This window comes from Pseudomonas sp. SDO5522_S412 (genome assembly GCF_054071215.1).
Genome location: NZ_JBSVWQ010000038.1, coordinates 1 through 41,187 on the forward strand (window position 1 = coordinate 1; position 41,187 = coordinate 41,187).

General features: G+C 61.1%; 45 protein-coding genes, 1 tRNA gene and 1 riboswitch. Of the genes, 20 read left to right on the forward strand and 26 right to left on the reverse strand.

Annotation, left to right across the window (positions count from 1 at the left end; all coding sequences use genetic code 11):
* Window positions 1–91: 91 nt before the first annotated feature.
* Window positions 92–1,321, reverse strand: coding sequence for a Zn-dependent hydrolase (locus tag ACW9I6_RS11275; RefSeq protein ID WP_301050681.1), 1,230 nt, complete (start codon window positions 1,319–1,321; stop codon window positions 92–94).
* A 22-nt stretch (window positions 1,322–1,343) separates the two neighbouring features.
* Entirely contained in the window at window positions 1,344–2,654 is a 1,311-nt protein-coding gene (locus ACW9I6_RS11280; protein WP_177050419.1) for an MFS transporter, read from the reverse strand.
* 159 nt (window positions 2,655–2,813) lie between these two features.
* Between ACW9I6_RS11280 and ACW9I6_RS11285 the strand changes: the two genes are divergently transcribed.
* From ACW9I6_RS11285 to ACW9I6_RS11295, 3 genes are all read left to right on the forward strand, one after another.
* Window positions 2,814–3,755 carry a LysR family transcriptional regulator gene (locus ACW9I6_RS11285; RefSeq protein WP_003211934.1) on the forward strand — a complete coding sequence of 314 codons (942 nt, stop codon included), beginning with the start codon at window positions 2,814–2,816 and terminating at the stop codon, window positions 3,753–3,755.
* A 112-nt stretch (window positions 3,756–3,867) separates the two neighbouring features.
* Window positions 3,868–4,689 (forward strand): SDR family NAD(P)-dependent oxidoreductase, encoded by an 822-nt coding sequence (locus ACW9I6_RS11290; RefSeq protein WP_457339299.1) that lies wholly within the window; start codon window positions 3,868–3,870, stop codon window positions 4,687–4,689.
* A gap of 26 nt (window positions 4,690–4,715) precedes the next feature.
* Entirely contained in the window at window positions 4,716–5,744 is a 1,029-nt protein-coding gene (locus ACW9I6_RS11295; RefSeq protein ID WP_457339300.1) for an AraC family transcriptional regulator ligand-binding domain-containing protein, read from the forward strand.
* Between the two features lie 2 nt (window positions 5,745–5,746).
* Here ACW9I6_RS11295 and ACW9I6_RS11300 read toward each other — a convergent pair whose 3' ends face one another.
* The 11 genes from ACW9I6_RS11300 to dapA form a co-directional block, all read right to left on the reverse strand.
* Window positions 5,747–6,514, reverse strand: a complete 768-nt coding sequence (locus ACW9I6_RS11300) for an anti-sigma factor family protein (RefSeq protein ID WP_003211941.1) — start codon at window positions 6,512–6,514, stop codon at window positions 5,747–5,749.
* Window positions 6,511–7,008 carry an RNA polymerase sigma factor gene (locus tag ACW9I6_RS11305; RefSeq protein WP_003211943.1) on the reverse strand — a complete coding sequence of 166 codons (498 nt, stop codon included), beginning with the start codon at window positions 7,006–7,008 and terminating at the stop codon, window positions 6,511–6,513. Before ACW9I6_RS11305 ends, ACW9I6_RS11300 begins: the two co-directional genes overlap by 4 nt.
* A 59-nt stretch (window positions 7,009–7,067) precedes the next feature.
* The gene (locus ACW9I6_RS11310) at window positions 7,068–7,619 is read right to left on the reverse strand and encodes a tetratricopeptide repeat protein (protein WP_003211945.1); all 552 of its coding nucleotides are present in this window, start codon (window positions 7,617–7,619) and stop codon (window positions 7,068–7,070) included.
* Between the two features lie 43 nt (window positions 7,620–7,662).
* The gene (locus ACW9I6_RS11315; RefSeq protein WP_087692600.1) at window positions 7,663–8,220 is read right to left on the reverse strand and encodes a cytochrome b; all 558 of its coding nucleotides are present in this window, start codon (window positions 8,218–8,220) and stop codon (window positions 7,663–7,665) included.
* Window positions 8,221–8,295: 75 nt separating this feature from the next.
* A complete protein-coding gene (gene hepT, locus ACW9I6_RS11320; protein ID WP_008437859.1) occupies window positions 8,296–8,730 on the reverse strand; it encodes a type VII toxin-antitoxin system HepT family RNase toxin in 435 nt (144 codons plus the stop codon).
* Window positions 8,720–9,115 carry a type VII toxin-antitoxin system MntA family adenylyltransferase antitoxin gene (gene mntA / locus ACW9I6_RS11325; RefSeq protein ID WP_087692601.1) on the reverse strand — a complete coding sequence of 132 codons (396 nt, stop codon included), beginning with the start codon at window positions 9,113–9,115 and terminating at the stop codon, window positions 8,720–8,722. The genes hepT and mntA overlap by 11 nt, the downstream gene beginning before the upstream one ends.
* Before the next feature lie 121 nt (window positions 9,116–9,236).
* Window positions 9,237–9,326: transfer RNA gene (locus ACW9I6_RS11330), tRNA-Ser, on the reverse strand.
* An 83-nt stretch (window positions 9,327–9,409) separates the two neighbouring features.
* A complete protein-coding gene (gene purC, locus ACW9I6_RS11335; protein WP_003211975.1) occupies window positions 9,410–10,123 on the reverse strand; it encodes a phosphoribosylaminoimidazolesuccinocarboxamide synthase in 714 nt (237 codons plus the stop codon).
* Between the two features lie 28 nt (window positions 10,124–10,151).
* Window positions 10,152–10,910 (reverse strand): MBL fold metallo-hydrolase, encoded by a 759-nt coding sequence (locus ACW9I6_RS11340; RefSeq protein ID WP_003211977.1) that lies wholly within the window; start codon window positions 10,908–10,910, stop codon window positions 10,152–10,154.
* Window positions 10,911–10,914: 4 nt separating this feature from the next.
* Window positions 10,915–12,030, reverse strand: coding sequence for an outer membrane protein assembly factor BamC (gene bamC, locus ACW9I6_RS11345; RefSeq protein ID WP_102604223.1), 1,116 nt, complete (start codon window positions 12,028–12,030; stop codon window positions 10,915–10,917).
* Between the two features lie 17 nt (window positions 12,031–12,047).
* Complete coding sequence (gene dapA, locus ACW9I6_RS11350) at window positions 12,048–12,926, reverse strand: 4-hydroxy-tetrahydrodipicolinate synthase (protein WP_003211981.1); 879 nt, start codon at window positions 12,924–12,926, stop codon at window positions 12,048–12,050.
* A gap of 261 nt (window positions 12,927–13,187) precedes the next feature.
* On the opposite strand from dapA, the gene ACW9I6_RS11355 reads away from it, so the two are divergent.
* Together ACW9I6_RS11355 and ACW9I6_RS11360 are read left to right on the forward strand one after the other, a co-directional pair.
* On the forward strand, window positions 13,188–13,748 hold the full coding sequence (locus ACW9I6_RS11355; protein WP_003172487.1) for a glycine cleavage system protein R: 561 nt from the start codon (window positions 13,188–13,190) through the stop codon (window positions 13,746–13,748).
* Between the two features lie 10 nt (window positions 13,749–13,758).
* On the forward strand, window positions 13,759–14,232 hold the full coding sequence (locus ACW9I6_RS11360; protein ID WP_003211984.1) for a peroxiredoxin: 474 nt from the start codon (window positions 13,759–13,761) through the stop codon (window positions 14,230–14,232).
* Between the two features lie 133 nt (window positions 14,233–14,365).
* Here ACW9I6_RS11360 and ACW9I6_RS11365 read toward each other — a convergent pair whose 3' ends face one another.
* Both ACW9I6_RS11365 and ACW9I6_RS11370 read right to left on the reverse strand, forming a co-directional pair.
* Window positions 14,366–15,436, reverse strand: coding sequence for an AI-2E family transporter (locus ACW9I6_RS11365; protein WP_003211986.1), 1,071 nt, complete (start codon window positions 15,434–15,436; stop codon window positions 14,366–14,368).
* Between the two features lie 40 nt (window positions 15,437–15,476).
* Window positions 15,477–15,716, reverse strand: a complete 240-nt coding sequence (locus ACW9I6_RS11370; protein WP_003211989.1) for a sulfurtransferase TusA family protein — start codon at window positions 15,714–15,716, stop codon at window positions 15,477–15,479.
* A gap of 95 nt (window positions 15,717–15,811) precedes the next feature.
* Between ACW9I6_RS11370 and ACW9I6_RS11375 the strand changes: the two genes are divergently transcribed.
* The gene (locus ACW9I6_RS11375; RefSeq protein ID WP_003211991.1) at window positions 15,812–17,245 is read left to right on the forward strand and encodes a M48 family metalloprotease; all 1,434 of its coding nucleotides are present in this window, start codon (window positions 15,812–15,814) and stop codon (window positions 17,243–17,245) included.
* Between the two features lie 67 nt (window positions 17,246–17,312).
* Here ACW9I6_RS11375 and ACW9I6_RS11380 read toward each other — a convergent pair whose 3' ends face one another.
* From ACW9I6_RS11380 to rpoE, 4 genes are all read right to left on the reverse strand, one after another.
* Complete coding sequence (locus ACW9I6_RS11380; RefSeq protein WP_003211993.1) at window positions 17,313–18,752, reverse strand: DegQ family serine endoprotease; 1,440 nt, start codon at window positions 18,750–18,752, stop codon at window positions 17,313–17,315.
* Window positions 18,753–18,996: 244 nt separating this feature from the next.
* Complete coding sequence (locus tag ACW9I6_RS11385; protein WP_003211995.1) at window positions 18,997–19,953, reverse strand: MucB/RseB C-terminal domain-containing protein; 957 nt, start codon at window positions 19,951–19,953, stop codon at window positions 18,997–18,999.
* Between the two features lie 16 nt (window positions 19,954–19,969).
* Window positions 19,970–20,557: a sigma-E factor negative regulatory protein gene (locus ACW9I6_RS11390; RefSeq protein WP_003172479.1), complete on the reverse strand. Its 588-nt coding sequence runs from the start codon at window positions 20,555–20,557 to the stop codon at window positions 19,970–19,972.
* 31 nt (window positions 20,558–20,588) lie between these two features.
* A complete protein-coding gene (gene rpoE, locus ACW9I6_RS11395; RefSeq protein WP_003172477.1) occupies window positions 20,589–21,170 on the reverse strand; it encodes an RNA polymerase sigma factor RpoE in 582 nt (193 codons plus the stop codon).
* A 468-nt stretch (window positions 21,171–21,638) separates the two neighbouring features.
* Here rpoE and nadB point away from each other — a divergent pair, with 468 nt between their 5' ends.
* A complete protein-coding gene (gene nadB / locus ACW9I6_RS11400) occupies window positions 21,639–23,255 on the forward strand; it encodes an L-aspartate oxidase (RefSeq protein ID WP_457339301.1) in 1,617 nt (538 codons plus the stop codon).
* Here the strand turns inward: nadB and ACW9I6_RS11405 are convergent.
* Window positions 23,224–23,676: a protein YgfX gene (locus ACW9I6_RS11405; RefSeq protein WP_008437845.1), complete on the reverse strand. Its 453-nt coding sequence runs from the start codon at window positions 23,674–23,676 to the stop codon at window positions 23,224–23,226. The two genes, nadB and ACW9I6_RS11405, sit on opposite strands and share 32 nt — an antisense overlap.
* The gene (locus tag ACW9I6_RS11410) at window positions 23,660–23,914 is read right to left on the reverse strand and encodes an FAD assembly factor SdhE (protein WP_003212000.1); all 255 of its coding nucleotides are present in this window, start codon (window positions 23,912–23,914) and stop codon (window positions 23,660–23,662) included. The genes ACW9I6_RS11405 and ACW9I6_RS11410 overlap by 17 nt, the downstream gene beginning before the upstream one ends.
* A 139-nt stretch (window positions 23,915–24,053) precedes the next feature.
* On the opposite strand from ACW9I6_RS11410, the gene ygfZ reads away from it, so the two are divergent.
* The gene (gene ygfZ, locus ACW9I6_RS11415; RefSeq protein WP_102368293.1) at window positions 24,054–24,995 is read left to right on the forward strand and encodes a CAF17-like 4Fe-4S cluster assembly/insertion protein YgfZ; all 942 of its coding nucleotides are present in this window, start codon (window positions 24,054–24,056) and stop codon (window positions 24,993–24,995) included.
* A 36-nt stretch (window positions 24,996–25,031) separates the two neighbouring features.
* The gene (locus ACW9I6_RS11420; protein WP_457339302.1) at window positions 25,032–25,853 is read left to right on the forward strand and encodes an HDOD domain-containing protein; all 822 of its coding nucleotides are present in this window, start codon (window positions 25,032–25,034) and stop codon (window positions 25,851–25,853) included.
* Here ACW9I6_RS11420 and ACW9I6_RS11425 read toward each other — a convergent pair whose 3' ends face one another.
* Both ACW9I6_RS11425 and ACW9I6_RS11430 read right to left on the reverse strand, forming a co-directional pair.
* Window positions 25,854–27,239 (reverse strand): sensor histidine kinase, encoded by a 1,386-nt coding sequence (locus ACW9I6_RS11425; protein ID WP_003212006.1) that lies wholly within the window; start codon window positions 27,237–27,239, stop codon window positions 25,854–25,856.
* Window positions 27,232–27,903 carry a response regulator gene (locus ACW9I6_RS11430; protein WP_003212008.1) on the reverse strand — a complete coding sequence of 224 codons (672 nt, stop codon included), beginning with the start codon at window positions 27,901–27,903 and terminating at the stop codon, window positions 27,232–27,234. Before ACW9I6_RS11430 ends, ACW9I6_RS11425 begins: the two co-directional genes overlap by 8 nt.
* Window positions 27,904–28,139: 236 nt before the next feature.
* Here ACW9I6_RS11430 and ACW9I6_RS11435 point away from each other — a divergent pair, with 236 nt between their 5' ends.
* From ACW9I6_RS11435 to ACW9I6_RS11455, 5 genes are all read left to right on the forward strand, one after another.
* The gene (locus ACW9I6_RS11435) at window positions 28,140–29,420 is read left to right on the forward strand and encodes an OprD family porin (RefSeq protein ID WP_457339303.1); all 1,281 of its coding nucleotides are present in this window, start codon (window positions 28,140–28,142) and stop codon (window positions 29,418–29,420) included.
* A gap of 28 nt (window positions 29,421–29,448) precedes the next feature.
* Complete coding sequence (locus tag ACW9I6_RS11440) at window positions 29,449–30,435, forward strand: Bug family tripartite tricarboxylate transporter substrate binding protein (protein ID WP_161635736.1); 987 nt, start codon at window positions 29,449–29,451, stop codon at window positions 30,433–30,435.
* A 130-nt stretch (window positions 30,436–30,565) separates the two neighbouring features.
* Window positions 30,566–31,024 carry a tripartite tricarboxylate transporter TctB family protein gene (locus tag ACW9I6_RS11445; protein ID WP_008437838.1) on the forward strand — a complete coding sequence of 153 codons (459 nt, stop codon included), beginning with the start codon at window positions 30,566–30,568 and terminating at the stop codon, window positions 31,022–31,024.
* 1 nt (window position 31,025) lies between these two features.
* Window positions 31,026–32,540 carry a tripartite tricarboxylate transporter permease gene (locus ACW9I6_RS11450; RefSeq protein WP_087692609.1) on the forward strand — a complete coding sequence of 505 codons (1,515 nt, stop codon included), beginning with the start codon at window positions 31,026–31,028 and terminating at the stop codon, window positions 32,538–32,540.
* Complete coding sequence (locus ACW9I6_RS11455) at window positions 32,533–33,570, forward strand: AbrB family transcriptional regulator (protein ID WP_003212018.1); 1,038 nt, start codon at window positions 32,533–32,535, stop codon at window positions 33,568–33,570. Before ACW9I6_RS11450 ends, ACW9I6_RS11455 begins: the two co-directional genes overlap by 8 nt.
* 68 nt (window positions 33,571–33,638) lie before the next feature.
* Here ACW9I6_RS11455 and ung read toward each other — a convergent pair whose 3' ends face one another.
* Entirely contained in the window at window positions 33,639–34,331 is a 693-nt protein-coding gene (ung, locus tag ACW9I6_RS11460; protein ID WP_003212020.1) for a uracil-DNA glycosylase, read from the reverse strand.
* A gap of 135 nt (window positions 34,332–34,466) precedes the next feature.
* Here ung and ACW9I6_RS11465 point away from each other — a divergent pair, with 135 nt between their 5' ends.
* Window positions 34,467–35,579 carry an enoyl-CoA hydratase/isomerase family protein gene (locus ACW9I6_RS11465; RefSeq protein ID WP_457339305.1) on the forward strand — a complete coding sequence of 371 codons (1,113 nt, stop codon included), beginning with the start codon at window positions 34,467–34,469 and terminating at the stop codon, window positions 35,577–35,579.
* Here ACW9I6_RS11465 and ACW9I6_RS11470 read toward each other — a convergent pair.
* Both ACW9I6_RS11470 and ACW9I6_RS11475 read right to left on the reverse strand, forming a co-directional pair.
* Window positions 35,573–36,022 (reverse strand): DUF3757 domain-containing protein, encoded by a 450-nt coding sequence (locus ACW9I6_RS11470; RefSeq protein WP_134325887.1) that lies wholly within the window; start codon window positions 36,020–36,022, stop codon window positions 35,573–35,575. The two genes, ACW9I6_RS11465 and ACW9I6_RS11470, sit on opposite strands and share 7 nt — an antisense overlap.
* Window positions 36,023–36,182: 160 nt before the next feature.
* The gene (locus ACW9I6_RS11475) at window positions 36,183–36,539 is read right to left on the reverse strand and encodes a hypothetical protein (RefSeq protein ID WP_003212026.1); all 357 of its coding nucleotides are present in this window, start codon (window positions 36,537–36,539) and stop codon (window positions 36,183–36,185) included.
* A gap of 302 nt (window positions 36,540–36,841) precedes the next feature.
* Window positions 36,842–36,942, forward strand: a riboswitch (guanidine-I (ykkC/yxkD leader).
* 61 nt (window positions 36,943–37,003) lie between these two features.
* Here ACW9I6_RS11475 and ACW9I6_RS11480 point away from each other — a divergent pair.
* Genes ACW9I6_RS11480 through ACW9I6_RS11500 form a run of 5 tightly spaced genes read left to right on the forward strand, consistent with a single transcriptional unit; the run spans window position 37,004 to window position 41,024 of the window.
* Window positions 37,004–38,071 carry a putative urea ABC transporter substrate-binding protein gene (locus tag ACW9I6_RS11480; protein ID WP_457339304.1) on the forward strand — a complete coding sequence of 356 codons (1,068 nt, stop codon included), beginning with the start codon at window positions 37,004–37,006 and terminating at the stop codon, window positions 38,069–38,071.
* 12 nt (window positions 38,072–38,083) lie between these two features.
* Window positions 38,084–38,899, forward strand: coding sequence for an ABC transporter permease (locus ACW9I6_RS11485; protein ID WP_017479272.1), 816 nt, complete (start codon window positions 38,084–38,086; stop codon window positions 38,897–38,899).
* On the forward strand, window positions 38,896–39,660 hold the full coding sequence (locus ACW9I6_RS11490; RefSeq protein WP_177080181.1) for an ABC transporter ATP-binding protein: 765 nt from the start codon (window positions 38,896–38,898) through the stop codon (window positions 39,658–39,660). Before ACW9I6_RS11485 ends, ACW9I6_RS11490 begins: the two co-directional genes overlap by 4 nt.
* Window positions 39,657–40,382 carry an urea amidolyase associated protein UAAP1 gene (locus ACW9I6_RS11495; protein ID WP_003212035.1) on the forward strand — a complete coding sequence of 242 codons (726 nt, stop codon included), beginning with the start codon at window positions 39,657–39,659 and terminating at the stop codon, window positions 40,380–40,382. Before ACW9I6_RS11490 ends, ACW9I6_RS11495 begins: the two co-directional genes overlap by 4 nt.
* Before the next feature lie 9 nt (window positions 40,383–40,391).
* Window positions 40,392–41,024 (forward strand): urea amidolyase associated protein UAAP2, encoded by a 633-nt coding sequence (locus ACW9I6_RS11500; RefSeq protein WP_003212037.1) that lies wholly within the window; start codon window positions 40,392–40,394, stop codon window positions 41,022–41,024.
* Window positions 41,025–41,187 lie beyond the last annotated feature (163 nt).

A 41,187-nucleotide genomic window follows, 5' to 3' on the forward strand; every position in this document is an offset into this window, starting at 1 on the left:
CTCAGATACAAATTTGTTGCCTGAACCACCGCTATCGCAGGCAAGCCAGCTCCTACATTTTGATCGTGTTCAACCTTGCAGAAATGTTTCGTTAATTAGCCTGGCCGGCACGTTTCAACACGGCATTGAGCAATACATCGGTACCCTGGCGAACGTCCTCGGGCAGCACATCTTCGGCTTCGTTATGACTCAAGCCGCCCACACACGGGATAAAGACCATCGCCGTGGGGCAGAACCGCGCCAGGTGGATGGCGTCATGGCCAGCACCGCTGACAATCGATTGCTGGGCATAGCCCAACGCATCCACGGCGGACTGCACACAGGCGACACACTCGGCATCAAACGGTGTCGCCGGGCTGATCCAGTGCGGGCTGACGGTGACGCTCAGACCACGTTGGGCAGCGATATCCTGCAAGCGGGTGCGCACCTGTTGCTCCATGGCTTCTATGTCGGCGTCGCGGTGATGGCGCAGGTCGACGGTAAAATTCAGCAGGCCGGGAATGGTGTTGCGCGACGACTTGGCGATGCTCAATTCACCCACGGTCGTGAGGCCCTCAGGCGCAAAATCAGCCGCCAGGTTTTCCAGCGACTGGATCATCTGCGCGGCGCCGTACAAGGCGTCCTTGCGCAGCAGCATCGGCGTAGTCCCGGCATGGGCGGCCATGCCTTCCACGCGCACGTCGAGCCAGCGAATCGCCTGCCCACCGGTGACCACGCCAATGCTCTTGGCGTTGTCTTCCAGAATAGGACCTTGCTCGATGTGCGCTTCAAAATACGCATCCACCGCGCCACCCAAGGGGCGCTCGCCGTTGTAGCCGGTGCTGCGCAACGCATCCGCCACGCTGACACCGGCGACATCCCGGGTGGCCAGCGCGTTATCCAACGCCAAGGTGCCGGTGAACACGGCCGAGCCGAGCATGGCCGGGGTAAACCGGGCGCCCTCCTCGTTGGTCCACACCGCGATTTCCAGCGGTTTGCGGGTCTTGATGCCGTGGTCGTCGAGGCTGCGGATCACTTCCAGTCCGGCCAGCACACCATAGACGCCATCAAAACGCCCGCCTTCCGGCTGGGTGTCGAGGTGGCTGCCCATCATCACCGGCGCAGCTTCAGGGTCGGTGCCAGCCCGGCGGGCGAACAGGTTGCCGATGGCATCGACGCTCAGGGTCAGCCCGGCCTCTTCACACCAGCGGCTGAACAGTGCGCGGCCCGCCTGGTCTTCGGCGCTCAACGCCAGGCGGCAACTGCCACCGCGGGCCGTGGCGCCGATTTCGGCCATGGCCATCAGGCTGGCCCACAGGCGCTCGCCATTAATCTTCAACATACACATTCTCCAATCAAACGCTTCAAGCCATTTCAAGACGGTGGGCGGTGGCGTGACGCCGGGACAACGCAAGTACGCACAGCAGCGAAACCGCCGCGATCGCGCTGTAGAACACAGCCATCGGCCACCACTGGCCCTGGTATTCATGGGCCAGCCAGGTGCCGATCAACGGCGTGAGGCCACCGGCCAGTGCGCCGCACACTTGGTAGGCCAGGGAGATGGCGGTGTAGCGCACGCGGGTTTCGAACAAGCCGCTGACGAAGCCTGCAATCACCGCATAAAACGAGGCCATGCACACCACGGCCAGGGCGATGCCGAGGATGATCAATGGCGCCTGGCCGCTGCTGACAAGCACGAACATCGGATAAGGCGAGGCCATCGCAAGCACGCTCATCGCACACAGAAAGCGTGTGGCACCGACCTTCTCCGCCACCCAGGCCGCCAGCGGCTGGACACAGAACTGGATGATGGCCACGACAAACAGGCATTCCAGAATCAACGAGCGCGGCAGGTTAAGTTGCTGGGTGGTGTAGGCAATCATGAAGGTATTGGTGAAATACACCCCGGCAATCCCCAGGGTGTTGGCGCCGATGCACAGCAGCAGCGGGCGCCAGGCCGTTTTCAGCACTTCGATCACCGGGGCCTGATCCTGGGTGATGGCCCGGGCCTTTTCTGCCTTGGCTTTGTCTTCCAGGAACTCAGGCGATTCGTTGACGCCCAGGCGGATTGCCAGACCGACGATCAACAACAAGGCACTGGCCAGGAACGGCACGCGCCAGCCCCAACTGAGCAGGTCGGCCTCCGGCAAACGGGTTACCGCACTGAAGGCCAGCAACGACAGGATCAAACCCGCCGGGCTGCCCAACTGTGCAAAGGAGGCAAAGAAATTGCGACGGCCTTTGGGTGCATGTTCGCCGGCCATCAGCACCGCCCCGCCCCACTCGCCGCCAACGGCGATGCCCTGCACGATGCGCAGCAGCACCAGCAACACCGGCGCCGCGACGCCGATCTGCGCATAGGTCGGCAACAGGCCGATACATACGGTGACCACGCCCATCATCACCAAGGTGATCACCAGGGATTTCTTGCGACCGATACGGTCACCGATATGCCCAAACACAATGCCGCCCAATGGCCGGGCGAAAAAGCCCACGGCAAAGGTGCCGAACGCGGCCATGGTGCTGAACAGTTTGTCGTCGGAAGGGAAGAACAATTGACCGAACACCAGCGCGGCGGCGGTGGCGTAGATGTAAAAGTCGTACCACTCGATCATGGTGCCGATGAAAGCAGCGGCCGCGGCACGGCGCGGCTGCGGCGAAACGGAAGGCTTCATGGGGCTGGCTCCTTTGGTTATTTTTTTGGCAGGAGAAAGGTCTGGCGCACGCGCTCTGATGGCGCTGGTTGAGGGTGATTTTTCGTCTCGGCCCTATGATTAGTCAATTTTCTATTTATTATTCCGATTATAAATCCTGCTTATTATCGAGCTGTCGACATGCCTGAAAACCGCCGCGATGTTCATCCGCTGCTCAATGACCGCCTGGACTGGAACCTGTTGCGCACCTTCCGGGTGATCGGCCAGGAGTTGAGCATCAGTCGCGCCGCCGCCCGCCTGCACCTCACCCAGCCGGCCATCAGCCAGGCGCTCAAGCGCCTGGAAGAACAGCTCGACTGCCAGTTGATCGCCCGGCGCGGCCCGCGCTTCGTGCTGACCGAAGCCGGCGAGCAGATCTTCGCTATCGCAGGCGAGATGTATGGCCAGGTCTCGCAGATGAGCAACGCCCTGCAAAAGCCTGGCGACGAGGTGCTTGGCAAAGTGCGGTTGCTGATGATCAGCCGGATCAGTTCGGACACCTTTGATGACTTCCTGGCGGACTTCCATCGCCAGCATCCCCGGGTCGACCTGGACGTTGAGGTGATGCGCAGCTCTGACATCGTCGCCGCCCTGCTGGAGAAAACCGCGACGCTGGGCCTGAGCCTCAATCGCCGGCCGCAACCACGGCTGGAGCAGCACCTGTTCCTACGTCAGCGTTATGCATTTTTTTGCGGGCGGCATCACCCGTTGTTCGGACGCACCGGGCTGGCGGAGGGAGATTTGCAGTCGGAGAACTTCGTGAGTTTTACCAGCGACCAGATCGGCGGGATGCTCTCGCCGTTGACGATCTTTCGCGACCAGCAGGGCTTCAGCGGGCGCATCGTGGCGTCGTCCTCCAGCCTGGAGGAAGTTCGGCGGTTGGTGATTGCCGGGTTTGGCCTGGGCTGCCTGCCGATTCATGTGGTGGCCGAGGATGTGAAGCATGGGTTGCTCTGGCGCTTGCCGCCAGACGAAGGGATTACCGACGTGGATATCCACCTGCTGTGGAACCGTGAGCAGAAGATGAGCCGGGCGGAGACGGTGTTTATCGAAAGCCTGTCGGCACGGTTGGCCGCAGAATAAATGGCGTGATATGCAAGTCACTTGGCAGCCTCTTGCTAGTGTATGAGAGAGGCCCGTCGACCATCATTCGTTCACAAGTTACTCCCGCAGTCTCAAACGAAGAGGTGTTCGAATGTCCAGGATATGGTTTATCACCGGCAGTTCCCGCGGCCTCGGCCGCTCGATTACCGTAGCCGCCCTGCGCGCCGGTGATCGTGTGGTTGCCACCGCGCGCAATCCCAAGCAGTTGGATGACCTGGTGGCAGAATACGGCGAGGCGATTTATCCGGTCGCGCTGGACGTGACCAATAACCAGCAGGTGCTGGAAGCGGTGGATGCCGCGGTGAAACATTTTGGTCGCCTGGATGTGGTGGTCAATAACGCCGGCTACGGTGACCTGGCGTCGGTGGAAGATGTGACGCTGGAGGATTTTTCCGCGCAGATCAGCACCAACTTCTATGGTGTGGTGCACATGAGCAAGGCGGTGGTGCCGGTGCTGCGCGCCCAGGGCCGTGGGCATATCTTCCAGGTATCGTCGTTGGGTGGCCGCATCGGCATGGCCGGCCTGGCCGCTTATCAGAGTGCGAAATGGGCAGTCGGTGGATTTTCCACAGTACTGGCACAGGAAGTCACGCCACTGGGCATCCAGGTGACCGTGCTGGAGCCGGGCGGCATGCGCACGGACTGGTCGGGCAGTTCCATGACGATTCCGGCCATCAGTGAGCCCTACCAACAAACGGTCGGCGCCCTGGTTGAATTGCTCAACTCCCCCGGCATCCTGCCGACGGGTCCGGACCGGGTTGCCGAAATCGTGCTGGAGCTGGCACTGAACAAAGACGCCCCGCTACGCTTGCTGATCGGCAGCGATGCCGTGCAATACGCCGCCCGTGCAGCCGCAGATTTGGCCGAGTCGGATAAGAAGTGGCATGACCTCAGCGTGTCAGCCTCGGATTAATCTCACGCTTTTGAAAAAGGTGGCGCATGCCTGACGTGACCCAACCCCGTTTCAACATACCGGATGTGTTCTGGCTGGCGCTGCAGAGCGTCGGGCTGGAGCCGTCGGTGGTGTTCCGTCAGGCACGCTTGCCCATAACCCTGCATATCCGCGAGCGGCGAGACCGGCGGCAGGTGACGACGCTGGAGTTCTTTCGCTTGTGGGAGGCGGTGCGCATACTTAATCCTGATCCGGCTGTCGGGATATTACTGGTGACGCGGCTGGATATCACCGCGCTTCCACCCTCCAGCTTTGCCGCTTTTATCGCCCGGGATTATCGCGATGGCCTGCACCGCCTCGCCCGCTTCAAGCAATTGTGCACACCCGAGCGCCTGCTGGTTTGCGAGGATGGCCGTGCCTGTACGGTGACCATCGACTGGTTGCACACGCCAGAATTACCGCCTGCGCTGCTGGTGGATGCGGCGTTTGCGACGTTTGTTGAATTGGGGCGACGGGGAGCACGGACGCAGATCACTCCCCTGCAGGTCGAACTGGTTCGCCCGGACGATGGCAGCCGTGCACTGGCCGAGTTTTTCGGTTGCTCCGTGCGTTTTGGTGCCGGGCGCAACGCGCTGATACTGGACGCCGCCGATCTGGACCGACCTTTTCCGGGGTACAACCCGCAAATGCTCGAAATGCTGAACCCGGGCCTGGTGGCAGCGCTTGCGGAGGCCTCGACACCGGCCAGCATCAGCCATCAGGTCAAGATCACCCTCAAGCGCTTCCTGGCCAGTGGCCGCCCCGAGATGGTCGAGGTAGCGCGGGAGCTGGGCATGAGCGAACGCACGTTGCAACGGCGCATTACCGAGGCCGGCACCAGTTTTCGGCAACTGATGCTGGAAACCCGCCAGGAAGTGGTGCGGCATCTGCTCACCGAGCCGTCGATTGAGATAGACGAGATCGCGTGCCTGGTGGGCTATGAAGATACCAACTCGTTTTATCGTGCGTTTCGTTCCTGGGAGGGGACGACGCCGGCTCGGTGGCGGGCGTTGCAGACGCCCTCATCGTCTCATTGAAGCTATGCCGACAAAGCCTTCTCGGCACTGCGCGCCATGATCTGCAAATCCTCGAACGGGTTTCTGCCAATCAACATGAACGCATGGGACGGGCTGGACCAAAACACCACGTTCATGCCCCGGCGCTGTTCGGTGGCCATGGCCACCGCACCTTTTTTCGCCGCCGTAATGCACAGCGCCAGCGGGCCGTGGCGCGCGTCGAGGTAGGTCAGTTGGCCGATCAGTACGCCGTCATAATCGAGGATTTGTGCGCGGCGAAATTCGGCGCCAGGCAGGTGTACTGCATCCGGGTTCAACGGCAGGCCGAGCTGGGTCCCGACCGAACTCAGCTGGGCGATATGGGAGTCGGGATCGGCGCTGAGGTTTTCCAGGGTCTGGGGCGTATACAGCGCCATGTATTCGGCAACCGAGGCACGCCAGCCCGAACCGGGCTCAGGCCGGGGCCAGGTCATGAACAAGCGATCAGCGACCACACCGGCCACCGCAAAGCTTGCTGCTACCGCGAGAAATTTGCGTCGACTCAGGGTGGGTGTTTGTGCCGGCGGCAAGGCATCGAGCATCACCTGCAAACGCTCTGTAGGGGCTTGATCGAGAACCGAATCGAAGGCTGATTTGAACGGCAAGTGGCCGCGCTTGAGCAGCTCCAAGCGGGCCGTCACGGCAGGATCGATCCCCAGCAGGTTATCGATAACCTGACGCTGCCGAGGGTCTAACTCACCGTCCAGGTAAGCCACCAGCAGTTCATCCGACGGTGGTGTATTTTGAGTCATCGTCGTTCTCCGCTCGATTTATCCAACAAGCCGCTTGAGTGCGCAGTTTCAGCCAGCTTCATGCGCGCAGCGGCCAACCGGCTCATCACCGTTCCTACGGGAATATGCAGGACTTCGGCAATTTCCTTGTATGAGAGGCCTTCGACGTAGGCCAGAAAAACAGTCTCCCGCTGCGCTTCGGGTAATGCATTGACGCGCTTGATCACCTGTGCGGCCAGGACCTGGTCCTGAGCCAGGGCTTCACCGTCGAACGACAACGCCTGCTCGGCGTCGACAAACCCCTGCCCTTGCCGTACTCGCTGGGCGCGCAATTCGTTAAGCCAGATCGAATGCATGATCGTCAGCAACCAGCGGTCCAGCCGCGTGCCAGCCACGAACTGGCCTGCACGCTCCAACGCCCGCACGCAGGTGGCTTGCACCAGGTCATCAGCCACATGCTTTTGTCGCGACAGCACCAGTCCGTATCGCCATAAACGTGGCAACAGCTGGCTCAACTCTCGGCGCAACTCAGCGTCTGTGGTGATGGCAATCTCCCGGCTGTTCGCTCACAGCTTCAAGCCTGAGGCGCGGCGGCGATGGCTTCTGCCAGGTCTTCGTACTCTTCGCAGGTGGTGCTGCACAACGCCTTGATCTTCACCAGTTGCTCCTGGGCCAGGTCCACACGGCCCTTGATGACGTAGGCTTCCCCCAGGTACTCACGGACTTGTGCGTAGTTGGGGTCCAGTGCCACGGACTTCAGGTAGTAGCTGATGCCTTCATCGGTGCGCCCCAGTTTGCGGGTGGCGTAGCCGCGGTAGTTCAGGGCCTTGGCGGTGTTCGGGTTGTGCAGGGTGTCGAGCAGTGACAGGGCTTCTTCGTAACGCCCGTCCTTGGCCAGGCGGTAGGCGTAGTCGGTGCGGTCGGCGTCCGACGTGGCCTTGCTGGTTTGCAGCACGCACTTGCCAGTCTTGGTATCCCAGACCTGGCCTTTGGGGCAGTTGGGCTTGGGCGGCGCCGATTCGTCACCGGAGGCATGGGCCTGGCCGGCCAATAGCGCGGCGGCCATACAGGCGCCAAAGAACAAAGCGGTGCGGTAACCAACGGCGTGCTCGGGACGATTCTTCATGGCATTCATGCTCCGTAACGATAGGGAAAGTACAGCAGCAAACTCAGTAGGGAAGATCGCCACGAGGGGCCGGCAGCATGCGGCGCAACGTGCTGTCGCGCTGGATGTAGTGATGCCACAGCGCGGCGCAGGCATGCAGCCCGGCGAGTACGATGATCGCCCAGGCGACATTGTTGTGCAGGCCACCCAGGGTGCCTCGCAATTCGTGATCGATCACAAAAGGCGCTGGCACCGGGAACAGTCCGAAAAAGTTGAAGGGCTCGCCCTGGGCCCAGCGGAACAGGAAGCCCAGGGTCACCTGCGTCAGTAACAACAGGTATAGACAGCCGTGGGCGATTTTGGCGGCCACGTTAAGCGCAGGGTGATTGTCGGCCTTTGGGTGATTGCCGCCGAACACACGCCAGAGGATACGTGCAGCGATCAGCACCGCCATGGCGATGCCCAGGGAGATATGGACCGATTGCAGGCCCTTGCGCAGTGGCGTGCCTTTTTCCAGGTTTTCCCAGACGTGGGCGCTGGCGAACATGAAGATCACCAGGGCGGCGGTCAGCCAGTGGAAGGTGCGGGTCAGGCGGTCGTAGCGGTCGGCGGGATTGTTCATGGGCGTTTCCTGAGTGGTCTGTGTGGTGAACACCGCAGCAGGAAAACTTATTCAGAGGGATGGAAAATTTACAGATTAGACTTGTTTATTTTCCAACCCCGCATCCTTGGTCAAAATATGCGAACTAAATGCTAGAAACTCATCCAGGTGTTTTGTAATGATCGCTACAGTAATCGGCAATTGAAGCGTCTGGTACTCGTGAACAGCAATGTTACGAAACCCGACCATGTTCTTCAGGTTGGTCAGCAACGCAGGATTGACCCAACCGCCCTGACATAACAATTCAAACACGTCACGGGCTCCTTGTGGAACGCCCAGGCGCTCACGACGAATCAAGTGTTGGCCCATGTCCAGCGCTGCCTCACAGGCACGCTGAATATTAAAAATCGCCGCATCCTGGCGCGTGAAATCTGTGGCGAAGCTGGTGGGATCTTTATCGTATTCCTGACGGGCGCGAGCAACGCACCGCTCAATGCTGGCTGCTTTATTGATGAGAACATCATCGACCATAAACTTTCCCTTCCTTCTGGATATCCGCCAACAACTCAGCCCTTGCCGTGTCCAGCGCGGTTTTTTCGCTCAGGACGTAGCTCTCGAATAGACCCGCCTGGACGTTCCCGGACCAGAGCCGACGCCCAGTGGTCAATACTTGGTATTGCATTACCGTTGAGGCTGCGCGCAAATCAAGCAAGTCGACGGGAACTCCAACGATATCGGCCAACTCCCCAGAAAGCTGCCATAGCAATAAAGGCTCGACCACTCCCGCAGAAAGGACCGCAACATCCAGATCACTCTCACTACCTGCCTCACCCGTCACTTGGCTACCGAACACATACACAGCCAATAGCTCGGGAACTTCAGCCTGCAAATGCGCCAGTACTTTTTTAAAATTCATGACCGATGTCCGAAGCGCCAATTAACGAAGACCGTAGCAGAATTCATTATGCAGTTTCTGACTGAAAGCAAAAAACCCCCGACAACATTGAAGTTATCGGGGGTTTTTCATTTTTCAATAATGGCGGAGAGATAGGGATTCGAACCCTAGGTACCGGTGAAGGTACAACGGATTTCGAATCCGTCCCATTCGGCCACTCTGGCATCTCTCCAACGGCGCGCATCATAACAGCCTGTTTCCTGGAAGCAAAGCGCCAAAGCGATTTTTTTCCGTGCTATCAGATGCTTGCGTCGATTACAGCGGTACGCCTAGACGGTTGGCGACTTCTTCGTAGGCTTCGATGACATCACCGAGGCCCTGGCGGAAGCGGTCTTTGTCCATCTTCTTGCGAGTGTCTTTGTCCCAAAGGCGGCAGCCGTCCGGGCTGAATTCGTCGCCCAGGACGATGGAGCCGTCGTGGAACACACCGAATTCCAGTTTGAAGTCCACCAGCAGCAGGCCGGCGTCGTCGAACAGTTTGCTCAGGACGTCGTTGACCTTCAGCGACAGTTCTTTCATGCGCGCCAGTTGTTCAGCCGTGCCCCAACCAAATGCCACCACGTGGGATTCGTTGATGAACGGGTCACCCTTGGCGTCGTCTTTCAGGAACAGTTCGAAGGTGTAGGGGTTGAGCTTGAGGCCCTCCTCCACGCCCAAACGCTTCACCAGGCTGCCGGCCGCATAGTTACGCACGACGCACTCGACCGGGATCATGTCGAGTTTTTTCACCAGGCATTCGTTGTCGCCCAGCAGTTTGTCGAATTGGGTCGGAATGCCGGCCGCTTCGAGTTTCTGCATGATGAAGGCGTTGAACTTGTTGTTCACCATGCCTTTGCGGTCGAGCTGTTCGATGCGCTTGCCGTCGAACGCCGAGGTGTCGTTACGAAACAGCAGGATCAAGCGGTTGGCGTCGTCGGTCTTGTAAACCGATTTGGCTTTGCCGCGGTAGAGTTCTTCACGTTTTTCCATGATGGGCTCCGCTTGCTAAGTAGGTGGGCTAGGCGATGTGTCGCCAGTCGAGCCCTGAATCTTGATCGGCCAGTTGCAGCCAGTCCGGGTCGCACCCAAGGGTGTCGACAAAACATTGCCGGGCCAGCTGCGGCAGGTTGTTCTTGCTGCTCAGGTGGGCCAGGACCAGGTGTTGCAGGTCTTGCCAGCCCAACTCATACACCAGGTACGCCGCCTGGTGGTTGTTCAAATGTCCAAACTGCCCGCCGACCCGCTGCTTGAGAAAGGCCGGGTAGTGGCCACGCGCAAGCAGGTCACGGCAGTGGTTGGACTCGATCATCAATGCGTCGAGGTCCCGGTAACCGTCCAGCACCTTGGCGCAGTACGAACCCAGGTCAGTGAGCAGGCCAAAACGCCGTTCACCGTCACTGAATACGTATTGCGTCGGTTCCTGGGCATCGTGGGCCACTTCAATCACATCGATGCTCAAGGCACCGATCTGCAATTGTTCGCCACCGGCCAGCAAACCTGCGGGTTCAATCGGTTTGCGCATCCCGCGCAAGGTGCCGCGACTCAGGTACACCGGAAGATTGTAGCGCCGAGACAGCAAACCCACGCCATGCACGTGGTCGGCATGTTCGTGGGTCACCAGAATCGCGCTCAGCTGCGCGGGGTGAACCCCCAGGCGCAGCAGGCGCCGCTCGGTTTCCCGCAGGGAGAAACCACAATCAACCAGGACGTACGTGTCGTCATGGGCTACAAGCGTGCCGTTCCCTTGGCTACCGCTGCCGAGAACGGCAAAACGCATCGGATCAGCCCAGGTTGTCCTGAATCACGCCCAACACTTTGCGCGCCACTTCTGCCGGCGCCACGGTGTTGATGTTTTTCTCGACGGTGACTTGCACGCTTTCGCCTACCTTGCTCAAACGAACCTGGTAACGCTCGGCGCGGGTCTCGATCTCTTCCTTGGTCGGCTTGCTGCCGAACAACTTGCTGAAGAAACCTGGCTCGTCGTCTTTCTTCTCGGCTTTTTCGGCCAGGTTGATGTAGTACAGGCCCAGGCTGCGGTTGATGTCTTCAACGCGCCATTCGCCGTGCTCCAGCGCGCGGCCGACACTCGACCAGGCGCGGTCCAGGTCTTCACCCAGGTTGAGCACCACGTTGCCGCTGCCGTCTTCGCTGAGGCTGACGCGGCTAGGTGTGTCAAAGCTACCGGCGGCGAGCAGGGAGACGGAGCCGCCCTTCTCGGAAATACGGCTCATGCTGGCGAGCATTTCGTCGACCAGGGCAGCGTCCACGCCGGTGTTGACCGAACGTGGGGTGAAGTCGACGTTGGCGGTGCTGCCGGCAGGACGCTCGGCGCTGACTACGTAGACTTCACTGGTGTTGCGTTGCACGCCTGGCTCGATACGCACGCGGATGCGGGCTTCGCTGTCATTGGCTACGCCACCGGCCTGCAGGCGCTTGGCCATGGATGCCGACAGTTCGCTGGTGTGCTGCCACGCGGTGGTGAATTCACCGGTCTGCGGGCGTTGTTCGTCAATGCGGAAACCGTTGTCCTGGAAGAACTGGACCGCCACCGGCCAGACTTCGGCAGGTGGGCGCTGGGCCATGACCCAACGGGTGTCGCCGCTCTTCTGCAGGCTGTAGTCGCTGGCGTCGGCCACGGCCGACAACGGCTGTGGACGCGGCACTTCGTATTCACCCTTGACGGTGTCGTCGGCCACGTTGCGCGGAATCGGCAGCAACGGGTCAAGGCGCTTGGCGACATTGACGTCCGACGGCAATTTCATCGGGGCGGTTTGTTGGGCTTCCAGGTAATCGCTACCGCGGTCGCGGAAGTAGCCTTCCGGGCCCCAGATCCAACCGCAGCCACTGGTGCTGGAGATAATCAAGGCAAGTGCGGAAAGTCCGGCCAATCGCTTCATGCGTAGTGCTTCCTCAATTAAACCAGGACGCCGGACTGGCGCAGGGCCTGTCGCAGCGGTTCGTGACAGGCTTCGCTGAGCCAGGTGAGCGGCAGACGGATACCGTCCGGCATCAGGCCCATCTCATGCAGCGCCCATTTCACGGGGATAGGGTTGGATTCGATAAACAGGGTTTTGTTGAGCGGTGCCAGTTGTTCGTGGATCGCCCGGGCCTTGACCGCATCACCGGCGATGGCCGCGGCACACAGCTCGCTCATGGCGCGCGGTGCAACGTTGGCAGTCACCGAGATGTTGCCTTTGCCGCCCAGCAGGATCAGCTCGACCGCCGTGGCGTCGTCACCGGAGTACACCAGGAAGTCGCTGCTGACGCCGGCCAGGATGTCCTTGGCGCGCTGCAGGTCACCGGTGGCTTCCTTGATACCGATGATGTTCGGTACGGTGGACAGGCGGATCACGGTCTCGGCCTTCATGTCGCAGGCGGTGCGACCGGGTACGTTGTAGAGGATCTGCGGGATATCGACCGCTTCGGCAACGGCGCGGAAGTGCAGGTACAGGCCTTCCTGGGTCGGCTTGTTGTAGTACGGCGTCACCAGCAGGCAGGCATCGGCGCCGGCTTTCTTGGCGTTGCTGGTCAATTCGATCGCTTCGCGGGTCGAATTGGCGCCCGTGCCGGCGATGACAGCAATGCGCCCTGCAACGCGCTTGACCACGAACTCGATCACTTCGATGTGTTCTTCCACATCCAGTGTGGCCGATTCACCTGTGGTGCCGACCGCCACGATGGCGTTGGTGCCCTCTTGCAGGTGGAAGTCCACCAGTTTGCCCAGGCTGTCCCAGTCGAGATTACCTTGTGCATCCATGGGTGTGACCAGTGCCACCATACTGCCCGCAATCATGCAACCGCTCCTGCCGGAAAAAGAGAGCGGTAATGGTACTGGCGCCAAGATGCTTGTACAAGCGAAGTACCGCCTGAGGATGCGTTCTGGATCAACTTAGTTCGCAGCAGCGCCATCATTCGGCCAAAGCGGGGTTTGATGAAGCTGATTACGTAATGAAAACGCCACCTCCTAGCCCTTGGCGATGGTTTTCGCTACCCTTCATCCTTTGATTGATACCGCTTGCATCGTATCGACCGCTCATCGCTTTAGGAAGGCTGCATGTCCACCCCCACAGTCCGCGAACAATTCCTTGTCATCAGTGCCCTCGGCGCCAACCCCATGGAGCTGACTAACGTCCTGTGCCGCGCCAGCCATGAAAACCGCTGCGCCGTCGTGACCTCCCGCCTGACCCGCCATGGCGAGTGCAGTGCGCTGGTCCTGCAGATTTCCGGGACCTGGGATGCCCTGGCCCGCCTTGAAACCGGTTTACCGGGTTTGGCGAAGAAGCATGACTTCACGGTCAACGTGGTGCGCAGCGCCGCCCTGGAAAACCGTCCGCAGGCCCTGCCCTACGTGGCCTATGTCAGTTCGGCCTACCGCTCGGACATCGTCAACGAGCTGTGCCAGTTCTTTATCGACCACAACGTCGAGCTGGAAAACCTGACCTGCGACACCTATCAGGCTCCGCAGACCGGCGGCACCATGCTCAACGCCACCTTTACCGTGACCTTGCCGGCCGGCGTACAGATCAGTTGGCTGCGCGACCAGTTCCTGGATTTCGCCGATGCCCTGAACCTCGACGCACTGATCGAGCCTTGGCGCCCACAGAACCCTATGTAAGGAAGTCTTCATGTCTGTAGTGATCGACCAACCGGTAGCCGACTTCGAAGCCCAGGCCACCAGCGGGCAAACCTTCAGCCTCGCCGGGCTCAAGGGCAAGCAAGTGGTGATCTACTTCTACCCGAAAGACAGCACCCCGGGCTGCACCACTGAAGGCCAGGGCTTCCGTGACCAGCATGCTGCGTTCAAGGCGGCCAACACCGAGGTGTTTGGCGTGTCCCGGGACAGCGTGAAGTCCCACGAGAACTTCAAGGCCAAGCAGGAATTCCCCTTTGAGCTGATCAGCGACAAGGACGAAGCGGTTTGCCAGCTGTTTGATGTGATCAAGCTGAAGAAGCTGTATGGCAAGGAATACCTGGGTGTTGATCGCAGCACCTTCCTGATCGACAAGAATGGCGTACTGCGCCAGGAATGGCGCGGTGTGAAAGTGCCAGGCCATGTGGATGCAGTGCTCGAAGCGGCGCAGGCGCTGAACCAGGCTTGATTCACCTGCTGGCTTTGAAATAGCTATCGCAGGCAAGCCAGCTCCCACCTGTGATCATTGTTCGACAGGACAACTCAGTCAATGTGGGAGCCGGGCTTGCCCGCGATGAGGCCCTGCACCGGCACCACAAATATCAGAGTAACGGCGCCACCACCGGCTCCTGCCGAGGCCAGGCATCCAGCACCGCCTTGAACAGCGTCGCCAGGGGAATCGCAAAGAACACCCCCCAGAAGCCCCACAACCCGCCAAACAACAACACCGCACAGATGATCGCCACCGGATGCAGGTTCACCGCCTCGGAGAACAGCAGCGGCACCAGCACGTTGCCGTCCAGCACCTGGATGATGCCGTACACCGCCATCAGGTAGATGAACTGATCACTCCAGCCCCACTGGAACAGCGCGATCAACATCACCGGCACCGTCACCACCACCGCGCCAACGTATGGCACCACCACTGAAACCCCCACCAGCAGCGCCAACAGGGCAGCGTAGTTAAGCCCCAGCGCGACAAAACCGATGTAAGTGACACCACCGCAGATAAAGATCTCGATAACCTTGCCGCGGATGTAGTTGGCAATCTGCCGGTTCATTTCCTCGGCGACCCGGGTAATCAGCGCACGCTCACGGGGCAGATAGCCACGCACCCAGCGACCGATCATCTCGCGGTCCTTGAGGAAGAAAAACACCAGGATCGGCACCAGTACCAGGTAGATCATGATGTTGACCAGCAGCGGCAAGCTCGAAAGGGAAAAGGTCAGCGCCCACTGTCCGAACTTTCCGATTTCGCCGCGAGCCACCTCAATGGCCTGCAGCACCTGCTCGTCCGACACCAGGTGCGGATAGCGCTCAGGCAACAGCAGCAGCAATGACTGCCACTTGGCGAGCATGCCCGGTAGCTCGTTGAACAAGGTGATCAACTGGTGCCACAGCAAAGGCACCACGATCACGATAAATACCAGCAACAGCCCCATGAACAAGGCAAATACCAGACCCACCGCTGCCCCACCCGGCAAGCGCAGACGCTCCAGGATGGAGACCAGGCCTTGCATCAGGTACGCCAGCACCATCCCCGCCAGTACCGGCGCCAGCATGCCGCCCAAAGTGAGCACGGCCGTAAAGGCAAGAAATAGCAGGACGGCCAGCACCACGGCTTCTTCGTCGGAGAAGTAGCGCTGAATCCAGTCACGTAACACTTTGAACATCAATAAACCTCAGGCGATAAGGACAGCATATTCAAGCGATTCAGGCCTTGCGCAACCAGTAACGATAGACGCCCGCTTCGTCTTCTTCATGCAGCAGGGTGTGGCCGGCCAGCTTGGCAAACGTACGAAAGTCCCGCTGGGAGCCAGCGTCCGTGGCGATCACCTTGAGCACCGCGCCGCTGGCCAGCCGATTGAGCTCCAGCTTGGCCTTGAGCAACGGCAGCGGGCAGTTAAGGCCACTGGCATCCAGTTCGGCATCGAAGGCTACAGCGTCGGTCATGGTCTAACTCCGGGTGGGCGTCGAGGGCGCTTAGAATATCTGGTCCGAAGCTCAGTGTCCGGCTACAGTAAGCTCTTTGTCGAAAGGCTTTGTGCATGACTTTTTTGCGCCCTACCCTGCTGACGCTGGCTTGCCTGCTTGCCTCTCCAGGCTTCGCCGACGACCTGCCGTCACTTGGCGACGCCAGTTCTGCCATTGTTTCGCCAAAACAGGAATACGATCTGGGTCGGGCATGGCTGGCCTACCTGCGTGGCCAGGTCTCGCAACTCAACGACCCGCAGCTCAAGGATTACGTCGAATCCAGCGTTTATAAGCTGGTGGAAACCAGCCAGGTCAATGACCGGCGCCTGGAATTCATTCTGATCAACAGCCCGCAGTTGAACGCCTTTGCCGCACCGGGCGGCATCGTCGGGGTCAACGGCGGCCTGTTCCTCAACGCCCAGACCGAAGGCGAATATGCCTCGGTACTGGCCCACGAACTGGCTCACTTGTCCCAACGTCACTTCGCACGAGGCGTGGAAGCACAGCAGCGCATGCAGATCCCGATGATGGCTGCGCTGCTCGGCGGCATCATCGCTGCCGCCGCTGGCGCAGGCGATGCGGGCATTGCCGCGATCGCCGGCAGCCAGGCCGCCGCGATCCAGGAGCAACGGCGCTTTTCACGGCAAAACGAGCAAGAGGCTGACCGCATCGGCATTCTCAACCTGGAGAAAGCCGGCTACGACCCACGGTCCATGCCAACCATGTTCGAGCGCTTGATGCGCCAGTACCGTTTCGATGCCAAGCCGCCTGAATTCCTGCTGACTCACCCGGTAACCGAATCGCGGATCGCCGACACCCGCAACCGTGCGGAGCAAGCCAAGCTGGGTGGCATTGAGGACAGCCTGCGCTATCAACTGATCCGTGCTCGAGTGCAACTGTATTACGAAGACACCCCGGGGCTGGCCGCCAAACGTTTCCAGGCCCAGCTGGATGAAAATCCGAAGAACGATATCGCGCGTTATGGCCTCGCCATCGCTCAGATCAAGGGTGCCCAGTTCAACCTGGCCCGGGAAAACCTCAAGCCGCTGCTGGCCAAGGCGCCCAACGACATCACCTACAACCTGGCGCAGATCGAGCTGGACATGACCAACAATCGCCTGCCGGATGCCCAGCAGCGTACGGACCGAATGTTGACGCAATATCCAGGCAACTATCCGCTGAACCAGGTTCGTGTGGATCTGCTGCTCAAGCAGAACCGCAACGCTGACGCGGAAAAAGCCCTGGAAGGATTGTTGAAGTCTCGCCCGGACGATCCGGACGTCTGGTACCAGGTTGCGGAAACCCGTGGCTTGTCGGGCAATATCATCGGCCTGCATCAGGCCCGGGCCGAGTACTTCGCGCTGGTGGGAGATTTCAAGCAGGCCATCCAGCAATTGGATTTCGCCAAGCGTCGCGCCGGCAGCAACTTCCCGCTTTCGTCACGTATCGACGCACGCCAGCGTGAACTGATCGACCAGGAACGCATGGTCAAAGACATGATGGGCTAAACCTTTCAGCCACAAAAAAGCCCCGCTCTCGAACATCGAGAGCGGGGCTTTTTATTGGACTAGCGGATTACTCGGCCAGTTTGAAGGTAATGAAGCTGGCACGCCCCTGACGCAGGACGCGCATCGACACCGAACGGTTCTTCGGCAGCGCCTTGGCGATGTCGGTGAACTCTTTGGTGGAGTTGATAGCCTGGTTGTTCAGGTGGGTGATGACATCACCTGGTTGCAGGCCGATCAGGGAGGCAGGACCGTCCTGGACTTCCTTGATCACTACACCGCTCTTGAGGTCGAAGCTCTTTTTCTGTTCGTCGGTCAACTCGACTACGGCAATGCCCAGGCGATTGCTGCTGCGCTCGGCACCTGGCTTGCTGTTGCCCAGCGCATCCAGCGCCGCGCCTTCTTCCGGGATCGCACCGACGGTCAGTTCGACGTTCTGGCGCTTGCCGTCACGAATCACTTCCAGCTTGGCCTTGCTGCCGGCCTTGAGCGCGCCCACCAGGTGTGGCAAGTCCGCAGACATGACGATCGGCTGGCCGTTCATGCTCAAGATCACGTCACCGACTTGCAGGCCACCTTTGGCAGCAGGGCCATCGTCCTGTATCTGCGCGACCAGGGCTCCGGCCGGCTTGTCGAGACCGAAGGATTCAGCCAGGTCCTTGTTCACTTCCTGGATCACCACCCCCAGCCAGCCGCGGCTGACTTTACCACCGGTTTTCAGCTGGTTCGAAACGTCCATGGCCACGTCGATCGGAATCGCGAACGAAACGCCCATGAAACCACCGGAGCGGGTGTAGATCTGCGAGTTGATGCCAACGACTTCACCCGCCAAGTTGAACAACGGACCGCCGGAGTTGCCCGGGTTGATCGGCACGTCGGTCTGGATGAACGGCACGTAGTTTTCGTTCGGCAGGCTGCGACCGATGGCGCTGACGATACCCTGGGTCACAGTATGGTCAAAACCAAACGGCGAACCGATGGCGACGACCCATTGGCCGGCTTTCAGGTCCTGGGATTTGCCCAGTTTCAGCACCGGCAGGTCCTTGCCTTCGATTTTCAGCAGGGCAACGTCGGAACGTGGGTCGGTGCCCACCAGCTTGGCTTTCAGCTCACTGCGGTCCGCCAGGCGCACCAGGATCTCGTCGGCGTCGGCAATCACGTGGTTGTTGGTGAGGATGTAGCCGTCAGGCGAGATGATGAAGCCCGAGCCCAGGGACTGGGCCTCACGCTGGCCGCCACCACCGCCACGCGGCGTGCGCGGCTGGGGCATGCCGCGTTCGAAGAACTCCCGCAGCATCGGCGGCAGGCCTTCCAGGTCGGGCATCTGCTGGTTGGAGACCTTACGATCCGGCAGCTTCTGCGTAGTACTGATGTTCACCACGGCAGGCGACGCCTGCTCCACCAGTTGGGTGAAGTCAGGCAGCTCGGCCGCTTGCGCGGTAACGGCCTGACCCAGCACCAGCACCGTGGCGACTATGGATAGGTAAGACTTCAAACGTGGTATCGACATACAGCTCCCGTTACGACGAGCAGGGTTGAGCGACAGGGTTCAATAAACGCCGAAAAACTGCGACCGACATTTTTGTTCCGCGAACAAAACAAGGCCAGGGCCGTTAAGCCCTGACCTATAAAAAACATAGGGGATATTAGCAAGTGAAAAAAATGATCCAGACATTTCATGCTCTCGGCAGAGGCAGGCATCGACTATCTCCTGCGCAACATTGAAATATCAGGATGAACATAGGATTAACAACTCAAGGCTTGGCGGGCACGGTGCCACTGCGTAGTGACAGCGCAATTCGCTCGGCGGTGCCAATCGGGATCTCGCCGACGACGGTCACCATCACCTCGCCTTCCAGGGTATTCAACCGCCGTGAAACGGCGACTGTCGGGCCCAACTGGGTGCGGGTCTCGTTTACGGTCGCACCGTTAAGCGGCTCCAGGAATACCGAAAAACGCGCCAGACCATCGTCATACATCAGACTGCTGACGGTTACCTTGGTGTGGGAGTCTTTATGGGCACTGCTGTTGACCAGCTGAAAGCCTGGTGGCAACCAGTCGAGGCGCCAATCCTGAGGGATCTCGACCTCCGGGGCCTTGGCGTTGGTCACCGCCACCGGCGTGCATTCGCCACTGGGCTGCAAATCACGATCGTCAGGCACCGATGTATTGAGCTGGGTGAACTGGAAACGCTCCAGCAACTGGCCCTGGTCGTTAAGCAACAATGACTTCAATGGCAGCGCAGTTTCACGATCCAGATGCAGCTCAAAACCATAACGGTATTGATCGCGGGGGGTCACGGAGACGATCACCGCATTCCGACCGGCCACGCGCGATTTGCCGATGACGGCAAGATCGTAGAACGCTTTGAGTTTTTGCGGATCAAGGGTACGCGCAGAGGTATTGGGGGAGCCCCCAAGCCCGGCAACCAGCGTGCCGCTCACGCATTGGGTACGGCCATCGACGCGCAGGACTTCCTGGGCAGAACCATCGAGCTGCAAAAGCCGCTCACGGACCTGACCATTCTGGACACGATGCCAGATGTCATGGGTAGAAAAACTACCGTTACGCTCGTAGATGAAGGTGCCCTGAAAGCTTTGCTGCTGCTCCGCCCGCCCAAGACGCGTCAGCCAGTCTTGGGCTTCATCGGCATGGGCGGGGACTGCAAACCAGCCACTGAGCAAAAGCGCAAGGAGCGGTATGGCGCGCATAAAGCTCCTTGGCGGACTAGCGGTTTTCCAGGCTTGCAGCGCGAGCGTAAGGCAGAGCGCTTTCAGTGCCTTTCAAGGCCGATTCCTGTGCGTGTTGGCGCAGGTAGCCTGGAAGACGCTGATCCTGCCAGCCGGATTGCCCTTGAAGTACACCGTTGGCCATAGGCCCGGTGGTATCGGAGCTTTCCTTGTAGCCGGCCAGTACGGCTGGACCCTTGACCTGCGGGCCGGCCATGACCGGTTGCTGGGTCTGTTGGGCCAGTTCGGCACCGGCGATTTCGTCCTGGTTGTACAGGCGGACACCTGCCAATACAGCGACGGTCACCGAAGCAGCGACTGCCAGACGGCCCAGGCTACGCCAAGGACCGCGAGCAGCTTTTGCCGGAACGGCTTCATCAGCCAGTGCAGCAGAAACGGCCGCAGCAATATCCAGACGAGGGATTAGAAGATCCTTGTGCATCACCGCCCGAGCGACTTGGTAACGAGACCAGGTATCACGGGTTTCGGCATCATCAAATGCATTAAGCACTCGACGAAGTTCCAGTTCATCCGCTTCGTTATCCATCACTGCGGACAGCGATTCCTGCAGGGCATCACGACTCATGGCGGTTCCTCTCTTGGCTGTCGCCGCTGTCTCAGTTTTCCTGCAACAACGGCTGCAGGGCTTTATCGATGGCTTCCCGAGCCCGGAAGATCCGGGAGCGTACGGTACCCACCGGACATTGCATGACGCTCGCAATGTCTTCGTAACTCAGACCATCGAATTCACGTAAAGTTAACGCCGTACGCAAATCTTCTGGCAGTTGTTGAATAGTGCGATGGACGGTTCCTTCGATCTCGTCGCGCAGCAATGCACGCTCCGGCGACTCGAGATCCTTGAGGCCGTGATCACCATCATAAAATTCAGCATCTTCCGAACTAACATCACTATCCGGCGGGCGGCGACCGCGAGAAACCAGATAGTTCTTCGCCGTGTTAATGGCGATGCGATACAGCCACGTGTAAAACGCACTGTCACCGCGGAAATTACCGAGTGCACGGTACGCCTTGATAAAGGCTTCCTGTGCAACGTCCTGCGCTTCATGGGTGTCGTGCACAAACCGCACGATCAACCCGAGAATTTTGTGCTGGTATTTCAGCACTAGCAGATCAAATGCCCGCTTGTCGCCGCGTTGAACGCGCTCGACCAGCTGCTGATCCTCTTCCTGGGTTAGCATGAACACTCCTCGTTGTACTTGAAGGAGGCTTGCATAACTAATCGATCAGGCTTGCAAACATAGACTCGGACTTTTCGCAAAAGTTCTCCCCCTCCAAGCAAGTTTCCGGCGCGCACTGATTTGGCACACACGAAAAACGCAGCGCGGGCAATGCCGGCTGCGCGAATAATCTGTCGCCAGTTTCCTGACGCGCCTGACACAGACGCGGCTCAGCAAATCCAGCGTGTTCCCAGCTTTCGGGCATCCTGCTATTGAGTCGGGGCCTATGCAAAAAGTTCCCATCCCAATCGCTGTCCGTTTCATGAAAGCCGTGCAGTTCGTTGCCCGTAGTCTCACAATGCCACGAATGCCCGGCTATTGTGCCGCTCCCCCCCTCTATATACTAGTGGGCCGTGTCACCCTTTGATTCGCCGATCCAGGCGTCCTGTTTGCGCCCCCCTACGGATCGCTTTTTGCGGAATCCTTCAAATGAGCCAACAGTTTCAACACGATGTCCTGGTGATTGGCAGCGGCGCTGCGGGCTTGAGCCTTGCACTGACCCTGCAGGGCCACCTGCGCATAGCCGTACTGAGCAAGGGCGACCTCGCCAATGGCTCGACGTTCTGGGCCCAGGGCGGTGTCGCCGCGGTGCTCGATGACACCGACACCGTGCAATCCCACGTCGAAGACACCCTGAATGCCGGCGGCGGCCTGTGCAATGAAGAAGCGGTGCGCTTCACCGTCGAGCATAGCCGCGAAGCCATCCAGTGGCTGATCGACCAGGGCGTGCCCTTCACCCGCGACGAACATTCCGGCACCGACGACGGCGGCTTCGAGTTCCACCTGACCCGCGAAGGCGGCCACAGCCATCGGCGGATCATCCATGCCGCCGACGCCACCGGCGCCGCGATCTTCAAGACCCTGCTCGCCCAGGCCCGGCAACGCCCCAACATCGAACTGCTGGAACAGCGGGTCGCCGTCGACCTGATCACCGAAAAGCGCCTTGGCCTGCCGGGCGAACGCTGCCTCGGCGCCTACGTGCTCAACCGGGCCAGCGGCGAAGTCGACACCTACGGCGCGCGCTTCACCATTCTCGCCTCGGGCGGCGCAGCGAAGGTCTACCTCTATACCAGCAACCCCGACGGCGCCTGCGGTGACGGCATTGCCATGGCCTGGCGTTCGGGCTGCCGGGTGGCGAACCTGGAATTCAACCAGTTCCACCCCACTTGCCTGTATCACCCGCAGGCCAAGAGCTTCCTGATCACCGAAGCCCTGCGCGGCGAAGGCGCACACCTGAAGCTGCCCAACGGCGAACGTTTCATGCAGCGCTTCGACCCACGAGCAGAACTGGCCCCGCGGGACATCGTCGCCCGGGCCATCGACCATGAAATGAAGCGCCTGGGCATCGACTGCGTCTACCTGGACATCAGCCACAAGCCCGAAGCCTTCATCAAGACCCATTTCCCGACGGTCTACGAGCGCTGCCTGGCGTTCAATATCGACATCACCAAGGGCCCGATCCCGGTCGTCCCGGCGGCGCACTACACCTGCGGCGGCGTGATGGTCGACCAGAACGGCCGCACCGACGTGCCCGGCCTGTACGCCATTGGCGAAACCAGCTTCACCGGCCTGCACGGCGCCAACCGCATGGCCAGCAATTCGTTGCTGGAGTGTTTCGTGTACGCCCGCTCCGCCGCCGCCGACATCCTTGAACAGCTGCCGCGCATCCCGGTGCCGGCCGCCCTGCCCCGCTGGGACGCCAGCCAGGTGACCGATTCGGACGAAGACGTGATCATCGCCCACAACTGGGACGAGTTGCGGCGCTTCATGTGGGACTACGTGGGCATCGTGCGCACCAACAAGCGCCTGGCGCGGGCGCAGCACCGGGTTCGACTGTTGCTGGATGAGATCGACGAGTTCTACAGCAACTATAAAGTCAGCCGCGACCTGATCGAGCTGCGCAACCTGGCCCAGGTGGCGGAACTGATGATCCGCTCGGCCATGGAGCGCAAGGAAAGCCGGGGATTGCATTACACCCTCGACTACCCGCAAATGCTGCCCGAAGCGCGCGACACTATTCTGGTGCCAACCACCTACGGCGGCTGAACTTCAAGCGTACCCGCAGGCGCCGATGCACATCGGTAGCCTGCGAATCCCGTGGCACGCAGATCGAACGCACCCGCCAGTCACCCTGCACCCGAAAGCGCAGCACCACGATCAACGGCAACGCCAGACTGTCGGGGCGCAGTTGCACGCTGTGCCAGCCACGCGCGGCGCTCCACAACTGCCAGCCATCCTCGTCGCGGCGCAGGCCACGGATCGACGAACGGTGAGTCAGCAGGATATGACGCGGCAATACCCAACCGGCATGGGCCAGGCACAACAAGGCGCCAAAGGCTCCGAACCACGGGGACACATCGAGAAACCACAGCGCACCCAGTGCGAACGCCTGGGCGAAAAGATAAGCCGCCAGCAACTGCCCGGAGGCGTGCCAGCGGCATTCGAACGTATTACTTGGGCTGGACACGATCCAGAATCATCCGAACCATGCGCTGCAGCTCCGGGTCTTCCGATTCGGCGCGTTCCATGAACCAGCCGAACATGTCCTGATCCTCGCATTCCAGCAGCTTGCGGTAGCAGTCGCGGTCGACGTCGTTGAGGTGCGGATAGACCTCCCTGACGAACGGTACCAGCAACACGTCCAGTTCAAGCATGCCGCGGCGGCTGTGCCAGTAGAGGCGATTGAGTTCTACATCTTCGACCATGGAGCGCTCCTCAAATAGAGCGCAAGTATACAGGCCGAAGCTGCCTGGAACAGTCGGCTTTGGTCGGCCATACGGAAACTATCCATTTGCCGGGCGCCCCTCTATGATGCACTCATGACTTTTTAACCTGCGATGACCCATGGCTGACTCTGCTTTTTTCTGCCCCCTGTCCCACGAAGGCGTTCTCGCCGTCCGCGGTTCCGACGCTGCCAAGTTCCTCCAGGGACAACTGACCTGCAACCTTAACTACCTGAGTGACACCCAGGCCAGCCTGGGCGCGCGCTGCACCCAGAAAGGGCGCATGCAGTCGAGCTTCCGCATCCTGCTGCAAGGCGATGGCGTGTTGCTGGCCATGGCCACCGAACTGCTGGAGCCACAACTGGCGGACCTGAAAAAGTACGCCGTGTTCTCCAAATCCAAACTCACCGACGAAAGCGCTGCCTGGGCGCGTTTCGGTGTGTCGGATGCCGATCAGGTACTGGCCGGCCTCGGCCTCCAACTACCCGCCGAGACCGACAGCGTGGTGCGCAGCGACGACCTGATCGCCATCCGCGTATCGCCGGGCCGTGCCGAACTCTGGGCCCCCGCCGCCCAAGCTCAAACCCTGCACAGCCAACTCGCCGCACAATTGAACGAAGGTGAACTGAACCAATGGCTGCTGGGCCAGATCCGTGCCGGTATCGGCCAGGTCATGCCCCAGACCCGCGAACTGTTCATCCCGCAGATGCTCAACCTGCAAGCCGTCGGCGGCGTCAGCTTCAAGAAAGGCTGCTACACCGGCCAGGAAATCGTCGCGCGCATGCAGTATTTGGGCAAACTCAAGCGTCGCCTGTATCGCCTGAGCCTGAATGCCGGCGAGCTGCCTGAGCCCGGCACCCCACTGTTCTCCCCGAATCACAATAGTGCCATCGGCGAGGTGGTGATTGCCGCCCGTGCCGATCAGGCGATTGAACTTCTAGCGGTGCTGCAAGCCGAAGCAGCAGAGAGTGGCGATGTGCATGTAGGCACGCTGGAAGGCCCCGGCCTTCAGCTGCTCGACCTGCCCTACCAGCTGGACCGTGATCGCGAGATCCAGCGCTGATCGTCGTACCTTTTTGCTACACCCTAGAGATCTTGAATGAACAAGCTGGCGGAAAAAGTCCAACAGGCGTTGGTTGTGGCCATCGATAACGATGACCTGGTTCTGCCAACGCTGCCGGAAGTGGCCCTGAACATTCGCCAGGCCGCCGAAGACCCGGACATCAGCATCAGCCATCTGAGCAAAGTGATCGGCCGCGACACCGCCTTGTCGGCGCGGCTGATCAAAGTGGTCAACAGCCCCCTGTTGCGCGCGACCCAGGAAGTCACCGACCTGCACACCGCCATCACCCGCCTGGGCACCAACTACAGCAGCAACCTGGCGATCGGCCTGGTGATGGAACAGATCTTCCACGCCCGTTCCGAGGTGGTCGAACAGAAGATGCGCGATGTCTGGCGGCGCAGCCTGGAAGTGGCCGGCGTGAGCTATGCGTTGTGCCGCAACCACAGCCAGTTGAAGCCTGACCAGGCGGCGCTGGGTGGGCTGGTGCACCAGATTGGCGTGCTACCGATCCTGACCTTCGCCGAAGATCACTATGAACTGCTGTCCGATCCGGTCAGCCTCAATCACGTGATTGAAAGCATCCACCCGTTGCTGGGGGACAAGCTGCTGCGGCGCTGGGACTTCCCGGAAATGCTGGTGAACCTGCCGGCGCAGTACATGAACCTTGAGCGCGACTCCGAGCGCCTGGACTATATCGACCTGGTGCAGGTCGCCGTGTTGTATTGCCACCGCGACACTGACCACCCGCTGGCCAGCGTGCCGATATTGACGGTACCTGCGATCAAGAAGCTGCGACTCGACCCCTACAGCGACACCTTGCGCGCCGAGCTGGATGAAGCACGGTCGATGTTCTACTGATTACCCCGCGATAAAACTGACCCGCACTTTCAACCCCGCCAACTCTCCGTCATGCAAGCTGATCTGCGCCAGGTGTGCCCGGCAGATCTCGCCAACAATCGCCAACCCCAAGCCCGCCCCCAAGCCCTGCTGGCTGCGCCGATAGAAGCGCTCGAACACTCGGTCCCGCTCATCCAGCGGGATGCCCGGGCCGTCATCTTCCACCTCAAGTACCGCCGGCGCCGTGACCCGCAAGATCACGTTGCCGCCCGGGGGCGTGTGGGCCAGGGCGTTGTCCACCAGGTTGCTCAACAACTCGTTCAACAAGGTGGGCTCGCCCCGCAGCCACACCGGTTCATCCGCCTCCAGCGCCAGGGCCACGCCACGCGCATGGGCCAGCGGCGCCATGGCCATGCCCAGCTCACGAGCCAACTGGCTCAGGTCCAGCAACTGGGCCCCGCCTTCGGCAATCGCCCGGGCGCCGTTTTCGATGCGCGCCAGCGAGAGCAATTGATTGGCCAGGTGAGTCAGGCGATCAGTGCCCTGGGCTGCGGTTTCCAGGGTGGTGCGCCAGGTAGCCGGGTCTTCGGCACGCAGGCCAAGCTCCAAGCGTGCCTTGAGCGCTGCCAACGGAGTGCGCAGCTCATGGGCGGCATCGGCAATAAACTGTGCCTGGCGCTCGAACTGCCCGCGCAGGCGTTCGGTGAAATGGTTGAGCGCATGTACCAGCGGGCCCAATTCATGCTGCACCTCCACCAGCGGCAATGGCCGCAGGTCATCGGGCTGACGCTCTTCCACGGCCGTGCGCAAGCGCTCCAACGGCCGCAGCGCCGCACTCACGGCAAAGAACACCAACAACAATGCACCGATGGCCAGCATCCCCAGGCGCAGCAAGGTATCGGCCATCAGGCTGCGCGCCATCGCCACCCGCGCTTCGTCGGTTTCGGCCACGCGGATTTCCGCCATGCCGTTCATGTTCGGTTCGGAGACTGCCTTGAGCAGGCTGACCACTCTCACGTTCTGGCCCTGATACCTGGCGTTATAAAAGCGCGCCAGCGCCGGATAGTCATCGGTGCGTGGAGTGCCCGGCGGCGGGCCCGGCAGGTTTTCGTAGCCGGAAATCAGCTTCTGGTGAATATCGTTGACCTGGTAGTAGATCCGCCCGGCGCTGTCGTAGGCGAACGTATCCAGGGCGACGTAGGGCACATCGGCACTCAAGGTGCCGTCGCGGTGGGACAGGCCGGCCGCAATGGTCCGCGCCGAGGCCAACAGCGTGCGGTCGTAAGCCGTGTCCGCCGCCTCGCGCCCATTCCAGTAAGCGCTCAAGCCGCTGGCAATCATCAACACCACCAGCAACAGCGCCAGGTTCCACAGCAGGCGCCAGCGCAGGCTGCTGGGCTTATGCATCGCGGGCTTCCAGCAGGTACCCCAGGCCACGGAAGGTGACGATGGCCACAGGCTGGCCATCGAGTTTCTTGCGCAGGCGGTGCACGTAGATTTCGATGGCATCGGGGCTGGCCTCTTCATCCAGGCCAAACACCTGGGAGGCCAGTTGCTCCTTGCTCATCACCCGGCCAGGACGCGCGATCAGCGCCTCAAGCACCGCCTGCTCGCGGGAGGTCAACGTCAGCAATTCGCCGCCCAGGGTGAAGCGCCGCGTGTCCAGGTCGTAAATCAGCACACCACACGCCTGTTGCCGCTCACCGCCCAGCACGCTACGGCGCAGCAGCGCCTTGACCCGGGCTTCCAGCTCCGTCAGTTCGAACGGCTTGGCCAGGTAGTCATCCGCGCCCAGGTTGAGGCCATGCACGCGGTCCTTCACATCACTGCGTGCGGTCAACATCAACACCGGCAGATTTTTCCCACGGGCCCGCAGGCGCGCCAATACTTCGAAACCGTCCATGCGCGGCAGGCCCACATCGAGAATCGCCACCGCGTATTCCTCGCTGCTCAAGGCCAGGTCCGCCGCCACTCCATCGTGCAACACGTCGACGGTCAAACCCGTGCTCTTGAGCGCCTGGGCGACACTTTCGGCTAGCTGCAGATGGTCTTCGACCAGAAGGACACGCATGGGTTTTTACCTCGTTCGGGGGTGGTGGGCGCCACGCTTTGCCGGGGAGTTTACAGGCGCGGCCTGCGCTGTGAAGCCCGAAAACATTGAAAGGCGACTGAAAGGTTAGTGAAAGCTTCGCCCTTTAGCATCCAGCCACGGTGGGTTTCGCCTGCCGAGCTATTTCACCCATAGCGCCCGAAAAACGCCTCGAAGCGTTTTCGCCAAAATAAGAACAATAACGGAGTACACCCACGATGCTGCGCACACAGCCGCCTGCTCGTTCTTCTCGTATCACCCAGACCGCCCTTGCCAGTGCCGCCGCCCTCGCCGGCTTTTCGCCCGCAGGCCAGGCCGCCTTTTTCGAGAACAGCACCGCCACCCTCGAAACCCGCAACATGTACTTCAACCGCGACTTTCGCGACGGCACCAGCGCACAACAATCCAAGCGCGACGAGTGGGCCCAGGGCTTCATGCTCAACCTGCAGTCGGGCTATACCGACGGTACCGTCGGCTTCGGCGTGGATGCGCTGGGCATGCTCGGGGTCAAGCTCGACTCCAGCCCCGACCGCACCGGCACCGGGCTGTTGCCGACCCACGACGACGGCCGCGCCGCCAACGAATATTCCAAACTCGGCCTGACCGGCAAAGTGAAGATCTCCGCCACCGAGCTGAAGATCGGCGCGCTGATCCCCGAATTGCCGATCCTCAAGCCCAACGACGGGCGCATCCTGCCGCAGATGTTTGAAGGCGGCCTGCTCAGTTCCAGGGAATTCAAGAACCTGGTGTTCACCGGCGGCCGCCTGAACAAGGCCAAGGACCGCGACGACACCAACTACGAAGACATCGGCCTCAACAACAAAAACAGCCGCTTCCTCAGCGGCGCCACCGGCAAGCATTTCGACTTCGGCGGCGTGGACTACAAGTTCGCCGACAAGATCACCGGTAGCTACCACTTCGCCCAACTCGACGACGTGTACCGCCAGCATTTCCTCGGCCTCGTGGCCTCGCGCCCGATGGGCCCCGGCACCTTCGGCGCCGACCTGCGCCTGGCCGTCAGTGACGACACCGGCGCGGCGCGCGGCGGCAAGATCGACAACACCTCCCTCAACGGCCTCTTCAGCTATGCCCTCAATGGCCATAAGCTCAGCGCCGGTTACCAGCACATGTCCGGCGACAGCGCCTTTCCCTACGTGGACGGTAGCGATCCTTACCTTGTCAACTTCGTGCAGATCAACGACTTTGCCGGCGCCGAAGAACGCTCCTGGCAGGCCCGCTACGACTACGACTTCGCCAAGCTGGGGATTCCCGGCCTGAGTTTCATGAGCCGTTACCTGTCGGGTGACAACATCAAGCTCAAGAACGGCGAGACCGGCAAGGAGTGGGAACGCAACAGCGAGATCCGCTACGTGGTGCAAAGCGGCACGTTCAAGGACGTGGCCGTGCGTCTGCGCAATGCCACCTACCGTTCCAACTATTCGGCCCGTGATGCGGATGAAGTGCGCCTGCTGGTGAGCTACAGCGTCGCACTCTGGTAACAGCAACCTCATAACAACAATGATGGAGATGAACATGACCCTTTCACTGCGTAAATTTGCCCTGACGGCCAGCTGCATGCTGTTCGCCAGCCAACTGCTGGCCGCCGAGCCCAAGCGCCCGGAATGCATCGCCCCGGCGTCCCCCGGCGGTGGTTTCGACCTGACCTGCAAACTGGCGCAGAGCGCGCTGGTCAACGAGAAACTGTTGAGCAAGCCGATGCGCGTGACCTACATGCCCGGCGGCGTGGGCGCGGTGGCCTACAACGCCGTCGTGGCGCAGCGTCCGGCCGACGCTGGCACGCTGGTGGCGTGGTCCAGCGGCTCGCTGTTGAACCTGGCCCAGGGCAAATTTGGCCGCTTCGATGAAAGCGCCGTGCGCTGGCTCGCGGCCGTCGGCACCAGCTACGGTGCCATCGCGGTGAAAAGCGATTCGCCCTACAAAAACCTCGACGATCTGGTCAAGGCCCTGAAGAAAGATCCGGGCAGCGTGGTCATCGGTTCCGGCGGCACCGTCGGCAGCCAGGACTGGATGCAAACCGCCCTGATCGCCAAGGCCGCCGGCATCAACCCGCGTGACCTGCGTTACGTGGCACTGGAAGGCGGCGGCGAGATCGCCACCGCCCTGCTTGGCGGCCATATCCAGGTAGGCAGTACCGACATCTCCGACTCCATGCCGCACATCCTCAGTGGTGACATGCGCCTGCTGGCGGTGTTCTCCGACGAACGCCTGGACGAGCCGGAAATGAAGAACATCCCGACCGCCAAGGAACAAGGCTACGACATCGTCTGGCCGGTGGTGCGTGGCTTCTACCTCGGGCCAAAAGTCAGCGACGAAGACTATGCCTGGTGGAAAGACGCCTTCGACAAACTGCTGGCTTCCGAAGAGTTCGCCAAGCTGCGTGACCAGCGCGAGCTGTTCCCGTTCGCCATGACCGGCCCGGAGCTGGACACCTACGTGAAGAAACAGGTGGCTGACTACAAAGTGCTGGCCAAAGAGTTCGGCCTGATCCAGTAATCGCCCCTCTGTGGGAGCGGGCTTGCTCGCGAAAAACTTCAACGATGACGCGTGCTGCCTGTATAAACGCGACGTCCTGGCGTTCTTCGTGAGCAAGCTCGCGCCTACAAGAGTCTCCAAGGAGTTTCCCATGCTCTTACAACGCATTTTCGCCTCAGTGATGTTGCTGGTCTGTGCCGGCCTCGCACTGATGGCCTGGCCATATCAGGCGTCGTTTTCCTACGAGCCGGTAGGGCCTCGGGCCTACCCGCTGCTGATGCTCGGGCTGATGGGCCTGGGCCTGATCTACATGCTGTTTCGTCCACAGCCCACCAAGCACACAGAAGAAGAGCCCGCGCTGGACCGCCAGACCCTGATCAAGATCGGCATCTGCGTCGGGTTGCTGCTGGTGTTTGCCGGCACCTTCGAACCCTTGGGTTTCATCCTCAGCAGCATGCTGATCGGCATTCCGATGGCGCGCCTGTATGGCGGCCGCTGGATGCCCAGCGTGGTGATCGTGACCTTGATGAGCATCGGTCTTTACCTGCTGTTCGACAAGGCCATGGATGTACCGCTGCCGCTCGGCCTGCTTGAAGTTCTGGAGAACTGATATGGATACGTTCAGCTATTTGGGCCAGGGCTTCGGCGTTGCACTGACCCCTTACAACCTGATCACCGCACTGTGCGGCACCTTGATCGGCACCGTGGTCGGCCTGTTGCCGGGCCTTGGGCCGATCAACGGCGTAGCGCTGTTGATCCCCATCGCATTTGCCCTGGGGCTGCCGCCTGAGTCGGCCTTGATCCTGTTGGCGGCCGTGTACCTGGGCTGCGAATACGGCGGGCGCATCAGCTCGATCCTGTTGAACATCCCGGGTGAAGCTTCCACTGTGATGACCACCCTCGACGGCTACCCGATGGCTCGCAAAGGCCTGGCGGGCGTGGCGTTGTCGCTGTCGGCGTGGAGTTCGTTCATCGGTGCGTTTATCGCCACCTGCGGCATGGTGCTGTTCGCCCCGCTGCTGGCCAAATGGGCGATTGCCTTCGGCCCGGCGGAATATTTCGTACTGATGGTGTTTGCCATCGTCTGCCTGGGCGGCATGGCCGGTGACAAGCCGCTGAAGACCTTTGTCGCGGCCTTGATCGGCCTGTTTCTGTCAGCAGTGGGTATCGATGCCAACAGCGGCGTATACCGCTTCACCGGCGATAACATCCACCTGACCGACGGCATCCAGTTCGTGGTGCTTGTATTGGGCCTGTTCTCCATCAGCGAGATCCTGTTGCTGCTGGAAAAAACCCACCGTGGCCAGGAAGCCGTGAAAGCCACCGGACGCATGATGTTCAACCTGAAGGAAGCTTGCGCGGTATTCGTCGTGAATATTCGCTGCGGCCTGCTGGGTTTCATCATGGGTGTCTTGCCGGGCGCGGGTGCCACACTGGCCTCGGCCGTGGCCTACATGACCGAAAAACGCCTGGCCGGTGCCAGCGGTAAATTCGGCCAGGGCGACATGCGCGGCCTGGCGGCTCCGGAAACCGCGATCGGCGCTTCCGCCTGCGGCGCCCTGGTGCCGATGCTGACCCTCGGCGTACCCGGCTCGGGCACCACGGCGGTGATGATCGGCGCCCTGTCGCTGTACAACATCACCCCCGGCCCGCTGCTGTTCCAACAGCAACCGGACATCGTCTGGGGCCTGATCGCCTCGTTGTTTATCGCCAACATCATGCTGGTGATCCTCAACATCCCGATGATCCGCATCTTCACCCGCATCCTTGCCGTGCCGAACTGGGCACTGGTGCCGGTGATCGCCATCATCACTGCGATCGGTGTGTACGCGGTTCACGCCACCACCTTCGACCTGTTCCTGATGGTCGGCATCGGCATCTTCGGCTACATCCTGCGCAAGCTGGATTTCCCGCTCTCGCCGGTGCTGCTGGGCTTTATCCTCGGCGGGTTGATGGAGCAGAACCTGCGTCGTGCGCTGTCGATTTCCAACGGCGAATTGCAGATCCTCTGGTCGAGCCCGATCACCTTCGGCGTGTGGGTACTGACGGCCTTGATGCTGTTGTTCCCGCTCCTGCGCATCTGGCGCAAGCGTTCCCTGCAGCGTCGTGCCGTGGCCGATGTCTGAGGCCACGTTCAGAAACTGGTGGGCAACACCGCTGGTCGGTCTGCTGGGCGGGTATCTCGCCAGCCAGATCGGCTGGCCACTGCCGTACATGGTCGGCTCGTTGCTGGCGATCATCCTGGTGCGCTGCCTGACACCCTGGCAGCTCGCGGAAATTCCCGGCGGCCGCAAATGCGGCCAATGGGTGGTGGGCATCGGCATCGGCCTGCACTTCACCCCGGTGGTGATCGAGCAGGTGATGAGCCACTTCGGCCTGATCTTCTTCGGCGCGCTGGTCACCAGCCTCTCCAGCATTGTGGGCGTGTGGTTGATGCGCCGCAGCGGTGAAGACCGTGCCACAGCGTTTTTCTCGAGCATGCCGGGTGGGTCGGGGGAGATGGTCAACCTCGGCGCACGCAACGGCGCAGTGCTCAGCCGCGTCGCGGCGGGCCAGAGTTTGCGGGTATTGGTGGTGGTGCTCTGTGTGCCGGCGGCGTTCAAGTATTTGCTGGGGGAAGGTGCCCCGCAGTTTCATCCGGCGACGGTGGATTGGACCTGGCTGGCGCTGCTGTTTCCCGTCGGCGCACTGGTGGCCTGGGGCTGGCAACGCTTGCGTCAGCCAAACCCCTGGCTGTTCGGGCCGCTGCTGGTCAGTGCCGCCGCCAGCATTACCTGGGACTTGCACATCGGGCTGCCCGACGGCGGCAGCCAGATCGGCCAGTGGCTGATCGGCAGCGGCCTGGGCTGCCACTTCAACCGGCAGTTCTTCCGGCGCGCGCCGTTGTTCATGGGACGTACGTTGATCGGTACGGCGTTGACTATGTTGATTGCGACGCTGGCGGCTGTGGGCTTGAGTGCACTCACACATCTGGACCTGCGTTCGCTGACACTGGGCATGATGCCAGGCGGAATTGCGGAAATGAGCCTGACGGCGGAAACCCTGCAACTGTCGGTGCCGTTGGTGACGGCGATGCAGGTGATGCGTTTGTTGTTTGTGCTGTTTCTGGCGGAGCCTTTGTTTCGGCACTGGAACCGGCAGCCAGATAAAATCTGAAGCCCAAGAGACGTTCAATTGTAGGAGCTGTCGAGCTTTAGCGAGACAGCTCCTACATTGGAGCTATGTCAAACCGGCGGCAATCGCCACTCGATCGGCGTCTCGCCATTCTGCTCAAGAAACTTGTTGGTGCGGCTGAAATGCCCGCAGCCAATAAACCCTCTATAGGCCGACAACGGCGACGGATGCACCGACGTCAGCACCAGGTGCTTGGTGGCGTCGATCAGCTTCTGCTTGCCCTGCGCATGGGCGCCCCACAGCAAGAACACCAGGTGCGGCTGATGCTCGCTCACCACTTCAATAATCCGATCGGTAAAGAACTGCCAGCCCTTGCCCGCATGGGCGTTGGCATTCGCGCGCTCCACGGTCATGGTGGTGTTGATCATCAGCACGCCCTGGTCGGCCCAGCTTTGCAGGTAGCCGTGGTTGGGAATGTCGATGTTCAGGTCACGCTTGAGTTCTTTGTAGATATTGACCAGCGACGGCGGTGCCGGCACGCCCGGTTGCACCGAGAAGCACAAGCCGTGGGCCTGGCCCGGGCCGTGATACGGGTCCTGGCCGAGGATCACCACCTTGACCTTGTCCAGGGGCGTTGAGTTGAGTGCGTTGAAGATCATCGGGCCGGGTGGATAGATCTCCTTGCCTGCCGCGTGCTCCTGGCGCAGGAATTCCCGCAACTGGGCCATGTACGGCTGGTCGAACTCGTCACGCAGGGCGTGTTTCCAGCTGGGTTCGAGTTTGATACGGTCGTCGGTGGTCATGGTTACGCTGTCTAGTCAAAAGAATGAGGCGAACCCTAGGAAAGCCGACCTTGCTTGTCAATTGATCTGACGCAGATACCGCACTTTCCTGCGAAGCGATCATACTGAACCTTCACTTTCTCGATTGAGGTCATGATGAACCTGCACTTCGAAGAGCTGATTGGCACCGGCGGCGCCCGCGTTGGCATCGCCAGCCTGGACGCGGAAAAATCCCTCAATGCCTTGTCGTTGCCGATGATCCTGGCCCTGAGCGAACGCCTGGACGCCTGGGCCAAAGACCCGCAAATCGTCTGCGTGCTGCTGCGCGGCAATGGCCCCAAGGCTTTTTGCGCCGGTGGCGAAGTGCGCAGCCTGGCCCAGGCCTGCCGTGAACATCCCGGCGAAGTACCGGCGCTGGCCGCGCAATTTTTCGCCGCGGAATACCGCCTCGACTACCGCCTGCACACCTACCCCAAACCGCTGATCTGCTGGGGCCACGGCTATGTGCTGGGCGGTGGCATGGGCTTGCTGCAAAGCGCCGCCGTGCGCATCGTCACTCCGAGCAGCCGCCTGGCCATGCCGGAAATCAGCATCGGCCTGTACCCGGACGTGGGCGCCAGTTGGTTCCTGTCTCGCCTGCCCGGCAAGTTGGGGTTGTTCCTCGGCTTGACCGGCGCCCATATGAATGGCCGCGACGCCCTGGACCTGGGCCTGGCTGACCGTTTCCTGCTGGATGAACAACAAGACGAACTGCTTGAAGGCCTGCTGCAACTGAACTGGCAGGAACAGACCGACATGCAGCTCAACAGCCTGCTCAAGGCCCTGGCCCAGGAAGCCACCGGCCAGTTGCCCGAAGCCCAATGGCTGCCGCGCCGTGGGCAGATCGACGAGTGGCTGGACGTGGGGGATGTGCGCTGTGCGTGGCGAGCCTTGAGCCAGTTACGCGATCACACCGACCCGCTGCTCCGCCGCGCAGGCAAGCCCCTGAACGAAGGCTGCCCGCTGACCGCGCACCTGGTGTGGGAACAGATCCAGCGCGCGCGGCACCTGTCCCTGGCCCAGGTGTTCCAGATGGAATACACCTTGAGCCTGAACTGCTGCCGTCACCCGGAATTCAGCGAAGGTGTGCGGGCGCGGTTGATCGACAAGGACCAGCAGCCACACTGGCACTGGCAGGACATCAACTTGATCCCCGAGGCCGTGGTGCAGGCGCACTTCCACAAGGTCTGGGAAGGGCGGCATCCGCTGGCGGACCTGTCTGACTATTGAGCGTCCGCCGGCGCTTTTTTACCCTCGAACGTGAAGGCACAATTATCGGGTTGGTGGTCGTCGCACTGGAAAACCTGTTGCCCGAAAGCATCGGTGCCCGGTACCCAATGCGTGGTATCTGCCAGCGACATCGCCCCCCCGGCTTGGGCCGTGCCGTACCTCAGGGTGACTGTCTTACCCCTCAGGGTTTTATAAATGCACTTTTCCAGATAGCCATGCTTTCGCTCGTCCTGCTCGCTTGGAGTAAAAAGCGCGCCGACAAAGGTTTCCACGAATTCCCCGCCGCTCATTGCCTGGCTTATCCATGGCGAGTCGCTGTCAGTTCCCTGAAAGTGACCGTCAACGTACCGTACAGCACTCGGGTAAGGACAGGATTGCGCTGCTGCCAACGTACTGACGCCAAGAAAAGCAAAAAATAACAGGTAGAGCGGGCTGACGTTCATGTCATGGGTTCCATCAGTCGATGCTGGAAGCGATACGCCAAACAGGCGACTGCTCCCAATTAACTACAGGCGTAACCCACAGGATAGCTGTCAAATATGACAGTGCCGACCAACGGTAAACGAAAACGGCGCCTGAGCGCCGTTTTTCCAATTATTCCTATCAGCGATGACCGCCGCCACGGCCTCCACCCTGACCACCACCCTGGCCATGTCCGCCACCATTACCCCAGTGACTGTTGCCCCAACCCTGGTTTGGGTAAGGCCGATAACCCGCGCGCGGCCCCGCTGGATAATAGCGCGGCGCCGGCTGGTAATAACGCGGCGACGGGTAATAACGCTGCGGTGGCGGGTAGTAACCCTGGCGGTAATGGTAATACGGGCCGCCGCCGTAGTAATACGCCGGCGCGGGCGCCGTGTAGACCTCGGAACCGTAGTAGGCCTGGCCGCCACCGTAATAAGGCGCGCACGCAGAAAGGGTCAAGCCGAGCAAAGCGATGAGAAGCAGTCGACGATACATGGCGGCCTCCTGGACCGCGGAAGAGCACACCCAGCGACGCTGGGGGGCGGCAAACAGCTTTCACTGCCTGACGAAATATCTGACATCAAAAACGGAATCTGGTGCGATTTAGACATAGATTGATACATCTGCCAGTCGCCTCATTGCAGTGCAACCCCGCACCGCCACAATGCATATTCCCTGCACGTTTCTCCCTCCTCCTCGCGCCAACCCACGCCATTACTGCGCCCGTGCCACTTGGCACGACTCTCGCTTTACCTCTCCCGTGCAGGAGTCATCACAGGTTCGCGGCACCACAATTTGCAATGGCTGACTAGGGTTCCGGCTCGCTAAGGCGAGTGGCTGGTCCGAGAGTCGGCGACCTCCAGTTGAGGTTACACGGCGGGATAAAAGCCCGGGAGACAAGCCACCGTTCACGGTGCCGCGTTGCTCCTGCTCGCCCTTGATCAACTGGAGAAGCATCCATGCCCTCGATACGTTTACCCGCCCTGCTCGCCGCCGCCTTCGCCGCCGTGGTGAGTTTTTCCGCCCAAGCCGCCCCCAAAGACCATTTCAGCGTGTGCTGGACGATCTATGCCGGCTGGATGCCGTGGGAATACGCCGGCGGCCAAGGCATCCTCGACAAGTGGGCCAGGAAGTACGGCATCAAGATCGACATGGTGCAGCTCAATGACTACGTCGAATCCATCAACCAGTACACCGCCGGCCAGTTCGACGGCTGCACCATGACCAACATGGACGCCCTGACCATTCCCGCAGCCGGCGGCGTGGACAGCACCGCGCTGGTGGTCAGCGACTTCTCCAATGGCAACGATGGCGTGGTCATCAAAGGTGAAGGCAAGACCGTCGCCGACCTCAAGGGCATGAACGTCAACCTGGTGGAACTTTCCGTGTCCCACTACCTGCTGGCCCGCGCCCTGGAGTCGGCCAACCTCAGCGAAAAAGACCTGAAAGTGGTCAACACCTCCGACGCCGACATCGCCGCCGCCTTCAACACCGACCAGGTCAAGGCCGTCACCACCTGGAACCCGATGCTCTCGGAGATCAAGGCCAAGCCCGGTGTCACCGAAGTGTTCGACTCCAGCAAAGTGCCCGGCGAAATCATGGACATGATGGTGGTCAACACCCAGACCCTCAAGGACAACCCCAAGCTGGGCAAAGCGTTGACCGGCGCCTGGTTTGAAGTGGTGGCGCTGATGAACGCGAAAAACGCCGCCAGCACCGACGCCCTGGAACACATGGCCAAGGCTTCCGGCACCGACCTCAAGGGCTTCCAGTCGCAACTGGACACCACCAAGCTGTTCGCCACGCCCAAGGAAGCCCTGGCCTTCGCCACCAGCGCGCAGTTGCCCGCCACCATGGGCAAGGTCGCCGAGTTCTCGTTTAAACACGGCCTGCTGGGTGAAGGTGCCAAAGACACCAACGCCGTGGGCATGAGCTTCGCCAACGGCGTGACCCGCGGCGACACCGCCAACCTCAAGCTGCATTTCGACCCCAGCTACGTACAGATGGCCGCCGACGGCACGCTGTAAGAGGACCCGGCCATGCGCCTGATCAACCGCCACCCGGAACGCTCCAGTCGCCTGCTGTTGGTGCTGCTGCCCTTCGCTTTGTTGCTGTTCGCCTACTTCGTGGGCTCGGCCGAGCGCCTGGCGGACAACCCCAACGACAAGCTGCTGCCCAGCGCCGCACAAATGGGCGACGCGGTGAAACGCCTGGCCTTCAGCGCCGACGCCCGCACCGGCGAATACGTGCTGTGGCAAGACAGCGCCTCAAGCCTGCGCCGCCTGGCGATCGGCCTGGGTATCAGCGCCCTCGCCGGCCTGTGCCTGGGCATCGCTGCCGGGACCTTGCCGTTGTTTGGCGCACCGTTGTCGCCGTTACTGACGGTGCTGTCGATGGTGCCGCCGCTGGCGATCCTGCCGATCCTGTTCATCGTGTTCGGGCTGGGGGAATTGTCGAAGGTGATGCTGATCGTGATCGGCATCACCCCGGCCCTGGCGCGTGATCTGGAACAGCGGGCTCGGGAGATCCCGGTCGAGTTGCTGGTGAAGGCGCAGACCCTCGGTGCCTCGACCTGGACCCTGATGCTGCGGGTGGTGCTGCCGCAATTGCTGCCACGCTTGCTGATCTCCCTGCGCCTGATGCTCGGCTCGGCGTGGCTGTTCCTGATTGCAGCCGAAGCCATCGCCTCCACCGACGGTTTGGGTTACCGGATCTTCCTGGTGCGCCGCTACCTGGCGATGGACGTGATCCTGCCCTACGTGGTGTGGATCACCCTGCTGGCCTGGCTGATGGACTGGGGCCTCAAGGCCCTGACGCGGCGCGCGTTCCCCTGGTACGAAGGAGCGCGGGCATGAGTTTTATCAGCGTCAACAATGTGTGGCAGCGCTATGGCGACCAGGTGGTATTGGAGCGCCTGAACCTGCACGTGGCCGAAGGCGAATTCTGCACCCTGGTCGGCACCTCCGGTTGCGGCAAATCGACCTTCCTGCGCCTGCTGCTGGGGCAGGAAACCGCCAGCCGTGGCGAGATCCTGCTGGACGGTAAACCGCTCGCCGCCGAACCCGATGCCAGCCGTGGCGTGGTGTTCCAGCGCTACTCGGTGTTCCCGCATCTGACGGTGCTGGACAACGTTGCGCTGGGCCTTGAGTTGCCGCGTTCAGCGTTGCTCGGCCGCCTGTTCGGCAGCGCGAAAAAACAGGCCCGGGAACAGGCCGCAGCGCTGCTGCATAAAGTCGGTTTGGGCCATGCCCTGGACAAGTACCCGGCGCAGCTTTCCGGCGGTATGCAGCAGCGGCTGGCCATCGCCCAGGCGCTGATCATGAAGCCCCGCGTGTTGCTGCTGGACGAACCCTTCGGCGCCCTCGACCCGGGCATTCGCAAAGACATGCACCTGCTGTTGCTGGAGCTGTGGCGCGAAACCAGGCTGACGGTGTTCATGGTCACCCACGACCTGAGTGAAGGCTTCAGCCTCGGCACCCGCTTGCTGGTATTCGACAAGGTGCGCCTCGACCCACACGCCCCCGGCGCCTACGGCGCCCGCATCACCTACGACATCCCTTTGAACAGCGAGCGCCGCAAGGCGATCGCCGCCGAACTTGGAGCCACTTCCAAATGACCGACTCAACTCAATTGTTCCCACCTTTTGCCGAGGAAATGCTCCCCGGCGGCGGCCACCGTTCCTTTGTGCTCAAGCGCGGCCAACTGCTGCGCCTCACCGACATTCGCGGCGGCGCCAACGTCAGCTTGACCCTGCTCAATGCCAATGAAAAAACCGAGCGCCTGAACCTGCCCGACAGCCTCAAATGCCAACACACCGCCAAGCTCACCAACGGCCATTGCCTGTACTCGGACATGGGCCGCGTGCTGGCTGCCATCACCGCCGACACCTGCGGCTGGAGTGACAGTATCGGCGGCGTGTCATGCGCCTCCGAGGTCGCGGAAAAATATGGCAAAGGCCGCTATCAAGAGCTGCGCAACGGCTTCTACCGCAACGGCACCGACAACCTGCTGGTGGAACTGGGCAAGTGGGGCCTGGGGCTGTCCGACCTGCTGATGACCCTCAACCTGTTCAGCAAAGTCACGGTAGATGAAGCTGGCAGCCTGCACTTTGTCCCCGGTCACTCCAAGGCCGGCGACTACATCGAACTCTACGCACCGATGGACACACTGGTGGTGCTCACCGCGCTGCAACATCCCATGGACCCCAACCCCGAGTACGCGCCGCAGCCGCTGAAACTCAGCTGGATGAACGCCGACCCAAGCGTCGCCGAACACTGCCGTACCTCGCGCCCGGAAAACGAGCGCGGCTTTATCAACACCGACCGTCTGTTCGCCTGAGGACCTGCCATGTCTATCGCACTCGCCAAACAACCGGACGCGGCCGTGTACCGCGCGACCATTCCCGCCGGCGAACCCTGGCTGATGGAAGTCAAGGCCGGCCAGACCCTGCGCATCCTCGACCTTGAGGGCAACCAGGCGGTCGACACGCTGTTCTACAGCCTGAAAAACCCCAGGGAACGCTACGACGTGCAGCGCACCCTGCGTCGGCAAAACAGCGTGTACCTGAGCACCGGCAGCGTGCTGTATTCCAACCTCGGCCAGCCGATGCTGACCATCGTCGACGACACCTGCGGACGCCACGACACCCTTGGCGGCGCCTGCGCCCAAGAGAGCAACACCGTGCGCTACGCCCTGGAAAAACGCTACATGCACAGCTGCCGTGACAACTACCTGCGGGCCTGCGCCCACGATGGCCGGCTGGGTAAAAGCGACATCGGGCCGAACATCAATTTCTTCATGAACGTGCCGGTGACCGCCGATGGCGGGTTGACCTTCGAGGACGGGATTTCCGCCCCCGGCAAGTACGTCGACCTGCGGGCCGAGATGGACGTGATCGTACTGATCTCCAACTGCCCGCAACTGAACAACCCGTGCAACGGCTACAACCCAACCCCTGCGGAGTTACTGGTATGGAACTGAAGATCAAGCGGTTGCGCCAGTGGTTGTTCGCCCTGTGCCAGGCTCGCGCCGGGCAGTGCCTCCGAAAACGCTGAAGATCACCTGTGGGAGCGAGATTGTGTGGGAGCGGGCTTGCTCGCGAAAGCGGCGTATCAGGCGACTGATGTATTGACTGAACCACCGC

Coding starts and splice junctions, on each gene's coding strand:
- ACW9I6_RS11275 (WP_301050681.1), bottom strand. CDS start 1,321: ATGTTGAAGATTAATGGCGAGCGCCTGTGGGCCAGCCTGATGGCCATG.
- ACW9I6_RS11280 (WP_177050419.1), bottom strand. CDS start 2,654: ATGAAGCCTTCCGTTTCGCCGCAGCCGCGCCGTGCCGCGGCCGCTGCT.
- ACW9I6_RS11285 (WP_003211934.1), top strand. CDS start 2,814: ATGCCTGAAAACCGCCGCGATGTTCATCCGCTGCTCAATGACCGCCTG.
- ACW9I6_RS11290 (WP_457339299.1), top strand. CDS start 3,868: ATGTCCAGGATATGGTTTATCACCGGCAGTTCCCGCGGCCTCGGCCGC.
- ACW9I6_RS11295 (WP_457339300.1), top strand. CDS start 4,716: ATGCCTGACGTGACCCAACCCCGTTTCAACATACCGGATGTGTTCTGG.
- ACW9I6_RS11300 (WP_003211941.1), bottom strand. CDS start 6,514: ATGACTCAAAATACACCACCGTCGGATGAACTGCTGGTGGCTTACCTG.
- ACW9I6_RS11310 (WP_003211945.1), bottom strand. CDS start 7,619: ATGAAGAATCGTCCCGAGCACGCCGTTGGTTACCGCACCGCTTTGTTC.
- ACW9I6_RS11315 (WP_087692600.1), bottom strand. CDS start 8,220: ATGAACAATCCCGCCGACCGCTACGACCGCCTGACCCGCACCTTCCAC.
- hepT (WP_008437859.1), bottom strand. CDS start 8,730: ATGGTCGATGATGTTCTCATCAATAAAGCAGCCAGCATTGAGCGGTGC.
- mntA (WP_087692601.1), bottom strand. CDS start 9,115: ATGAATTTTAAAAAAGTACTGGCGCATTTGCAGGCTGAAGTTCCCGAG.
- purC (WP_003211975.1), bottom strand. CDS start 10,123: ATGGAAAAACGTGAAGAACTCTACCGCGGCAAAGCCAAATCGGTTTAC.
- ACW9I6_RS11340 (WP_003211977.1), bottom strand. CDS start 10,910: ATGCGTTTTGCCGTTCTCGGCAGCGGTAGCCAAGGGAACGGCACGCTT.
- bamC (WP_102604223.1), bottom strand. CDS start 12,030: ATGAAGCGATTGGCCGGACTTTCCGCACTTGCCTTGATTATCTCCAGC.
- dapA (WP_003211981.1), bottom strand. CDS start 12,926: ATGATTGCGGGCAGTATGGTGGCACTGGTCACACCCATGGATGCACAA.
- ACW9I6_RS11355 (WP_003172487.1), top strand. CDS start 13,188: ATGTCCACCCCCACAGTCCGCGAACAATTCCTTGTCATCAGTGCCCTC.
- ACW9I6_RS11360 (WP_003211984.1), top strand. CDS start 13,759: ATGTCTGTAGTGATCGACCAACCGGTAGCCGACTTCGAAGCCCAGGCC.
- ACW9I6_RS11365 (WP_003211986.1), bottom strand. CDS start 15,436: ATGTTCAAAGTGTTACGTGACTGGATTCAGCGCTACTTCTCCGACGAA.
- ACW9I6_RS11370 (WP_003211989.1), bottom strand. CDS start 15,716: ATGACCGACGCTGTAGCCTTCGATGCCGAACTGGATGCCAGTGGCCTT.
- ACW9I6_RS11375 (WP_003211991.1), top strand. CDS start 15,812: ATGACTTTTTTGCGCCCTACCCTGCTGACGCTGGCTTGCCTGCTTGCC.
- ACW9I6_RS11380 (WP_003211993.1), bottom strand. CDS start 18,752: ATGTCGATACCACGTTTGAAGTCTTACCTATCCATAGTCGCCACGGTG.
- ACW9I6_RS11385 (WP_003211995.1), bottom strand. CDS start 19,953: ATGCGCGCCATACCGCTCCTTGCGCTTTTGCTCAGTGGCTGGTTTGCA.
- ACW9I6_RS11390 (WP_003172479.1), bottom strand. CDS start 20,557: ATGAGTCGTGATGCCCTGCAGGAATCGCTGTCCGCAGTGATGGATAAC.
- rpoE (WP_003172477.1), bottom strand. CDS start 21,170: ATGCTAACCCAGGAAGAGGATCAGCAGCTGGTCGAGCGCGTTCAACGC.
- nadB (WP_457339301.1), top strand. CDS start 21,639: ATGAGCCAACAGTTTCAACACGATGTCCTGGTGATTGGCAGCGGCGCT.
- ACW9I6_RS11410 (WP_003212000.1), bottom strand. CDS start 23,914: ATGGTCGAAGATGTAGAACTCAATCGCCTCTACTGGCACAGCCGCCGC.
- ygfZ (WP_102368293.1), top strand. CDS start 24,054: ATGGCTGACTCTGCTTTTTTCTGCCCCCTGTCCCACGAAGGCGTTCTC.
- ACW9I6_RS11420 (WP_457339302.1), top strand. CDS start 25,032: ATGAACAAGCTGGCGGAAAAAGTCCAACAGGCGTTGGTTGTGGCCATC.
- ACW9I6_RS11425 (WP_003212006.1), bottom strand. CDS start 27,239: ATGCATAAGCCCAGCAGCCTGCGCTGGCGCCTGCTGTGGAACCTGGCG.
- ACW9I6_RS11430 (WP_003212008.1), bottom strand. CDS start 27,903: ATGCGTGTCCTTCTGGTCGAAGACCATCTGCAGCTAGCCGAAAGTGTC.
- ACW9I6_RS11435 (WP_457339303.1), top strand. CDS start 28,140: ATGCTGCGCACACAGCCGCCTGCTCGTTCTTCTCGTATCACCCAGACC.
- ACW9I6_RS11440 (WP_161635736.1), top strand. CDS start 29,449: ATGAACATGACCCTTTCACTGCGTAAATTTGCCCTGACGGCCAGCTGC.
- ACW9I6_RS11445 (WP_008437838.1), top strand. CDS start 30,566: ATGCTCTTACAACGCATTTTCGCCTCAGTGATGTTGCTGGTCTGTGCC.
- ACW9I6_RS11450 (WP_087692609.1), top strand. CDS start 31,026: ATGGATACGTTCAGCTATTTGGGCCAGGGCTTCGGCGTTGCACTGACC.
- ACW9I6_RS11455 (WP_003212018.1), top strand. CDS start 32,533: ATGTCTGAGGCCACGTTCAGAAACTGGTGGGCAACACCGCTGGTCGGT.
- ung (WP_003212020.1), bottom strand. CDS start 34,331: ATGACCACCGACGACCGTATCAAACTCGAACCCAGCTGGAAACACGCC.
- ACW9I6_RS11465 (WP_457339305.1), top strand. CDS start 34,467: ATGAACCTGCACTTCGAAGAGCTGATTGGCACCGGCGGCGCCCGCGTT.
- ACW9I6_RS11470 (WP_134325887.1), bottom strand. CDS start 36,022: ATGAACGTCAGCCCGCTCTACCTGTTATTTTTTGCTTTTCTTGGCGTC.
- ACW9I6_RS11475 (WP_003212026.1), bottom strand. CDS start 36,539: ATGTATCGTCGACTGCTTCTCATCGCTTTGCTCGGCTTGACCCTTTCT.
- ACW9I6_RS11480 (WP_457339304.1), top strand. CDS start 37,004: ATGCCCTCGATACGTTTACCCGCCCTGCTCGCCGCCGCCTTCGCCGCC.
- ACW9I6_RS11485 (WP_017479272.1), top strand. CDS start 38,084: ATGCGCCTGATCAACCGCCACCCGGAACGCTCCAGTCGCCTGCTGTTG.
- ACW9I6_RS11490 (WP_177080181.1), top strand. CDS start 38,896: ATGAGTTTTATCAGCGTCAACAATGTGTGGCAGCGCTATGGCGACCAG.
- ACW9I6_RS11495 (WP_003212035.1), top strand. CDS start 39,657: ATGACCGACTCAACTCAATTGTTCCCACCTTTTGCCGAGGAAATGCTC.
- ACW9I6_RS11500 (WP_003212037.1), top strand. CDS start 40,392: ATGTCTATCGCACTCGCCAAACAACCGGACGCGGCCGTGTACCGCGCG.